General features: G+C 69.0%; 48 protein-coding genes and 1 pseudogene (2 of these 49 only partly in view). 19 read left to right on the forward strand and 30 right to left on the reverse strand.

Features of this window, described 5'->3' with window-relative positions; all coding sequences use genetic code 11:
- The 7 genes from FXO19_RS15775 to FXO19_RS15805 all read right to left on the reverse strand — a co-directional run.
- On the reverse strand, positions 1 to 17 hold the 5' portion of the coding sequence (locus tag FXO19_RS15775; RefSeq protein WP_149196074.1) for a TonB-dependent receptor. Its footprint begins 2,995 nt before the window's first position; the window shows 17 of its 3,012 coding nt (coding positions 1-17); its start codon is at positions 15 to 17; its stop codon lies off the left edge, out of view.
- A 164-nt stretch (positions 18 to 181) separates the two neighbouring features.
- Complete coding sequence (locus tag FXO19_RS15780; protein ID WP_149196075.1) at positions 182 to 604, reverse strand: hypothetical protein; 423 nt, start codon at positions 602 to 604, stop codon at positions 182 to 184.
- Positions 605 to 883: 279 nt separating this feature from the next.
- Positions 884 to 1,723 carry a TrmH family RNA methyltransferase gene (locus FXO19_RS15785; protein ID WP_149196076.1) on the reverse strand — a complete coding sequence of 280 codons (840 nt, stop codon included), beginning with the start codon at positions 1,721 to 1,723 and terminating at the stop codon, positions 884 to 886.
- A 4-nt stretch (positions 1,724 to 1,727) separates the two neighbouring features.
- Positions 1,728 to 3,161 (reverse strand): alanine/glycine:cation symporter family protein, encoded by a 1,434-nt coding sequence (locus FXO19_RS15790; protein WP_149196077.1) that lies wholly within the window; start codon positions 3,159 to 3,161, stop codon positions 1,728 to 1,730.
- A gap of 259 nt (positions 3,162 to 3,420) precedes the next feature.
- Complete coding sequence (locus FXO19_RS15795) at positions 3,421 to 3,987, reverse strand: GNAT family N-acetyltransferase (RefSeq protein WP_149196078.1); 567 nt, start codon at positions 3,985 to 3,987, stop codon at positions 3,421 to 3,423.
- Complete coding sequence (locus FXO19_RS15800; protein WP_149196079.1) at positions 3,980 to 7,114, reverse strand: efflux RND transporter permease subunit; 3,135 nt, start codon at positions 7,112 to 7,114, stop codon at positions 3,980 to 3,982. The genes FXO19_RS15795 and FXO19_RS15800 overlap by 8 nt, the downstream gene beginning before the upstream one ends.
- 40 nt (positions 7,115 to 7,154) lie before the next feature.
- Positions 7,155 to 8,294 (reverse strand): efflux RND transporter periplasmic adaptor subunit, encoded by a 1,140-nt coding sequence (locus FXO19_RS15805; RefSeq protein WP_255516462.1) that lies wholly within the window; start codon positions 8,292 to 8,294, stop codon positions 7,155 to 7,157.
- Between the two features lie 186 nt (positions 8,295 to 8,480).
- Between FXO19_RS15805 and cysK the strand changes: the two genes are divergently transcribed.
- The gene (gene cysK / locus FXO19_RS15810; RefSeq protein WP_149196080.1) at positions 8,481 to 9,437 is read left to right on the forward strand and encodes a cysteine synthase A; all 957 of its coding nucleotides are present in this window, start codon (positions 8,481 to 8,483) and stop codon (positions 9,435 to 9,437) included.
- Between the two features lie 165 nt (positions 9,438 to 9,602).
- On the opposite strand, the gene FXO19_RS15815 is transcribed toward cysK, so the two are convergent.
- Together FXO19_RS15815 and pyk are read right to left on the reverse strand one after the other, a co-directional pair.
- The gene (locus FXO19_RS15815; RefSeq protein WP_149196081.1) at positions 9,603 to 10,613 is read right to left on the reverse strand and encodes a class I fructose-bisphosphate aldolase; all 1,011 of its coding nucleotides are present in this window, start codon (positions 10,611 to 10,613) and stop codon (positions 9,603 to 9,605) included.
- Between the two features lie 220 nt (positions 10,614 to 10,833).
- Positions 10,834 to 12,300, reverse strand: coding sequence for a pyruvate kinase (pyk, locus tag FXO19_RS15820; protein ID WP_149196082.1), 1,467 nt, complete (start codon positions 12,298 to 12,300; stop codon positions 10,834 to 10,836).
- A gap of 169 nt (positions 12,301 to 12,469) precedes the next feature.
- On the opposite strand from pyk, the gene FXO19_RS15825 reads away from it, so the two are divergent.
- A complete protein-coding gene (locus FXO19_RS15825; protein WP_149196083.1) occupies positions 12,470 to 13,771 on the forward strand; it encodes a short-chain fatty acid transporter in 1,302 nt (433 codons plus the stop codon).
- Between the two features lie 23 nt (positions 13,772 to 13,794).
- A complete protein-coding gene (locus tag FXO19_RS15830; RefSeq protein ID WP_149196084.1) occupies positions 13,795 to 14,364 on the forward strand; it encodes a GNAT family N-acetyltransferase in 570 nt (189 codons plus the stop codon).
- 9 nt (positions 14,365 to 14,373) lie between these two features.
- Here FXO19_RS15830 and FXO19_RS15835 read toward each other — a convergent pair whose 3' ends face one another.
- Complete coding sequence (locus FXO19_RS15835; protein WP_149196085.1) at positions 14,374 to 15,546, reverse strand: phosphoglycerate kinase; 1,173 nt, start codon at positions 15,544 to 15,546, stop codon at positions 14,374 to 14,376.
- Positions 15,547 to 15,770: 224 nt separating this feature from the next.
- On the opposite strand from FXO19_RS15835, the gene FXO19_RS15840 reads away from it, so the two are divergent.
- Positions 15,771 to 16,160: an MAPEG family protein gene (locus FXO19_RS15840; RefSeq protein ID WP_149196086.1), complete on the forward strand. Its 390-nt coding sequence runs from the start codon at positions 15,771 to 15,773 to the stop codon at positions 16,158 to 16,160.
- Between the two features lie 155 nt (positions 16,161 to 16,315).
- Here FXO19_RS15840 and FXO19_RS15845 read toward each other — a convergent pair whose 3' ends face one another.
- Entirely contained in the window at positions 16,316 to 17,788 is a 1,473-nt protein-coding gene (locus FXO19_RS15845) for a formimidoylglutamate deiminase (RefSeq protein WP_425481490.1), read from the reverse strand.
- On the opposite strand from FXO19_RS15845, the gene hutI reads away from it, so the two are divergent.
- Both hutI and FXO19_RS15855 read left to right on the forward strand, forming a co-directional pair.
- Entirely contained in the window at positions 17,686 to 18,918 is a 1,233-nt protein-coding gene (gene hutI, locus FXO19_RS15850) for an imidazolonepropionase (RefSeq protein WP_149196088.1), read from the forward strand. The genes FXO19_RS15845 and hutI overlap by 103 nt on opposite strands.
- A gap of 190 nt (positions 18,919 to 19,108) precedes the next feature.
- Positions 19,109 to 20,317: a dipeptidase gene (locus FXO19_RS15855; RefSeq protein WP_149196089.1), complete on the forward strand. Its 1,209-nt coding sequence runs from the start codon at positions 19,109 to 19,111 to the stop codon at positions 20,315 to 20,317.
- A 215-nt stretch (positions 20,318 to 20,532) separates the two neighbouring features.
- On the opposite strand, the gene FXO19_RS15860 is transcribed toward FXO19_RS15855, so the two are convergent.
- On the reverse strand, positions 20,533 to 20,715 hold the full coding sequence (locus FXO19_RS15860) for a 30S ribosomal protein THX (protein WP_149196090.1): 183 nt from the start codon (positions 20,713 to 20,715) through the stop codon (positions 20,533 to 20,535).
- A 76-nt stretch (positions 20,716 to 20,791) separates the two neighbouring features.
- Positions 20,792 to 21,187: a MerC domain-containing protein gene (locus FXO19_RS15865; RefSeq protein WP_149196091.1), complete on the reverse strand. Its 396-nt coding sequence runs from the start codon at positions 21,185 to 21,187 to the stop codon at positions 20,792 to 20,794.
- A 93-nt stretch (positions 21,188 to 21,280) separates the two neighbouring features.
- Between FXO19_RS15865 and FXO19_RS15870 the strand changes: the two genes are divergently transcribed.
- Entirely contained in the window at positions 21,281 to 23,479 is a 2,199-nt protein-coding gene (locus FXO19_RS15870; RefSeq protein ID WP_149196092.1) for a TonB-dependent receptor, read from the forward strand.
- Positions 23,480 to 23,565: 86 nt separating this feature from the next.
- On the opposite strand, the gene FXO19_RS15875 is transcribed toward FXO19_RS15870, so the two are convergent.
- Together FXO19_RS15875 and gltX are read right to left on the reverse strand one after the other, a co-directional pair.
- Positions 23,566 to 24,066, reverse strand: coding sequence for a transcriptional repressor (locus FXO19_RS15875; RefSeq protein ID WP_149196093.1), 501 nt, complete (start codon positions 24,064 to 24,066; stop codon positions 23,566 to 23,568).
- Positions 24,067 to 24,258: 192 nt separating this feature from the next.
- Positions 24,259 to 25,659 (reverse strand): glutamate--tRNA ligase, encoded by a 1,401-nt coding sequence (gltX, locus tag FXO19_RS15880; protein ID WP_149196094.1) that lies wholly within the window; start codon positions 25,657 to 25,659, stop codon positions 24,259 to 24,261.
- Positions 25,660 to 25,962: 303 nt separating this feature from the next.
- Between gltX and lpxH the strand changes: the two genes are divergently transcribed.
- A complete protein-coding gene (gene lpxH, locus FXO19_RS15885; protein ID WP_149196095.1) occupies positions 25,963 to 26,694 on the forward strand; it encodes a UDP-2,3-diacylglucosamine diphosphatase in 732 nt (243 codons plus the stop codon).
- A gap of 133 nt (positions 26,695 to 26,827) precedes the next feature.
- On the opposite strand, the gene FXO19_RS15890 is transcribed toward lpxH, so the two are convergent.
- The 5 genes from FXO19_RS15890 to FXO19_RS15910 form a co-directional block, all read right to left on the reverse strand.
- Positions 26,828 to 27,640 (reverse strand): ferritin-like domain-containing protein, encoded by an 813-nt coding sequence (locus FXO19_RS15890; RefSeq protein ID WP_149196096.1) that lies wholly within the window; start codon positions 27,638 to 27,640, stop codon positions 26,828 to 26,830.
- 166 nt (positions 27,641 to 27,806) lie between these two features.
- A complete protein-coding gene (gene purF, locus FXO19_RS15895) occupies positions 27,807 to 29,279 on the reverse strand; it encodes an amidophosphoribosyltransferase (protein WP_149196097.1) in 1,473 nt (490 codons plus the stop codon).
- A gap of 158 nt (positions 29,280 to 29,437) precedes the next feature.
- Positions 29,438 to 30,355 carry an SPOR domain-containing protein gene (locus tag FXO19_RS15900; protein WP_149196098.1) on the reverse strand — a complete coding sequence of 306 codons (918 nt, stop codon included), beginning with the start codon at positions 30,353 to 30,355 and terminating at the stop codon, positions 29,438 to 29,440.
- Between the two features lie 57 nt (positions 30,356 to 30,412).
- Positions 30,413 to 31,690, reverse strand: coding sequence for a bifunctional tetrahydrofolate synthase/dihydrofolate synthase (gene folC, locus FXO19_RS15905; RefSeq protein WP_149196099.1), 1,278 nt, complete (start codon positions 31,688 to 31,690; stop codon positions 30,413 to 30,415).
- Positions 31,691 to 31,750: 60 nt separating this feature from the next.
- A complete protein-coding gene (locus tag FXO19_RS15910) occupies positions 31,751 to 32,398 on the reverse strand; it encodes a histidine phosphatase family protein (protein WP_149196100.1) in 648 nt (215 codons plus the stop codon).
- A gap of 269 nt (positions 32,399 to 32,667) precedes the next feature.
- On the opposite strand from FXO19_RS15910, the gene FXO19_RS15915 reads away from it, so the two are divergent.
- On the forward strand, positions 32,668 to 32,895 hold the full coding sequence (locus FXO19_RS15915; RefSeq protein WP_149196101.1) for a DUF6289 family protein: 228 nt from the start codon (positions 32,668 to 32,670) through the stop codon (positions 32,893 to 32,895).
- A 72-nt stretch (positions 32,896 to 32,967) separates the two neighbouring features.
- Complete coding sequence (locus FXO19_RS15920) at positions 32,968 to 33,186, forward strand: DUF6289 family protein (RefSeq protein WP_149196102.1); 219 nt, start codon at positions 32,968 to 32,970, stop codon at positions 33,184 to 33,186.
- A gap of 315 nt (positions 33,187 to 33,501) precedes the next feature.
- Here FXO19_RS15920 and FXO19_RS15925 read toward each other — a convergent pair whose 3' ends face one another.
- Entirely contained in the window at positions 33,502 to 35,655 is a 2,154-nt protein-coding gene (locus FXO19_RS15925) for a S46 family peptidase (protein WP_149196103.1), read from the reverse strand.
- 209 nt (positions 35,656 to 35,864) lie between these two features.
- On the opposite strand from FXO19_RS15925, the gene tdh reads away from it, so the two are divergent.
- Together tdh and kbl are read left to right on the forward strand one after the other, a co-directional pair.
- On the forward strand, positions 35,865 to 36,887 hold the full coding sequence (gene tdh, locus FXO19_RS15930) for an L-threonine 3-dehydrogenase (protein WP_149196127.1): 1,023 nt from the start codon (positions 35,865 to 35,867) through the stop codon (positions 36,885 to 36,887).
- 112 nt (positions 36,888 to 36,999) lie between these two features.
- A complete protein-coding gene (gene kbl, locus FXO19_RS15935) occupies positions 37,000 to 38,193 on the forward strand; it encodes a glycine C-acetyltransferase (RefSeq protein WP_187775814.1) in 1,194 nt (397 codons plus the stop codon).
- Positions 38,194 to 38,328: 135 nt separating this feature from the next.
- Here the strand turns inward: kbl and FXO19_RS15940 are convergent.
- The 4 genes and pseudogenes from FXO19_RS15940 to FXO19_RS15955 all read right to left on the reverse strand — a co-directional run.
- Positions 38,329 to 38,811, reverse strand: a pseudogene (locus FXO19_RS15940) (hypothetical protein); the annotation flags it as partial.
- Between the two features lie 178 nt (positions 38,812 to 38,989).
- Positions 38,990 to 40,135 (reverse strand): OmpA family protein, encoded by a 1,146-nt coding sequence (locus FXO19_RS15945; protein WP_149196104.1) that lies wholly within the window; start codon positions 40,133 to 40,135, stop codon positions 38,990 to 38,992.
- Positions 40,136 to 40,297: 162 nt separating this feature from the next.
- Positions 40,298 to 41,737, reverse strand: coding sequence for a bifunctional 2-methylcitrate dehydratase/aconitate hydratase (locus tag FXO19_RS15950; protein ID WP_149196105.1), 1,440 nt, complete (start codon positions 41,735 to 41,737; stop codon positions 40,298 to 40,300).
- Positions 41,738 to 41,846: 109 nt separating this feature from the next.
- Positions 41,847 to 42,764, reverse strand: coding sequence for a LysR family transcriptional regulator (locus tag FXO19_RS15955; RefSeq protein WP_149196129.1), 918 nt, complete (start codon positions 42,762 to 42,764; stop codon positions 41,847 to 41,849).
- Positions 42,765 to 42,865: 101 nt separating this feature from the next.
- On the opposite strand from FXO19_RS15955, the gene FXO19_RS15960 reads away from it, so the two are divergent.
- The 5 genes from FXO19_RS15960 to FXO19_RS15985 all read left to right on the forward strand — a co-directional run bounded on the left by FXO19_RS15960 (position 42,866) and on the right by FXO19_RS15985 (position 49,387).
- Complete coding sequence (locus FXO19_RS15960) at positions 42,866 to 44,101, forward strand: MFS transporter (RefSeq protein WP_149196106.1); 1,236 nt, start codon at positions 42,866 to 42,868, stop codon at positions 44,099 to 44,101.
- Positions 44,102 to 44,153: 52 nt separating this feature from the next.
- Positions 44,154 to 45,185, forward strand: a complete 1,032-nt coding sequence (locus tag FXO19_RS15965) for an aldo/keto reductase (RefSeq protein ID WP_149196107.1) — start codon at positions 44,154 to 44,156, stop codon at positions 45,183 to 45,185.
- Between the two features lie 22 nt (positions 45,186 to 45,207).
- Positions 45,208 to 46,224, forward strand: a complete 1,017-nt coding sequence (locus FXO19_RS15970; RefSeq protein WP_149196108.1) for a zinc-binding alcohol dehydrogenase family protein — start codon at positions 45,208 to 45,210, stop codon at positions 46,222 to 46,224.
- Between the two features lie 324 nt (positions 46,225 to 46,548).
- Positions 46,549 to 48,600: an NADPH-dependent 2,4-dienoyl-CoA reductase gene (locus FXO19_RS15980; RefSeq protein WP_149196110.1), complete on the forward strand. Its 2,052-nt coding sequence runs from the start codon at positions 46,549 to 46,551 to the stop codon at positions 48,598 to 48,600.
- A 328-nt stretch (positions 48,601 to 48,928) separates the two neighbouring features.
- Positions 48,929 to 49,387, forward strand: coding sequence for a cell wall hydrolase (locus FXO19_RS15985; protein ID WP_149196111.1), 459 nt, complete (start codon positions 48,929 to 48,931; stop codon positions 49,385 to 49,387).
- A 319-nt stretch (positions 49,388 to 49,706) separates the two neighbouring features.
- On the opposite strand, the gene prpC is transcribed toward FXO19_RS15985, so the two are convergent.
- The 3 genes from prpC to prpB all read right to left on the reverse strand — a co-directional run bounded on the left by prpC (position 49,707) and on the right by prpB (position 52,275).
- Entirely contained in the window at positions 49,707 to 50,867 is a 1,161-nt protein-coding gene (gene prpC / locus FXO19_RS15990; protein WP_149196112.1) for a bifunctional 2-methylcitrate synthase/citrate synthase, read from the reverse strand.
- 62 nt (positions 50,868 to 50,929) lie between these two features.
- Positions 50,930 to 51,391, reverse strand: a complete 462-nt coding sequence (locus FXO19_RS15995; protein WP_223115525.1) for a GNAT family N-acetyltransferase — start codon at positions 51,389 to 51,391, stop codon at positions 50,930 to 50,932.
- Positions 51,391 to 52,275: a methylisocitrate lyase gene (prpB, locus tag FXO19_RS16000; protein WP_149196114.1), complete on the reverse strand. Its 885-nt coding sequence runs from the start codon at positions 52,273 to 52,275 to the stop codon at positions 51,391 to 51,393. Before prpB ends, FXO19_RS15995 begins: the two co-directional genes overlap by 1 nt.
- Here prpB and FXO19_RS16005 point away from each other — a divergent pair.
- The gene (locus FXO19_RS16005; protein ID WP_223115526.1) at positions 52,190 to 53,905 is read left to right on the forward strand and encodes a M14 family zinc carboxypeptidase; all 1,716 of its coding nucleotides are present in this window, start codon (positions 52,190 to 52,192) and stop codon (positions 53,903 to 53,905) included. The two genes, prpB and FXO19_RS16005, sit on opposite strands and share 86 nt — an antisense overlap.
- Positions 53,906 to 54,319: 414 nt before the next feature.
- Positions 54,320 to 55,783, forward strand: coding sequence for a hypothetical protein (locus tag FXO19_RS16015; protein WP_187775816.1), 1,464 nt, complete (start codon positions 54,320 to 54,322; stop codon positions 55,781 to 55,783).
- Here FXO19_RS16015 and FXO19_RS16020 read toward each other — a convergent pair.
- Together FXO19_RS16020 and FXO19_RS16025 are read right to left on the reverse strand one after the other, a co-directional pair.
- A complete protein-coding gene (locus FXO19_RS16020; protein ID WP_149196118.1) occupies positions 55,713 to 56,663 on the reverse strand; it encodes a glycosyltransferase in 951 nt (316 codons plus the stop codon). The two genes, FXO19_RS16015 and FXO19_RS16020, sit on opposite strands and share 71 nt — an antisense overlap.
- Before the next feature lie 38 nt (positions 56,664 to 56,701).
- On the reverse strand, positions 56,702 to 57,671 hold the 3' portion of the coding sequence (locus FXO19_RS16025; protein WP_149196119.1) for a malate dehydrogenase. 17 nt of this gene lie beyond the right edge of the window; 970 of the gene's 987 nt are visible here — the last part of the coding sequence; its start codon lies off the right edge, out of view — the gene reads right to left on this strand; its stop codon occupies positions 56,702 to 56,704.

A 57,671-nucleotide genomic window follows, 5' to 3' on the forward strand; every position in this document is an offset into this window, starting at 1 on the left:
TTCGACAATGTCTTCATTGGACCCTCCAGCGAATGGCTTCTTCGATCGATTGCGCTTGCGGCAACATCGGATTTGGTGAAGCAACCTCGTTCTCTGTTAACGATACCTTCGAGGTACGCGTCATCCCTGGCCAGTCCCGGCGTGCGGCTTCAGGCCGGCAGCGTTGCCGGCGGCTGCGACGTCACCTGCCCGGCCATCTGCCGCGTCTGCACCGGCATTGCGGCGATGCCGGCTCGTAGCGGGTCGATGCGTCAGGCGGCGTTCGCGCCAGGGCGCCGACGCGCGCGGCGTCCAGCGTGGTGGCTCTCGCGGTCAAGCCGTCGATGCGTCCGGCGAAGTGCTGCGCGTCGTCCCACGGCTGCCGGTGCGCCCCTGGCAGCTGCGGCGCGATCGTCGAAGCGCTCGCGGGACCGGACGCGATACGGCGACCGGCCAGGGACAGGATCAGCCCGCCATCGCCCGCCGACGCGGCCAAGAAGTCCCATTGGCCGGGTTGCAATCGCGCGTTCGACGACAGCGCGCGAGCGGCGCGCCGCCAGAACCCGAGCCGCGACGCCGGCGCCAGGCATGCCGCGACACCCGCCGCGAACGCCGGGCCGCGCATGACGCACTGGAGCCGTTGCAGCATCAGAGACCCTCCCAAGCCCTTCTGCCTCAAGACCGCATGTCTTGGTCGTGCGGATCGCCGCGGCGATCCAGGTGCCGCCATGAATCTCGGTGACACCGGTTTCTGGTAACGTTATCCCAGGGTCTTGGCGATTTCAACACGACGGCTGCGAGCGGCCGCTTCCGGGAGGTCATCCGGGGCTCCTGGGGTGCTGAACGGCTCGCACCTCCAGTGTTCCGGGATCACCCGGATGAACCACCTACTGAGAGATCACACCTAGATGCCGATCCGCGCCCGCCATGCCGCCAGCAGCACCGCGGCCGCGGCCGCGACGTTGAGGCTCTCGACGGCGCCGCTGCCCGGAATCGACAGGCGCAGGTCGCAGTCGCGCGCCAGGGCGTCGCCCATGCCCTCGCCCTCCGCGCCCAGCACGTAGATCAGCCGCTGCGGCAGCGACGTGCCGAAAAGATCCGCGCCACCGCGCGCCAGCGTCGCCGCGAGCGTGAAGCCGGCCCGGCGCAGCCGCGCCATCGCGTCCTCGCCGTCGGCGAACCGCAGCAGCGGCACCGCCTCGGCCCCGCCCTCAGCCACGCGCGCCGCGGCGCCGGACAGGCCGAGGCCCGACTGTTCCGGCAGCAGGATCGCGGACACGCCGAAATGCGCCGCCGAGCGCAGGATCGCGCCGAAGTTGTGCGGGTTGCCGATGCCGTCCAGCCACAGCACGCAACACGGCCCCTCCGACAGGTCCCGCAGCCACGGTTCCAGCGCGCCCGGCACCTGCCGCAGCACGTCGGCGACCACGCCTTCGTGATGCGAACTGGCGGCCAGCTTGCCCAGTTCCGCCTCCTCGACCACCCGGTAGCCGACCCGCTGCGCGACGCACCATTTCAGCAACGGCTGCAGCTGCGGGATCATCGCCTGGCTCAGATATAGCTTGCGGATCGCCCGCGGGCGGTGCGCGAACACTGCCTGCACGGCATTGCGGCCGTACAGGCGCACCTCCTCGCGTTGGTCGCGGCGCGGCGCGGTATCGCGCGGCGGCACCGGGCGGGCCGCGTCCCGCGTCCGCCCGCCCCAGGGCGAATCCGGTCCCGAACCGGACGGCTTGCGTGCCATCGGCCTACTTTCGCGTGCGCCAGAAGTCCGCGTTGCGGATGCCCAGCGCCTCCGGATCGAAAGTCGGGTCCACGCCCGCCGCCTGCTGCCGCTCGTAATCGCGCAGCGCCGCCAGCGCCGGCTTCTGCAGGATCAGGATGGCGATGATGTTGAGCCAGGCCATCAGGCCGACGCCGATGTCGCCGAGCGTCCATGCCAGCTCCGCACTGCGCACCGCGCCGAAGGTCACCGCCGCCAGCACCCCGACCCGCAGCGCGAACACCAGCCACGGCCGGTGCACCTTGCGGTTGATGTAGGTGACGTTGGTCTCGGCCATGTAGTAGTAGGCGAGGATGGTGGTGAAGGCGAAGAACAGCAGCGCCACCGCGACGAAGCCGGCGCCGTAGCCGGGCAGCACCGACTCCACCGCGTACTGGGCGAAGCCGGGCCCGGCCTCGATGCCCGGCAGCGCCTCGACGATCATCTCGCCGCCGCGGCCGACCACGTTGTACATGCCGGTGGAGAGGATCATGAAGGCGGTCGCCGAGCACACCAGCAGCGTGTCGACGTAGACCGAGAACGCCTGCACGAAGCCCTGCTTGGCCGGATGCGACACTTCCGCCGCCGCCGCGTGGTGCGGCCCCGTGCCCTGCCCGGCCTCGTTGGAGTAGATGCCGCGCTTGACGCCCCACTCGATCGCCAGCCCCAGCATCGCGCCCATGCCGGCCTCCAGCCCGAAGGCGCTCTTGAAGATCAGCGCCACCATCGACGGCAGCGCCGAGGCGTTAAGGAACATGATCACCAGCGCGATCAGCAGGTAGGCCAACGCCATGAACGGCACCACCACCTGGGCGAAGCTGGCGATGCGCTTGACGCCGCCGAAGATGATGAAGCCCAGGCCCACCACCACCACCGCCGCGGTCGCGGTCGGCGGGATGCCCCAGGCGTTGGTCATGCTCGAGGCGATGCCGTTGGCCTGCACGCCCGGCAGCAGGAACCCGGTGGCGACCACGGTGACCACCGCGAATAGCCACGCATACCAGCGCTGTCCCATCGCCTTCTCGATGAAATAGGCCGGCCCGCCGCGGTAGCGGCCCTTCTCGTCCTTCTCCTTGTAGATCTGCGCCAGGGTGGATTCGACGTAGGCGGTGGAGGCGCCGAAGAACGCGACCACCCACATCCAGAACACCGCGCCGGGACCGCCGAAGGCGATCGCGGTGGCGACGCCGGCGATGTTGCCGATGCCGATCCGCCCCGACAGCGACATCGCCAGCGCCTGGAACGAGGACACGCCGGCATCGGACTTGGTGCCGCTGAGCATCAGCCGGACCATCTCGCCGAACTGGCGCAGCTGCATGAAGCGGGTGCGGATCGAGAAGTACAGCCCGGCGCCCAGGCACAGCACGATCAGCGGCGGACTCCAGATGAGGCTGTTGAGGGTGTTGACGATCTGTTCCACTAGGCGTGCTCCCCGGTTGGACGGCATTCGGTCCGCGACGCGAACGAAGTCCCGATTCTCCACGATCCCCGGCGCAAACGCGAAATCGCGCAGTGTCGCGCCCGCGCCGGCCGGCATCATCCGTAGGAGCGCGCCATGCGCGCGATGCCGCGGGCGCACGCAGGATCCGGCGGACGCCGCGGTTCCGGACCGGCAGGCGCCCGGTCACCGGAATTTGCGGGCGGCGAAATGCCCGCGGTATCGCGCGCATGGCGCGCTCCTACGGGGGATCGCCGAGATCTCGCCTGACCTTCGCGAACACGCGCAGGTCGTGCAGGCGGCCGTGCTTGAGCACCGCACAGCGCTGCACGCCCTCCTCGACGAAACCATTCTTTTCCAGCACCCGCGCAGAGGCCGGATTGCCGTCGAGCACGGTCGCGAACAGGCGATGCAGCGCCAGTTCCCGCATCATCCACGGCGCGAACGCGGCCACCACCCGGGTCATCGTGCCGCGCCCCCAGTGCGCGTGGCCGAGCCAATAGCCGAACTCCGCACTGCGCGCCCGTTCGCCGCTGCCGGGCCGCGCGCCGATGCCGCCGCAGGCCTCGCCGCCGATCTCGATCGCGAACACCGGCTGCGACAGGTCCACCACCTCGCCGGACAGGAAGCGGATCCCGTCCTCGCGCGTGTACGGATGCGGAAAGCGGTCGCTCACCGCGCGCGCGACCCGCGCGTCGTCGGCATGGCGCACCAGCGCGTCCAGGTCGTCCCGGCGCCAGCGGCGCAGGACGAACCCGTCGCCGCCGAGACGAATCCCGTCCCAGCGGTCCGCGGCCGGCTCAGGCATGGCCGCTGACCGGCGGCGTGTCGGCCTCCAGTCGCTCCAGCTTCTGCGCCAGCGCTTCCGGTGAGCGCGTGAACGGCGCCAGCAGCGCATAGAACGCCGGCACCACGAACAGCGACAGCAGGCTGGCGAAGGCGACGCCGAAGATCACCACCACGCCGATCGTGGCGCGGCTGGCGGAGCCGGGGCCGCCGGCGACCACCAGCGGCACCGCGCCGGCCATGGTCGCGATCGAGGTCATCAGGATCGGGCGCAGGCGCACCGCGGCCGATTCGGCGATCGCCTCGGCCACGCTGCGCCCCTCGTCGCGCAGCTGGTTGGCGAACTCGACGATCAGGATGCCGTTCTTCGCCGCCAACCCCACCAGCATGATGATGCCGATCTGGCTGAAGAGGTTGAGCGTGCCGCCGGTGAGCCACAATCCGACCAGCGCGCCGAGCATCGCCAGCGGCACCGTCAGCATGATCACCAGCGGGTGCACGAAGCTCTCGAACTGCGCCGCCAGCACCAGGTACACCACCAGCAGCGCCAGGGTGAAGGTGACGATGACCGCGCCGCCGGCCTCCTGGTATTCGCGCGACTCGCCCTTCCAGTCGATCTGGGCGTAGTCGGGGAGTTCCTCGGCGACCACCTGCCGGGTCCACTCCAGCGCCTCGCCCATGGTGTAGCCGGGCGCCAGCCCGCCGCTGATGGTGATCGCGCGCAGGCGGTTGAAGCGGTTGAAGCTGCCCGGCTCGGCGACCTCGCTCAGCGTCACCAGGCTGGCCATCGGCACCAGCGCATCGCCGCTGCCGCGCACGTAGGTGTCGCGCAGGTCGGCCGGAGTCATGCGGTTCTCGCGCCCGGCCTGCAGCAGCACGTCGTACTCCTCGCCGTCGTCGACGAACGTGGTGACCCGGCGCGAGCCCATCATCGTCTCCAGCGTGCGCCCGATCTCGGTCACCGACACGCCCAGGTCGGCGGCGCGGTCGCGATCGATGTTGACGCGCATCTGCGGGCGCGTTTCCTTGTAGTCGGAGTCGATGTCGGTCAGGCCGGGGTTCTCCTCCATCCGCACCAGCATGCGGTCGCGCCACTCGGCCAGATCCTCGTAGTTGGGCCCGCCCAGCACCAGCTGGTAGCGCTGGCCGCGGCTGCTGACCAGGCCGCCGGGCACGTTGGCGCGCACCTGCACCCCCGGCAGTGCGGCAAACTTGCCGCGCAGCTCCGCGACCAGGTCCTCGGTGGCGATGTCGCGCACGTCCCAGTCCTGCAGGAACACGATCACCTGCCCGGTATGCATCTCCTCGCTGCCGCCCCAGCCACGCGGCGCGCGCGAGTTGGCGCGCTGAATCGGCTTGTCCTCGCCGATGTAGTCGCCGAGGATCTGCTCGACCTGCTGCATCTGCGCCACGGTGTAGTCGAAGCCGGCGCCCTCCGGCCCGTCGACCGAGATGAAGAAGCGGCCGCGGTCCTCCGCCGGCGCCAGCTCGCTCGGCACCCGCCACAGCAACAGCAGCACCAGCGCGATGCAGCCGCCCATCGCCAGCAGCATCAGCATCAGGATGCGGCGGCCGGGCAGCGCCACCAGTTGCGAGATGCGGCGTCCGTAGCCGGCGCTCACGCGGCTCAGCTGGCGGTTCATCCAGGCGTTGAACCCGGTCTCCCTGCCGTGCGGGCGCACCAGCTTGGAGCACATCATCGGCGTCAGCGTCAGCGCCACGAACGCCGACAGCGCCACCGCACCGGCCAGCGCCACCGCCAGTTCGCGGAACAGGCGTCCGCTGTTGCCTTCCATGAAGCCGACCGGCAGGAACACCGCCACCAGCACGCCGGTGGTGGCGATCACCGCGAACGCCACCTGCGCGGTGCCACGCCTGGCGGCCACCAGTGGCGGTTCACCCAGATCGGCGCGGCGCTGCACGTTCTCCAGCACCACGATCGCGTCGTCCACCACCAGACCGATGCAGAGCACCAGCGCCAGCAGCGTGAGCAGGTTGATGGTGAAGCCGAACGCGTACAGGGCGATGAAGGCCGCGATCAGGCAGACCGGCACCGTCACCGACGGGATCAGCGCCGCGCGCGCGCTGCCCAGGAACAGCCAGATCACCAGCACCACCAGCACCATCGCCTCGAGCAGCGTCCAGTACACGCGCTTGATCGCCGCGTCGATGAACACCGTGCCGTCGTAGGAGACGTAGATGTCGGTGCCGTCGGGCAGGGTCTGCTGGATCCGCTCGGCCTCGGCGCGCGCGGCGCGCACCACGTCGAGCGCATTGGCGGTCGAGGTGCGGATGATGCCGATGCCCACGTTCGGCACGAAGTTGCTGCGCAGGTAGGCGCGCCGCTCCTGCGCGCCCAGTTCCACCTCGGCCACGTCGCCCAGGCGCACCACGTAGCCGGCCTCGCCCTTGCGCAGCGGAATCTGCGCGAACTGCGCCGGCTCGACGTAGCCGCGCTCGACGCGCAACGTGAAGTCGCGATCCTCGGATTCGATCCGCCCGGCCGGCAGCTCGATGTTCTCGTTGCGCAGCGCGGTCTCGACGTCGTTGGCGGTGATGCCGCGCGCGGCCATGGCGTCGCTGTCCAGCCAGATGCGCATCGCGTAGCGCTGGCCGCCGCCGAGGGCGACACGCGCGACCCCGTCGATCGAGGACAACCGGTCCACCACGTAGCGCTCGGCGTAGTCGGTCAGCGCCAGCGTGTCCATCGTGCTGGAGCGCATGTTGAGCCAGACGATCACGTCGCCGTCGGACTGCGCCTTCTCGATCTCGGGCGCGTCGGCCTCGATCGGCAGCCGGTCCATCACCCGGCTCACGGCGTCGCGCACGTCGTTGGCGGCGGCCTCGATGTCGCGGCTCAGGTTGAACTCGATGTCGACGTCGGCCTCGCCGTTGGAGCTCTCCGACTCGATCGTGCGGATGCCCTCGATCCCGGCCAGCGCGTCCTCGAGGACCTGGGTGACCCGTGTCTCCACCACCGCCGCCGACGCGCCCGGATAGTTCACCCCGACCGAGACGATCGGCGGATCGATGTTGGGCAGCTCGCGCAGCGTCAGCCGGTCGAACGACGCCAGCCCGAGCACGATGAGCATCAGGCTCATCACCACGGCCAGGACCGGTCGCTTGATCGAGATGTCGGAAAGGCGCATGGGCGTGTCGGAGTCTTGTTGGCGCGGTGGCAGGTGGGCGCTACTCGCCCGCGGGGGCGGGGGTTTCGATCTCGTCGCCGACGGCCGCGTCGTCCATAACCGGCGCGGCGGCATCCGGAGTCGCCGCAGGCTCGGCCTCGGCGATCTTCAGCCCCGGTCGCAGCTTGCCGGTGCCGTCGACCACGATACGTTCGCCTGCGGAGAGGCCGGACACCACCTCGGCACGACCGGCAACGCGCGCACCCACCTCGATCGGCGCCTGCTCGACCGTATCGTCGTCACGCACGCGATAGACGAAGGTGTCGCGACCGACCTGCACGATTGCGATCTCGGGCACCACGAGGGCATCGCGTGCGGGGCGCTCCAGCACCACCTGCAGCAGCATGCCCGGGCGCAGCGCGCGATCGGGGTTCGGGAAGTCGCCGCGCACCATGACCGCACGCGTGACCGGGTCCACCCGCGAATCGACCGTTGCGACCCTACCTTCGAACTCGCGACCCGGATAGGCGCTGCTGCGACCGGTCAGGCGTTGTCCCGAGGCAAGCTGGGCCAGCCGCGCTTCGGGCACCGGGAAATCGACGTAGACGCCGGAGACGTCGTCCAGCGACGCGATTTCGGTGCCGGGCTGCACCAGCGAGCCCGGGCTGACCAGACGCAGCCCGAGCACGCCGGCGAACGGCGCGCGGATGCTGCGATCACCGAGATTGGCGCGGATCTCCCGCACCTGTGCGCGCGCCGAATCGCGGATCGCAAGCTGCGTGTCCAGCGAGGCGCTGGCGATCAGCTGCTGTGCGGCGAGCTGGCGCTGGCGTTCGTACATCTGGTCGGCCTCCGCGGCCGCGGCCTCGGCGGCAGCCAGCGCGGCGCGCTGCTGGTTCCCGCTCAGCGTGACCAACACATCGCCCTCGTCGACCTCGTCGCCGCTCTCGAAATGCACGCGGTCCACGGTTTCGCTCACCTTGGCGGTGACCATGATCGATTCATGCGCCTTCACCGTGCCCAGCGCCTGGATGGTGTCGCTCCATGGCTGCGTCTGCACGACGGTGGTGGTGACCGTGGCGGCGTTGTCCGCAGGCGCATCTCCTTCGCGACCGCTGCCGCTGCCGCAGGCAGCGCACATCGCGCAGAACAGGACCAGTACGCTGGCTCGGGCCGGCAGGAGAAAACGTCGAATGGGCATGGGGAAGCGGACGAAGGTGATCCGGACGATTGTAGCGGGCACGGCAGTGACCGCCGTGTGCCGTCAGCCATGTCCGTGAACACGCGATCGTCGTCAACCGCTGGCGCGCGCGTGCGTTACGCGGCACTCTGGACCGGCCGCCACCGCGCGCCGGCGGCGGCGCCATCCTTCCCGGAGATCTCCGTCATGATCCACGACTCGATCCTCGACACCATCGGCCACACCCCGGTCGTCCGCCTCCACCGGCTCGCCCCGGACCACGTCACCCTCTACGCCAAGGTCGAAAGCTTCAACCCCGGCGGCTCGGTGAAGGACCGGCTGGCGTTGACGATCATCCTCGACGCCGAGGCCAAGGGCCTGCTCAAACCCGGCGACACCGTGGTCGAGGCGACGTCCGGCAACACCGGCGTCGCCCTGGCGATGGTCTGCGCGGCGCGCGGCTACAAGTTCGTCGCGACCATGGCCGAGACCTTCTCCGTCGAGCGCCGCAAGCTGATGCGCGCCTACGGTGCGAAGGTGATCCTGACGCCGGCCGCCGAACGCGGCAGCGGCATGGTGCGCAAGGCGGCGGAACTTGCCGAGAAACATGGCTGGTTCCTGGCGCGGCAGTTCGAGAACCCGGCCAACCCGGCCTATCACCGCCAGACCACCGCCGCGGAGATCCTGCGCGATTTCGCCGGCCGCCGCCTGGACCATTTCGTCACCGGCTGGGGCACCGGCGGCACCCTCACCGGTGTCGGCGAGGTGCTGAAGGTCGCGCGTCCGGAGGTGCGGGTCACCGCCTGCGAGCCGGCCGCCGCATCACTGCTGACGGGCAAGGACTGGGCCCCGCACAAGATCCAGGGCTGGACGCCCGACTTCCTGCCGCAGGTGCTGAACCGCGAGGTCGCCGACCAGGTGCTGCCGGTCGACGACGCCGCCGCGATCGACGTCGCCCGTCGCCTCGCGGCCGAGGAAGGCCTCTTCGTCGGCATCTCCGCCGGCGCCACCGTGGCCGCGGCGCTGGAGGTGGCACGCGCGGCCGAGCCCGACGCGGTCATCCTGGCGATGCTGCCCGACACCGGCGAGCGCTACTTCTCGACGCCGCTGTTCGAGGGCGTCAACGAGGGCTCGGACGACGAGTGGCTGGCCGGGCTGCCGTAGCCGCCCGGCTGGTCTGCGCCGATCGAGCGGCGCCGTGCGATGCGGCGGGTGTGGGAGCGACGGAAGTCGCCACGCACGCCAGTCGCGACTTCCGTCGCTGCCACGGGCATCTGGTCAACCGCCCGCCGCCGGCACTCGCGGCGGGCATGGTTGCGGTTTGCCGGCCTATGCGGCCTTCGCCCACTCGCCCAGCGCGGCCAGGCCGTTGTCCCTGGCGCGGGCGTAGACGGTCTCCTGCGCCTTGGCGACGTTGTTGACTAGGTCCTCGGACCACAGCTTCAGCGCCGCCTGCTGCATCGCCCGGCCGTAGGAGAAGGACAGCGGCCACGGGTGCGGACCCATCCGGTTCATCGCGTCCAGGTGCGCGGTAGCGTCCTCGTCGGACTGGCCGCCGGACAGGAACACGATGCCCGGCAGGATCGCCGGCACCGCCGACTTCAGGCACATCAGTGTCGATGCGGCGACCTCTTCCACCGGCACCTGCTCGCCGCTGGCCTTGCCCGGCAGCACCATCGAGGCCTTCAGGATCGTGCCTTCGAGCATCACGTTGTGGTTGTAAAGCGCATCGAACAGCGAGCGCAGGGTGACCTCGGTGACCTCGTAGCAGGTTTCGATGTCGTGGCTGCCATCCATCAGCACCTCCGGCTCGACCATCGGCACCAGGCCGTTCTCCTGGCACAGCGCGGCATAGCGCGCCAGCGCGTGGCTGTTGGCCTCGATGCAGGTGCCGGAGGGGATGTCGTCGCCGATGTTGATCACCGCACGCCACTTGGCGAAGCGCGCGCCGAGCTTGTAGTACTCCTTGAGCCGGTCGCGCAGCCCGTCCAGGCCCTCGGTGACCACCTCGCCCGGGAAACCCGCCAGCGGATGCGTGCTCTTGTCGACCTTGATGCCGGGGATGATGCCGTTGTCGGTCATGACCTTGGTGAAGGGCACGCCGTCGCGGGTCGACTGGCGGATGGTCTCGTCGTAGAGGATCGCGCCGCTGATGTATTCGTCCAGGTTCGGCGTGGTCAGCAGCAGCTCGCGGTAGGCACGGCGGTTCTCCTCATTGTTGGGAATGCCGACGCCGTCGAAACGCTTGGCGATCGTGCCGGTGGACTCGTCGATGGCGATGATGCCCTTGCCCGCGGCGACCATGGCCTGGGCGGTTTCTGCAAGCTGTTCGATGCTCATGTCGTGTCGGTCTGCCTGGCTGCGGGAGACGCCGAGTATAGCCCGGCGGTCCGTTCGGCCGCCGTCATCGTGGCGGGAAAAACACGCAAAGCATCCGGCGCCATCGGCGTCCGCGGAGCGAACCGCCGCGGCCGGATGAGGGACCGCCCGATCCCGCGCGTCACGTGCCCGCGCAACGCAATTGCGCGCTGGCACACCCTTCCCCCACCGGGCCGGCTGGCTAGAGCTCGCCCAGCCCTTCGGCGCGACCGTCGCTGCCGACCTTCAGCAGCCGCAGCGTGTTGGTGGCGCCGTGGGTCTCCATGTGCTCGCCGCTGGTGAAGACCACGCGCTCACCGGAGGACAGCAGCCCGGACTGGACCAGCGTGCCGACGCTGCCGCGCGCGGCTTCGCGCGGGGTCTGGCCGCGGCTGTCGTAGTCGATCGGGAACACGCCGCGCATCAGCGCCATGCGCCGACGCGCGCCGGCATGGCGGGAGAACGCATAGATCGGCGCGCTGGCACGGAAGCGCGACAGGTAGCGCGCGGTTCCGCCGGATTCGGTCATCGCCACGATCGCACGCACGCCGATGTGCTCGGCGAGGAACATGGCCGCCATCGCGATCGCCTGGTCGGCGCGCTCGAGGTCGCGTGGCGCCGCCTCGAAGTCGGTATCGGCCTCGAACTGCTTCTCGGCGCCGACGCAGATGCGCGCCATCGCCTCGATCGCGCGGACGGGATAGTTGCCTGCGGCCGACTCGGCCGAAAGCATCACCACATCGGTGCCATCGATGACCGCGTTGGCGACATCGAGCACCTCCGCGCGCGTGGGGATCGGACTGTCGACCATCGACTGCAGCATCTGCGTGGCGGTGATCACCACCTTGTTCTGTGCCACCGCCTCGCGGATGATCTTCTTCTGCAGGCCGGGCAGCTCGGCGTCGCCGATCTCCACGCCGAGGTCGCCGCGCGCGACCATGACCACGTCGCTGGCGTCGACGATCTCGGTGAGGTTCTCGATCGCCTCGGCGCGCTCGATCTTCGACACCAGCGCGGCATCGGAGCCGGCGGCACGCGCCAGTTGCCGTGCCTCGTTCATGTCGGCGGCATTGCGGCAGAACGAGACGGCGATGAAATCCACGTCCATTTCGGCGGCGACCGCGATCAGACTGCGGTCGTGATCGGTGAGCGCTCCCAGCGACAGCCCCCCGCCGAGCCGGTTCAGGCCCTTGCGGTCCGACAGCACGCTGTCGTTGAGCACGCTGGTGACGATACGCTCGCCCTCGATCGACTCGACCTTGAGCTGCACCACGCCGTCGTCGAGCAGCAGCACGTCCCCGGGGCGCACGTCCTTCGGCAGGTCGAGATAGCTGACGCCGACCTCGCGTTCGTTCCCGGGCGGCGCGTCCGCGCGCGCGACCAGGTCGAAGCGCTCGCCGGTGCGCAGCTGCACCTTGCCCTCGGCGAACCGCTCGATGCGGATCTTCGGCCCTGGCAGGTCGGCCAGGATCCCGACCTCCACCCCGACCCGCCGCGCCGCCTCGCGCACCGCCTGCGCCCGTGCCTTCTGCGAGGCCGGATCGCCGTGCGAGAAGTTCAGGCGCACCGCGTCCACCCCCGCGCGCAACAGCGCATCGAGGACGCCGGGAGGATCGGTCGCCGGTCCCAGGGTGGCGAGGATGCGGGTGCGGCGCTGGTATTCGGTCACGTCAGGTCCCCTTCGGCAAGCTGGGAAAACTAGCACAAAGCGGCTTTGGATCGACGGCAGCACGATGGCGGTCGGGTTGCATCTGCAACCAATGTCCACGGGTCATCGGCGCCGGAATCGGCTACGGTCCGTGCCGGGATCCCCATCGCAGGCAACCGCAGGCACGCCCATGCTCAACCGCATCTCCCGCCCCGCCGTCCGCCTGGTCGAGCGTTACCTGCCCGACTCCTACGTCTTCGTGCTGCTGCTGACGCTGGTGGCGGCCGCCGCCGCGCTGCTGGTCGAACGCACTCCGCCCCTGGCGCTGTTGCGGTACTGGGGCGGCGGCTTCTGGGAGCTGCTGTCGTTCTCGATGCAGATGCTGCTGGTGCTGGTCACCGGCTTCATGCTGGCGAGCACGCCGCCGGTGCAGGCGCTGCTGCAGCGACTGGCACGCCTGGCCCGCGGCGCCGGCAGCGCGGTGCTGCTGGTCAGCCTGGTGTCGCTGACCGCGAGTTGGATCAACTGGGGCTTCGGGCTGGTGGTCGGCGCACTGTTCGCGCGCGAGCTGGCGCGCCTGGTGCGCGTGGACTACCGCCTGCTGGTGGCCAGCGCGTACTCCGGCTTCGTGGTCTGGCACGGCGGACTGGCCGGCTCGGTGCCGCTGACCATCGCCACCGAGGGTCACTTCATGGCCGAACGGATCGGCGTGATCCCGACCTCGCAGACGGTGTTCGCGTTCTACAACCTGGCGATCGTCGCGGCGCTGTTCGTGGTGGTCCCGCTGGTCAACCGGCTGATGCTGCCCCCGGCCGACGAGAGCGTGTACCACCGGCCGGAGGACGCACCGGCGCCGACGCCCGGCATTGCCGCCAGCCCCGCCGATCGCCTGGAAAACGGCCGCATGCTGTCGTGGCTGACCGGGCTGGCCGGCGTGGGCTTTCTGGTCGACCATTTCATCGGCGGCGGCGGGCTCAACCTCGACATCGTCAACTATGGGTTCCTGATGCTGGCGATACTGCTGCACGGCACGCCGCGGCGGCTGCTGGCCAGCCTGCACGAGGCGATCAAGGGCGGCGCCGGGATCGCAATCCAGTTTCCATTCTATGCCGGCATCATGGCGATCATGACCGAGTCGGGGCTGGCGGCCGGCATCTCGCAGGCATTCGTCTCGTTCGCCGATGCCGACACATTGCCGTTCTGGAGCTTCATCGCCGGCGGCGCGCTCAACATCTTCGTGCCCTCCGGCGGCGGGCAATGGGCGGTGCAGGCGCCGATCATGATTCCCGCCGCCGAAGCGCTGGGCGCGGATATCGGCCGGGTGGCGATGGGCGTCGCCTGGGGCGATGCCTGGACCAATCTGATCCAGCTATTCTGGGCGCTGCCGATGCTGGCCATCGCCGGGCTCAGGGCGAAGGACATCATGGGCTTCTGCCTGATCCAGCTGTTCGTCACCGGCGTGGTGATCGGGCTGGGGTTGCTGCTGCTGTGAACGCATTCCAGGACGGAACGGACATGACCGAAAAACGATCTCCCTTGCCGACGCTGCAGGGCCCGCGGATCCGTCTGCGCCCGCATCGCGAGGACGACCTGGCCGCCTTCTTCGCGCTGTATTCCGATCCCGAGGCGATGCGCTACTGGAGCTTCCCCGCCTGGACGGACATTGCGCAGGCGCGCGACCGGTTTGCCGCCGCGTTGCTGTCGCCGGGCGTCGACGGCACCCATGCCTGGGCCGTGGCCGGCGCCGATGACGCCTTGATCGGCGGGTTGACGCTGTTCTCGATCGACGGCGCGCAACGACGCGCTGAAATCGGCTATGCCCTGCAGTCCGCGCACTGGGGTCGGGGCTATGCGCAGGAAGCCATGCGGTTGGCCATCGAATACGCTTTCGACGCGCTGCGATTGCGCCGCATCGAGGCGGACATCGATCCGCGCAACCAAGGCTCGTGCAGGCTGGTGGAACGCATAGGCTTCGTCCGCGAAGGACTGCTGCGCCAGCGCTGGCTGGTAGCCGGCGAGATCACCGATACGGCGCTCTACGGCCTGCTGCAGGAGGATTGGCACAGACGCGCGCAGCAGACGTGATCGGTGCGTTCATGCGCGCGCCTCCAGCGCCGCCACCGCCGGCAGGGTCTTGCCCTCCAGGAACTCCAGGAAGGCGCCGCCGCCGGTGGAGATGTAGCCGACGTCGTCGGCAATGCCGTACTTCTCGACCGCAGCGAGGGTGTCGCCGCCGCCGGCGATCGAGAACGCCTTGGACGCGGCGATCGCCCGCGCCAGGGCTTCGGTGCCGTGGCCGAACGCGTCGAACTCGAACACGCCGACGGGGCCGTTCCAGACCACGGTGCCGGCCTGCGCGACCATGCGGGCGTAGCGATCGGCGGTGCGCGGGCCGATGTCGAGGATCAGGTCGTCGTCGGCGACCTCGTCCACCGCCTTCACGCTCGCCTCCGCCTCGGGGTGGAACTGCTTGGCCACCACCACGTCGTCCGGCATCGGGATCTCGGCGCCGCGGGACTTGGCGTCGGCGAGGATCTTGCGGGCGGTTTCCAGCAGGTCGGCCTCGTGCAGCGACTTGCCGACGGCCTTGCCCTCGGCGGCGAGGAAGGTGTTGGCGATGCCGCCGCCGACGATCAACTGGTCGACCTTGCCGACCAGGTTGCCGAGCAGCTCCAGCTTGGTCGAGACCTTGCTGCCGGCGACGATCGCCAGCAGCGGCCGTGCCGGTTCGTCCAGCGCCTTGGCCAGGGCGTCGAGCTCGGCCATCAGCAGCGGCCCGCCCGCGGCCTGTCCGGCGAAGCGGATCACGCCGTGGGTCGAGGCCTGGGCACGATGCGCGGTGCCGAATGCGTCCATGACGAACACGTCGCACAGCGCGGCGTACCGCTTCGCCAGCGCCTCGTCATCGGCCTTCTCGCCGACGTTCATGCGGCAGTTCTCGAGCAGCACGATCGCGCCCGGCTTCACCTCGACGCCGTCGACCCAGTCGCGCACCAGCGGCACGTTCTTGCGCAGCAGCGCGGCGAGCCGTTCGGCCACCGGCTGCAGCGAATTCTCCGCGCTCCACTCGCCCTCCTTCGGCCGCCCGAGATGGGACATCACCATCACCGCGGCACCCTGCTCCAGCGCGCGCTCGAGCGTCGGCAGCGATGCCACGATGCGCTGTTCCGAGGTGATCCTGCCGTCTTCGATCGGCACGTTGAGGTCCTGCCTTATCAGCACGCGCTTGCCGGTGAGGTCGAGATCGGTCATGCGGAGGATCGTCATGGATTCAATGCCTTGATTGCACGGAAATGATTCACTGGCTTCGTGCCGCCCGTGGTGGCACGGCGCCGGCTTCGGATCGCCCAACCTGATCCGGCGGGACGGCCATTGTCGCGGCAGAGCGTGACCGCTTTCAAATGAAAGCACGGCGAAGGCCGGCGCCGCTGCGGCAGTGCACCGCCGGCCCGTTCTCCTGCTAGGCTGGACGCACCCATCGGAGAATCGTCATGCCGACCGAGATCCAGATGCTGGCCTGGGCTATCGTGCTGGGCATCGTGCAGTTGCTGCTCGCGGCCGTGGCGATGACCCGGCAACGCGGCTTGAAGTGGAACGCCAGCGCGCGCGACGGCCAGCCGGCGCCGCTGACCGGGGTGGCGGCGCGCCTGGATCGCGCGATGCGCAACTTCCTCGAGACCTTCCCCTTCTTCGCCGCCGCCGCACTCGCCGTGGCCGTCACCGACAGCACCAGCGCGGCAAGCGTGCTCGGCGCGCAGCTCTATTTCTGGGCGCGCCTGGCCTACGTACCGCTGTACGCCTTCGGGGTGCCGTACCTGCGCTCGCTGGTGTGGGCGGTGTCGCTGTGGGGCATCCTGCAGCTGCTCTGGGCCTTGTGTTGAGCGCATTCGAGGGTTGCACACACCGGTGACCTGCAGAGCGCGCGGTGCCGGCGCGGTGCTGGTGCACGAGAGCGCCGACCTGCGGCAACGGCGACCCATCGGGCAACCGCGCATGGCGCGCTGTGCGTGCCTGCCGAGCCGGGGATGCGGCGGCGTCAGGCCAGCAGAATGCGTATCGCCTCGACGTAACGTGCGGCGACGGCATCGCGCCGGAGGTGACGTCCCTCGCTTACCAGCTGCTTTCCGGCGACACGGGTTTCGTGCACCAGCGGCCGATTGCCGCTGAAGATCCAGCGATCGGCGGCATCGCCGGCGGTGGCGCCGGCGAGGATCGGCGCCTCGGCATCGAGCACGACGCTGTCGTCGGTGGCGCCGAACCCGGTCGCGTGCAGGCCGCCGGCCAGCGCACCACGCAACAGCGTCTCGCCGACGCTGCTGCTGCCGCTGCCGCCCGCCACGGCGATGTTGCGGTGCCCCGTGGCCAGCCGCTGGCCGTACTCGAGCCAGCGCAGTTCCTCGACCGGCGAGATCGAGATGTGCGAATCCGAACCGATGCCCCAGCGCCCGCCTGCATCGAGATAGGCCCGCAGCGGAAACAGGCCGTCGCCGAGGTTGGCCTCGGTGGTCGGGCACAGCGCGACCGTGGCGCCGCTGGCGGCGATACGCGCGGTCTCGGCCGGCGTCAGGTGGGTGGCGTGCACCAGGGTCCAGCGCGCGTCGACATCGACATGGTCGTACAGCCATTCGACCGGCCGCGCATCGCGTACCGCCAGGCAGTCCTGCACCTCGCCCACCTGTTCGGCGATGTGGATGTGGATGGGCAGATCCGCGGGCAGCGCGGCCAGCACCGCATGCATCGCCGCCTCGGGCACCGCGCGCAAGCTGTGGAAGGCGACACCGACGCGCAGGTCGTCGCCCTCGCGCGCGCGCAGCATGTCCACCAGCCGCAGGAATGCGTCCACCTCGTGGCCGAAGCGCCGCTGCCGCTCCGACAGCGGCCGGCCGTCGAAGCCGCCGGTCATGTACAGCACCGGCAGCAGGGTCAGGCGGATGCCGGTCTCGTGCGCGGCCTCCATCAGCGCCGCCGACATCGCATCCGCGGGCGCATAGGGGCGACCGTCCGGCTGGTGGTGCAGATAGTGGAATTCACAGACGCTGGTGTAGCCGGCCTCGAGCATCTCCACGTACAGCTGCGCCGCGACCGCACGCGTGGTCTCGGGCGTCATCCGGGCGGCGAAGCGGTACATGGTCTCGCGCCAGGTCCAGAAACTGTCATGGCCGTTGCGGGCGGCGCTGCCGTCGCGGGATGGATCGGCGCGGCGCTCGGCCAGCCCGGCCATCGCGCGCTGGAAGGCATGCGAATGCAGGTTGGGAATGCCGGGCAGGCGCCAGCCGCCGGGGACGCGCGTGATGGGATCGTTCATGGCGGCATTGTGGCGCGACGGCCGGCCGGTGGCGATCCCTTGGCGGACGCCCGCCGCGGGATGGCGCCGGCGCGCATGGACGCTCCCGTACAATCGGCCGCATGAACGATCCGCGGCAGGCTCCCTGGGACGGACTGATCGTCGGCGTATCGCTGGCGACCCTCGACGGCCACGACGGTTACGGCGAGATCGGCGACGCGGCACTCGGCTGGCGCGACGGCACGATCGTCCACGCCGGACCGCGCGCCGCACTGCCGGCGGACCCGAATGCCCTGTCGGGCGCGGTGGTCGATGCCGGCGGCGGCTGGATCACGCCCGGACTGGTCGACTGCCACACCCATCTCGTATTCGCGGGCGACCGCGCGGCCGAGTTCGAGCAGCGCCTGCAAGGCGTCGGCTACGAAGAGATCGCCTGCAACGGCGGCGGCATCCTCTCCAGCGTCCGCGCCGTGCGCGAAGCCGACGAGGAGGCGCTGCTGGCGCAGTCGCTGCCGCGCGCGCGCGCGCTGGTCGCCGACGGCGCCACCACGCTGGAGATCAAGTCCGGCTATGGCCTGGACTTCGACGGCGAACGCAAGATGCTGCGCGTGGCGCGGCGCATCGGCGACGAACTCGGCATCGGCGTCTTCACCACCTATCTCGCCGCGCACGCGCTGCCGCCGGAATACGCCGGCCGCGCCGATGCCTACATCGACGCCGTGATCGAATGGCTGCCGCGACTGCACGCCGAGGGCCTGGTCGACGCGGTGGACGCCTTCGCCGAGCGCATCGGTTTCAATAGCGCGCAGACGCGGCGCGTCTTCGAGGCCGCGCGCGCGCTCAGCCTGCCGGTCAAGCTGCATGCGGACCAGCTCAGCGACGGCGCGGGTGCGGCGCTGGTGGCGGAGTTCGGCGGCCTGTCCGCCGACCATGTCGAATACACCTCCGATGCCGGCGTGCATGCCATGGCGGAGGCCGGCACGGTGGCGGTGCTGCTGCCGGGCGCCTTCCACGTGCTGCGCGAAACCCGGCTGCCGCCGCTGGACGCCTTTCGCGCGCACCGCGTGCCGATGGCGGTCGCCACCGACTGCAATCCCGGCACCTCGCCGCTGCTGTCGCTGCGCCAGGCGATGCAGCTGACGTGCACGCACTTCCGGCTGACGCCGGAGGAAGCGCTGCGCGGCACGACCGTCAATGCCGCGCGCGCGCTGGGGTGCGACGATCGCGGGGTGCTGCGACCGGGCATGCGCGCCGACTTCGTGCACTGGGCGATCGCGCGGCCGGCGGAGCTGTGCTACTGGCTCGGTGGGCGACTGGCCAGCGCCGTCTATGCCCGCGGCAAGCGCGTGGCATGATGCGCCTGTCGGCCCGCTCCCATTCGGTAGGAGCGCGCCATGCGCGCGATGCCGCGGGTGTCGGCAGGGTCCGGAGAATGCCGCGATTCTGGACCAGCAAGCACCCGGTCACCGGAGTCGCCGGCGGCGATTGGTCCGCGGCATCGCGCGCATGGCGCGCTCCTACGTTCATCCGCCTTCAGGAGGTCCCATGCGCCCGTCCGCCTTTGCCCTGTTCTGCTGCGCTTTGACGTTCGCCACCGCCGCATCCGCACAGGAGCCGTCCGAAGCCGCGCGCCGGCTGGCGCAGGACGCGATCATCGTCGACACCCACATCGACGCCCCCGGCATCCTGATGGACAAGTGGGCCGACCTCGGCGTCGAAGCACCCGACCGCGAATTCGATTATCCGCGCGCGCGCGCCGGCGGCCTTGATGTCGCCTTCATGTCGATCTACACCTCGGCCAAGCGCGATGACGACGGCACGGCCTGGCAGGCCGCGCACATGCAGATCGATGCGGTCGAGGCGCTCGCCGCCAGGCACCCGGACAAGTTCGCGATCCTGCGCTCGCCCGGCGATGTCGATGCGTTGCGCGAAGGCGGCCGCGTGCTGCTGGCGCTGGGCATGGAGAACGGGGCACCGATCGGCGACGACCTCGGCGAACTGCAGCGCTTCTTCGATCGCGGCGTCCGCTACATCACCCTCGCCCACAGCGCCAACAACCGCATCTCCGACTCGTCCTACACGCTGCAGAAGCGCTGGAACGGACTCAGCCCGTTCGGCCGCGAAGTGGTCGCGGAAATGAACCGGCTCGGCATCATGGTCGACGTCTCGCACCTGTCGGACGACGCGGTGCGCCAGACGGTCGAACGCAGCACGGTGCCGGTGATCGCCAGCCATTCGGCGCTGCGCCACTTCACCCCGGGCTTCGAACGCAACCTCAGCGACGAGCTGGCGCAGGCGATCGCGGCGAAGGGTGGCGTGATCCAGATCCCGTTCGGCACCGCCTTCGTCAACCCGGAGGCGGCGCAGAATACGCAGGACTATTTCCGCGCCGTGTACGACTTCGACCGCCGCAAGGCGGAGCTCGAAGCAGCGGGGCAACCGGCGCAGGACCGGCAGGCGTTCGAGGCGCAATGGGATGCGGACCATCCCATGCCGTCGACGACGATCGACGCGGTGCTCGACCAGGTCGACCATGCGGTGGCGCTGGTCGGTGTCGACCACGTCGGCATCGGCTCGGACTACGACGGGGTCGGCGGCAACCTGCCGGACACGCTGCGCACCGTCGCCGACTATCCCAACCTGGTCGCCGGCCTGCAGGCGCGCGGCCATTCCGATGCCGACATCCGCAAGATCCTCGGCGGCAACCTGCTGCGGGTCTGGACCGAGATCGAGGCCGGCGCGGGGCCGCGCTGATCGGCAGATGTGACCGGGGATTTGGCAGACCTTCGGGCGGATACCTTCCTGTCAACGTGACAACATTCTTGCCGCGGATTGGCGCGGATGAGCGCGGATCAGGTGGATCGGACGCCCGCCGGCGGCATTGCCTGACGAGTGTTGTCCGCGTCCATCCGTGACAAACGAAAAAGCCCCGCACGGGCGGGGCTTTTCATTCGCCGCGGGTGCGGCGCTTATTCCGGCTTGACCACCGTCTTCTTCGCCACCGCCTTCTTCGCCGGCGCCTTGACCACCGTCTTCTTGGTCACCGGCGCCTGGGTCGCCGTCGCGGTCTTCTTCACCGCGTGCGCGCGGGACTTGCCATAGCTGGAGTTGTAGCGCTTGCCCTTGAGGGTCTTGCGATCGCCCTTACCCATCGGATGCTCCTGATTCTCGAAAATTGCGGCGCACCGAGACGGCGCGCGAGACCGCAAATCGTAGCATGCGCCCCGGTCAGCGACCGCCGTGGGCATGGCTCAGGCGCAGGTTGAGCAGGTGCGCGCCGGCCAGCAGCAGTCCACCGGCGACCATGATCACGGCGTGGCCGAGGGTATGGTCATGCAGAGACGAGAACGCGCCCAGCCACACCAGCGCCAGCCCTGGCAGCAGCAGCGCCCAGGCCCTGAATGCGCGATGGCGGCGGTAGCCCAGGCTCATCGTGGTCAGTCCGAGCAAGGTGGCGAACACCACGAACGCCTGGTCGAAATCGATCCAGCCGCCAAAGTTGAGGCCGAGCGCGGGCAGCAGCGCCAGCGCCACCGGCAGCAGCGCGCAGTGCACGGCGCACACGAATGATGCGGTAAGCCCGACGCGGTCGGCCTGACGGAGAGCGGATCCTGATGTGCGCATGACTTCCGGGGGATATCGGTCCAAGTTGAAACATTATAACATCATCGCCGTTGTCCAGCTCTATTGCCTCCCCCATCCGACGTGAAGAAGCCGATGCCCCACTCGACCGCCCGTTTCCGCCCCGCAGTCCTCCCGCTCGCGTTGCTCGCCTGCCTGGCCCCGCCCGTGCAGGCGGCCCAGGATGACCCGCGCCACGACGAGGTCAAGGACCTGTCCGCGATCGTGGTCCGGGCCACCCCCCTGCCCCGCACCGCCGAGGATCTGACACGCCCGGTCGAGGTGCTGGCGGGTGAGCGGCTGGACGAGGCCAAGGCGAATTCACTCGGCGAGACGGTTTCGCGCCTGCCCGGCGTGCAGTCGTCCTATTTCGGCCCCGGCGTCGGCCGCCCGGTCATCCGCGGTCTCGACGGCGCGCGCGTGCAGGTGCTCAGCGACGGCCTGGCCTCGGGCGACGTATCGACGGTCAGCGTCGACCACGCCGTCAGCATCGAGCCCTTCCTCGCCAACCAGATCGAAGTCCTGAAAGGTCCGTCCACGCTGCTCTACGGCAGCGGCGCGATCGGCGGCGCGGTGAACGTGGTCGACGGCCGCATCCCGGAAGCCGCGACCGCGCAACCGCTGGAAGGCCGCGCGGAGTTGCGCGCGGGCAGCGTCAACGACGAGAAGACCGGCATGGTGCGTCTCGACGGCACCTCGGCCTCGGGCCGGGTGGTGTTCCACTTCGACGCGCTGCATCGCGAGACCGGCGACTACGACATCCCCGGCTTCGCCGAAAGCGAGCACGCCCACGAGGAACACGAAGGCGAGGAGGAAGAACACGAGGAAGAGGAGCAGGTCCATGGCGTGCTGCCGAACAGCTTCGTGCGCACCGACAGCGGCGCCCTGGGCGTGTCGTATGTCGGCGACCGCGGCTTCATCGGCGTCGGCTACAGCCTGTTCAACACCCGCTACGGCGTACCGGGCCATGCCCACGGACATGAAGAGCACGGACACGACGAGGACGAGCACGAGGACGAAGAAGGCCATGCGGAGGATGCCGTCCACATCGTCATGGACCAGCGCCGCAGCGAGATCCGCGGCGGCCTAGACGATCTGGGCGCTTTCGACAGCCTGCGCGTCAAGCTCGCCCGCAACGACTACACCCACACCGAGTACGAAGGCCACGAGATCGGCACCGTCTTCGACAACGACAGCCTCGAGGGGCGGGTGGAACTGGTGCACGAGGGCTGGGCCGGCTGGAGCGGCGCCTTCGGCGTACAGGGCTCGCGCCGCGACTTCCGTGCGATCGGCGATGAAGCCTTCGTGCCGGCCTCGGAGTCGCGCGACATCGGCCTGTTCTGGATCGGCGAGCGCACGTTCGGCGCGTTCGATCTCGAACTCGGCGCGCGCCACGACCACAACCGCATCGACGTCGACGAAGGCGAAGCGATCGGACCGTCACGCGATTTCGGCGCCACCAGCCTGTCGGCCGCGGCGCGCTGGAACTTCAGCGAGGACTTCCACCTGTCCTTCGGCCTCGACCGCGCCCAGCGCTCGCCGACCGCCGAGGTGCTGTACTCCAATGGCCTGCACGTGGCGACGCAGAGCTTCGAGTTCGGCAATCCGGACCTCGACGTCGAGACCGCGAACCGCGCGGAGATCGGCGTGCACTGGCACCGCGGCCCGCTGCGGCTCGGCGCGTCGCTGTATCACGTGCGCTACGACGATTTCGTCTATCTCGCCGACACCGGCATCGAGGACGGCGGCACACCGGCGCGGGTATGGAACCAGAGCGATGCCCGCTTCAACGGCGCCGAGGTCGACCTGCAATGGACGTTCGTCGAGAACGAATCCGGCATCTGGGACCTGCGCACGTTCGGCGACGTGGTCCGCGGCAAGCTGGCCGGCGACGGCACCCACCAGGTCGCGTTCTCGGTGCCGCACGGCGACCACACCCACGACTACACCGCCGACATCGCGCTCGACGGCAACCTGCCGCGCATCGTGCCGGCGCGGCTGGGCGGCGAACTGCGCTGGCGGTCCGGGAACGGCAACTGGCGCGCCGGCGTGGGCGCGGTGCGCTACGCCAGCCAGGACGACGTGGCCGAGCACGAGGAAGAGACACCGGGCTACACCCTGATGCACGCCAACCTGGCCTGGCATCTGGATACGCCCGGCGGCAACGCCTGGGAGGTCTTCGTCGACGGCAACAACCTGCTCGACGAGGAGGCCCGTCCGCATACCTCGTTCCTGAAGGAACTGGCGCCGCTGCCGGGGCGCAACGTGACCGCAGGGGTGCGGCTGTTCTTCTGATTGACGAGGAACAAGGAACTAGAAACGAGGAACGAGGGCACGGCACTCGCTCTCACTCGTTTCTCGTTCCTCGCTACTCCGTACCGCTATTCCCCAGACCGCTCGCGGCTGCACGCGGCGCACAGCCCATGCACCTCGAGCGTCTGCGCCTGCGGCACGAAGCCCAGCGTGCGGGCCCGGTCGTCGAGCAGGTCGACGATCCGCTCGTCCTCCAGTTCGGTGGCGCTCTGGCAGTTGTCGCAGATCAGGAACGGCACCGAATGCTGGCGGCTGCTGGGGTGGTGGCAGGCGACGAAGGCGTTGATCGACTCCAGCTTGTGGATGAAGCCGTTGCCGAGCAGGAAGTCGAGCGCCCGGTACACCGTCGGCGGCGCGGCGGCGCCCGGGCCTTCGCCCTCGCGTACCTGGTCGAGCAGATCGTAGGCCTTGAGCGGCCGCCCGGCATCGGCGATGAGGCCAAGCACGTAGGCGCGGATCGGCGTCAGCCGCAGGCCGCGGTCGCGGCATGCGGCTTCCACCGCGGCCACGAAACCGGCGGCGTCATGGACGTGGTGCTTGGGATCGGTGCAGGCATGCGTGGCGGCCATGCCCAGATGATGGTGCCGATTCCGCGCCGACTCAAGCCACGGCGGCGAAACACGGCGTCAACCCTCACTCTCCACTCCCTGCGGCGGGAGCCGCGCGACCACCGCGGCCAGGGCCGCCTCCAGCCCGGACGCCGGTGTCCACGCGCAGCGCCTCGCCTTGCCAGGGCTCGTAGTACCGGGCCCCGGCCAAGTTCAGCCCGCGATCTTCGCCAGTGCGGCGTCGATCCGTTTCAGCGCCTGGTCGCGGCCGGCCAGGTAGACCGTGTGGCCGATGTCCGGGCTGACCTGGGTGCCGGTGATCGCCACCCGCAGCGGCTGCGCGATCTTGCCCATGCCCAGGCCCAATGCCTCGGCGGTGGCGTGCAGCGCGGTGTTGATCTCCTCCGCGCTCCAGGCCGGCAACCGTGACAGGCGGTCACGGGCCTCGGCCAGCGGCATGCCCGCCTCCGGCTTCAGGTGCTTGGCGACCGCCTTGTCGTCGTAGTGCTCGAGCGGGCGATACCAGACCGCGGCGCGCTCGGCCATGTCGGCCAGCGTCTGCACGCGATCGCGCAGGGCGAGTACCACGTCGGCCGGCGCCGGCCCCTGCGACAGGTCGTAGCCGGCATTGCGCAGGTGCCATTCCAGGTGCCGTGCCACGTCCGCCGGGGCGTCTTGCTTCAGGTACTGCTGGTTCAGCCAGCCGAGCTTGTCGGGATCCAGCCGCGCCGCCTTGGCATTGACGTTCTTCAGGTCGAACAGCCGCTGCATCTCCGCGATCGAGAACACTTCCTGATCGCCATGCGACCAGCCCAGCCGCACCAGGTAGTTGAGCAGCGCGTGCGGCAGGTAGCCGGCGTCGCGGTACTGCATCACATCGGCGGCGCCGGTGCGCTTGGACAGCTTGGCACCCTGCTCGTCGAGGATCATCGGCAAGTGCGAGAACGCCGGCGGCTCGGCGCCGAGCGCACGGTAGATGTTGATCTGCCGCGGGGTGTTGTTGACGTGGTCGTCGCCGCGCACCACGTCGGTGATGCGCATGTCGAGGTCGTCGACCACCACGGCGAAGTTGTAGGTGGGATAGCCGTCCGGGCGCAGGATCACCAGGTCGTCGAGCTCACTGTTGGCGATCTCGATCCGGCCCTTGACCTTGTCCTCCCAGGCGACGACGCCCTCGAGTGGGTTCTTCAGGCGGATGACGCGGTTCGGATCGTCGCGGCGCGGGTCGGTGCGCTCGCGCCAGGCGCCGTTGTAGCGCGGCTTGTCGCCGGCGGCCATCGCCGCCTCGCGCATCGCGTCGAGTTCGGCCCGGGTCTCGTAGGCGTAATAGGCCAGGCCGGCGGCGACCAGTTGCTCCGCCACCTCGCGATAGCGGTCGACGCGCGCGGTCTGGTAGACCGGACCCTCGTCGTAGTCCAGGCCGAGCCAGTCCATCGCCTGCAGGATGGCATCGATGGCCGGCTGGGTGCTGCGCTCGCGGTCGGTGTCCTCGATCCGCAGCACGAACTGCCCGCCGGCGCGGCGCGCCTCGAGCCAGCAGTACAGCGCGGTACGCGCGCCGCCGATGTGCAGGTAGCCGGTAGGGCTGGGGGCGAAGCGGGTACGGACGGTCATGGGCGGCAGCCGGTGGAAAGGCGGTATTTTAGCGAACTCGGGAATCGGGAAGGCAGCGGCGGGTTTGCCGATAGCCTGTCAACCGTCAGCCCGGCGTAGGCCGAAGTGCTTCACAACAGCGCAGATGGTCAAGAGCTTTACACCGGAGGCTGTTCATCCATCTTGCTTTTCGCGGCGTCCGAACTGGATCCCGGCCTGCGCCGGGATGACGAGCAAGGGCGCTATGCTTTTCCCGATTCCCGATTCCCGATTCCCGATTCCCGATTCCCGATTCCCGATTCCCGGCTCCACTATCATGTCGCCATGACCACGCTCTTCATCTCCGACCTGCACCTCGATCCGGAGCGTCCGGAAATCACCCGCCTGTTCGCCGAGTTCCTCGACGACGAGGCGCGCGGCGCAGAGGCGCTCTACATCCTCGGCGACTTGTTCGAATCCTGGGTCGGCGACGACGACCCGTCCGAGGCGGGTGCCCTGGTCGCCGGGAAGCTGAAAGCCTTGTCCGACGGCGGCGTGCCGGTGTTCTTCATGCACGGCAACCGCGATTTCATGCTCGGGCGCGCGTACGCGCAGCGCGCCGGGATGACCCTCCTGCCCGATCCGGCGGTCATCGTGCTGTACGACGAGCCGGTGCTGCTGATGCACGGCGACCTGCTGTGCACCGACGATGTCGCCTACCAGCAGTTCCGCGCGCAGACCCGCAACCCGGAGTGGCAGGCGCACATGCTGAGCCAGCCGCTGCAGGCGCGGCTCGCCTTCGCGCAACAGGCGCGCGCCTCCAGCCAGGCGCGCCAGGGCGAGCTGCGCGAGGCCGGCACGATGGAGACGATCACCGACGTCTCGCCGCGGACGGTCGCCGAGACCTTCGCCCGCTTCGGCGTCGACACCCTGATCCACGGCCATACCCATCGCCCCGCCATCCACGAGCTCACGGTCGACGGCCGTGCCTGCCGGCGCATCGTGCTCGGCGACTGGTACACGCAGGGGTCGGTGCTGCGGATCGACCGCGACCGCACCGAGCTCGCTTCGTTGTAGGAGCGCGCCATGCGCGCGACGCCGCGGGCATTTCACCACCCGCACATTCCGGTGACCGGCGCGCCTGCCGGTCCAGGATCGCGGCATCCACTGAATCCGGCGCCACCCGCGGCATCGCGCGCATGGCGCGCTCCTACGATGGCGACAGCTGCTGCAATGCATCGAGCTCCGCGTCGCTGAAGCCGGCGGCGCTGCGTGCGTCGAGATTGAACGGCCCATGCAGCACGGCACGCGCGTACTCGGCCAGCAGCGCGCGGAACTTCGGCTCCGGATCGACGTCGGCGCGCGCGCAGAACCAGCGGAACCAGCGGCTGCCCGCGGCGACGTGGGCGACTTCCTCGCGCAGAATCACCTCGAGGATGCCGGCGGTCTCCTCGTCGCCCAGCGCGCGCAGCTTCACGATCATGCCGGGGGTGACGTCGAGCCCGCGCGCTTCCAGCACCCGGGGCACCAGCGCCATCCGTGCCAGGCCGTCGTGGGCGGTCTTCTCCGCCATCTCCCACAGGCCATTGTGGGCGTCGAAGTCCCCGTACTCGAACCCGAGCGCGCGCAGGCGCTCGCGCAGCAGCGAGAAGTGACGCGCCTCGTCCCGGGCGATCGACACCCAGTCGGCGTAGTACGCGCGCGGCAGGCCGCGAAAGCGGTAGGCGGCGTCCCAGGCCAGGTCGATGGCATTGAACTCGATGTGGGCGATCGCGTGGATGAACGCGGCGCGCCCCTCGGGCGTGCCGAGCCCGCGCCGGGGCAGGTCGCGCGGGTGCACCAGCGCCGGCTTAGCGGGGCGCCCGGGCATGCGGATGGGCTCCGGCGGCGGGGCGTCGATATCGACGTCCAGTTCACCGCGGGCGAATGCGTCCGCAGCGGTGAAGGTCGCGGCGACCTTGTCCCCGGGCGTTGCGGCGTCGAGGCAGGCGCGGGCGCGTCGGAAGATCGAGTCGCCGGTCACGCGGCTAAGGCCTGTTGACGCTTTGGCGCATGCCGCGCCGGGCCTGCGGGTGTGCGGGGCGAGGAAGAGCGAGGGCGCGGCATCAGCGGCAAACCGCGGCCGCTCGAAAGCATGCCGCCGTCGCGACTTCCGTCGCTCCCACAACGGCGCCGGATCTCCGCACCGCTCATGACACCATGCGGCGCTTCTTCTTGGCCTCGTCCGAGCGCAGCTGCTGCAGGCGCTCGAAATAGCCCGGCTCGATGCCGGTGACGTACTCGCCGCTGAAGCAGGAACTGTCGAAGCGGCGACCGGGGAACTTCGGACCGGCGACGGCGATCTCCAGATCGGCGAGATCCTGGTAGATCAGCCAGTCGCAGCCGAGGAACTGCTCGATCTCCTTCTCGGTGCGGCCGTTCGCCACCAGTTCGTCCACGGACGGCATGTCGATGCCGTAGATGTTCGGGTGGCGGACCGGCGGCGCGGCCGACGCCAGGTAGACCTTGCGCGCGCCGGCGTCGCGCGCCATCTGCACGATCTGCTTGGAGGTGGTGCCGCGCACGATGGAGTCGTCGACCAGCAGTACCACCCGTCCCTTGAACTCCAGCGGGATCGGGTTGAGCTTGCGCTTGACCGACTTCACGCGCTCGCCCTGCCCCGCCATGATGAAGGTGCGGCCGACGTAGCGGTTCTTGATGAAGCCCTCGCGGTACTTCACGTCCAGCACGTTGGCCAGTTCCAGCGCCGAATCACGCGAGGTATCGGGGATCGGGATCACCACGTCGATGTCGTGGTCCGGGCGCTCGCGCAGGATCTTCTCGCCCAGGGTCACGCCCATGCGCATGCGCGCCTTGTGCACCGAGATGTCCTCGATCATCGAATCCGGGCGCGCGAAATAGACGTACTCGAAGATGCACGGCGCGCGCAGCTGCGGCTCGGCGCACGGCCGGCTGTGCAGTTCGCCGCGCGCGGTCACCACGATGCCCTCGCCCGGCACGACATCGCGCAGGCGCTCGAACCCGAGGATGTCCAGCGCCACCGACTCCGACGCCACCGCGTACTCGTCGCCGGCCTCGGTGACGCGTTTTCCGAGCACCAGCGGACGGATGCCGTGCGGGTCGCGGAACGCCACCAGGCCGAGCCCCAGCACCGTGGCGACCGCGGCGTAACCTCCGGTCGAGCGCCGGTGCACGCCCTCGATCGCCTTGAACGCGGCTTCCGGGGTCAGCGTGCGCTCGCGATCGAGCTCGTGCGCAAACACGTTCAGCAAGACCTCCGAATCCGACTCGGTGTTGATGTTGCGGCGGTCTTCCTCGAACACCTCGAGCCGCAGCGCGTCGGTGTTGATCAGGTTGCCGTTGTGGGCGAGCGCGATCCCGTACGGCGAGTTGACGTAGAACGGCTGCGCCTCGTCGAGGCCTTCGCTGCCGGCGGTGGGATAGCGGCAGTGGCCGATGCCGACGCGGCCCTCCAGCAGGCGCATCGCCTTGTCGTCGAACACGTCGCGCACCAGGCCGTTGCCCTTGTGCACGCGCAGCTGGTTGCCCCTGGCGGTGGCGATGCCGGCCGCATCCTGGCCGCGATGCTGCAGCACGGTCAGGCCGTCGTAGAGCGCAGCCGCGACTTCAGTGGTTCCGACGATGCCGACGATGCCGCACATGTGTTTCGCCTATTGCTGTGGGAGAGGACCGGCGCGCCGCTCCGCGACGGCACCGCTCGGTCGGACGGCCCCTATATCGAGGTCTGTCCCGGCCGGATCAAGCGTTTCGTCGCCCGGCCTGCGACATGCGCCGTCCGCGGCGCCTGGCAATCGTCCTGTTACGGGTGCGAGCGCACCATGCCCGCGACCCCGGTCTTGCCCTGCAGCTGCGTCTTCAGCCGCTCGGCCTCGGCGCGGCTCATCACCGGGCCAGCCTTGACCCGGGTCAGCGTGCCCTTCTCGGTGGCGACGGTATCGGTGAACGCCGTGAACCCGGCGCCGCGCACCCGATCGCGCAGCGCGCCAGCGTCGGCCGCATTGCTGAACGCGCCAAGCTGCACCACGAATCCGACCTCCGGCGCCGCCGCCGGTGCTGCCGGCGCCGCCGGAGCCTGCGCGGGCGTCGTGGTCGATGCCACGGGCGCAGAAGGGCGGGTGGGCGTCGCCTCGCGCGCAACCACGCGCGCGTCGTTGCTGCCGACCTGCGCGGCGCGCAGGCGTACCGTCTCGGCCTCGGCACGCGTGGCGTACGGACCGATCCGCACCCGCCACACCTGCTTGCCGGAGACGGTCGCCGTGCTGTGCTCGGCCGGCAGCTGTTCGCTGCGCAGCCGGTTGACCACGGTATCGGCGCTGACGCTGCTGCCGTAGCTGCCGAAATGCACCGCGTAGTCGCCGTCGGCGGTGGCGGCCGGCAATGCCGGCCTGGCTGCGGTTTCCGCTTCGGCCGACTCGACCTCCGAGGCCAGGTCGGCGGCATCCGGGTGCGGTGCGTCGGCGGTATCCACCGTCGCCAGTTCGTTGCCGTCCGCTCGCGCCTGCATGCCGACCGCGCCACCCTCCGGCGCATCGCCGGGCGCCAGCAGCGGCAGGTCACGGGTGACGGTCTCGCCCCGGGGCTCGTCCGGCAACTCCAGCGGCAGGTCGGAGACGCCGCTGTCGGGCGCCGGGCCCTTGACCAGCATCGGCAGGAAGATCACCGCCAGTGCGACCAGCACGGCGGCGCCGATCAGGCGCTGTTTCAGTCCGGAATCCATCGGCTCGTTCGCGAACGGGGGGCGTGCGGATTATACGCCGCATGCCATGGCGACTTCTTAATGCCCACCCTGCAACGCCACCAGCGCGGCGGCCGCGGTATGGAAGGAACCGAACACCAGGATGCGGTCCCCGGCGCGCGCCTGGGCGCGCGCCGCGGCCAGCGCCTCCGCGACCCCGGCATGGTGCACGGCGCCGTCGGCGGCGGTCCCGGCCAGGCGCGCCGCGAACGCATCGGCATCGAGTCCACGCGCACCGGCCTGCGGCAAACCGGCCAGGTGCCAAGCGTCCACCACGCCATCGAACGCCGCAACGACGCCGGCCATGTCCTTGTCGGCCAGCGCCGCGTAGACCGCATGTGTCCGTCCAGGCACCGGGGTGCCGTGCAGCCAGGCCGCGAGCTCTCGCGCGGCCTGGGGGTTGTGGCCGACGTCCACCACGACCTCCACCCCGTCGCGGACGAACGCCTGCAGCCGTCCCGGCACATGCGCCGAAGCCACGCCCTGCGCGAGCGCAGCCTTCGGCAGCGGCCGCCGCAGCGCGCGCAGCGCGGCGATCGCGGTGGCGGCGTTGCGCAGCTGGGAGGGCGCCGCCAGGCGCGGATTGGGCAGCTCGATCGCGTAGCCGACCTCGCGCCAGCGCCAGTGCGCGGCATCCACCGGTTCGAAGAAGAAGTCGCTGCCGGCGCGGATCGCCGACGCCCCGATCGCATAGGCATGGCCGAGCACGCTGGAGGGTGGATCGTCCTCGCCCAGCACCAGCGGTTTCCAGGCACGGGCGATGCCGACCTTCTCGCGGCCGATGGCTTCGCGGTCGTCGCCCAGCCAGTCCTGGTGGTCGAGGTCGACGGTGGTGACCACCGCCACGTCGGCGTCGACCAGGTTGGTGGCGTCGAGGCGGCCACCGAGCCCGACCTCGAGCAGGGCTAGGTCGAGCGGTTCCCGCGCGAACCGCCACAGCGCGGCCAGGGTGCCGAACTCGAAGTAGGTCAGCGGCAGCGCCGGGGCGCCGTTTCGCGCCGCCTCGACCGCGGCGAACGCCTCGACCAGCGCCGCGTCGTCGGCATCGTACCCGTCGATGCGCACGCGCTCGTTGTAGGCCAGCAGGTGCGGCGAGGTGTAGGCGCCGACGCGCCAGCCGGCGGCGCGCGCGATCGCCTCGATGAAGGCGACGGTCGAGCCCTTGCCGTTGGTGCCGGCGACGGTGATCACCCTCCGCGCCGGCCGCCCGAGCCGCATCCGCCCGGCGACGGTGCGCACGCGTTCCAGGCCCATCTCTATCTCGCGGGGATGTTGGCGCTCGATGTAGTCGAGCCAGTCGGCAAGCGTGCGGGGCATTGGGATCGAGTGTCGGGAGTTGTGGAGACCGGAACCCGCTGCGCGATATCGTCCGTTCGTTCAGAGCGCCCGGTGCACGGCCTCGCCGAACAGCGGGGTATGGTGCGCGCAATCGTTGAGCCGCACCACTTCCAGGGTATCGAGGCCGTCGCCCTCGAGCAGGTTGAGCGTGGTCGGCGCCTGGCGAAAGGTCCACAGCCGCGCGAACGGGATGCCCAGCACGCGGCACAGGATCACCCGGTTGACCGCGTCGTGCGCCACCACCAGCACGGTGCCGTCGGCACCGAGCCCGTCGCAGGCGCGCGCCAACGCCGGCCACGCGCGGTCGAACACGTGCTGCAGCGACTCGCCGCCGTCGGGCATCAGCACGCTGTCGGGGAACTCGCGCCAGGCCTGCAGGCGATCCGGATCGCGATCGCGGATCTCGCTGGCCAGCAGGCCCTCCCAACTGCCGTGTGCGATCTCCAGCAGGCCGGGATCAGTCTGCAGCAGGGCATGCCGCGCCGCGCCGAGTGCCAGCTGCGCGGTGCGTTGCGCCCGCGACAGCGGCGAGGCGACCGCACGATCGATCCGCAGGTCGCGCAGACGCGCCCCGAGCGCCTCGGCCTGGGCTTCACCGACCGGGGACAACGGAATGTCCTCCCTCCCCTGGTAGCGGCCTTCCGCGTTCCACGGCGTTTCGCCGTGACGAGCCAGCAGAATTCTCATTTCCCGGTCTCCCTGGTTTCATAACCGGCGGGCACGCCGTGGCCGGCGCAGGGTAGCAGACCGTCAGGATCCGGATGCAGCCGCCCGCCGCCCGGACCGATCGCGCTGCGAGCGTGACGTCCGACCGGCCCCCACGCGAACCGCGTCACGCTCCAATGCATGCGTGGCGTTTTCCTCATGACAAGCGCCCATTCGTGCTTCGACAATGGATGTTGCCGCACAGCGCCCATCGCGTTTCGGCGGCACATCTCAACGAGGAGGGACATCTCATGCGCAACAAGATCGCCCTGGGCCTGGCTCTGGCGGCATCCGTCGTGGTCGGCGCGGCCTTTGCCGCCGTCGGCCCCACCGGTCCCGGCCAGTTCTATTACTACCTGGACGACAACGGTGCCGTGGTCGGCTATCAAGCCATCCATTGCGACGGTACCAAGGAAGCCTGGGGCAAGTTCACCCGCAATTACGCCGACGGCTATTTCATCTGCGACCCGGAAACCTAGACAGCGGCCAGATCCGCATTCTTTCCGGCACAGATCACTACCTCGCTACATTCCACTACAGGAGTCCCCGACATGCGCAAGCAACTTCTGATCGGCCTCGGCCTCGCCGCCGCACTGGTCACCGGACTGGCGATCGCCAAGCATCGCAACGGCGACATGGGCATCTACCTCGACGACCAGGGCAACGTCGTCGGCACCTTCGTCGTCAGCTGCGAAGGCGTCTTCAGCTATGAGGGAACGCGCACCAGCAACTTCGTGGTCAACGGGCAACTGTTCTGCCATCGGCCCTGATCGCCCATGATCGGGCAAACGAAAACGGCGACCCACGGCCGCCGTTTTCCGTACGCGATTCGCCGCACGCATGCGGCGCCTAGCCTGCCAAGTGTTCACAGGTCTTAGGCTGCATCGACGTTCACTCCCACTGCCTACCTTCGTAGGAGGGGCTTCAGCCCCGACCTGCCGAAGATCGCGGCAAGGAAACAGGGAGCGCGTGGCGCCGGTCGGGAAGCTGCGTGCGTGGATCTTTTTGCGCTTCGCTCGTTCCCGGGGTCGGGGCTGAAGCCCCTCCTACAAGGTCAGGGACATGGAAGCGAATGTCGATACGCGCTAGCGCGCCAGGTTCAGCTCCTCCAGCAGGCGCGGCGCCGGATACACCTCCTGCATGATCCAGCGCAGATAGCGCTGGTCCACCGAGATGGTGCGCGTCATCGCCGGATCGAAGACCCAGTTGGAGCTCACCGACTCCCAGTTCATGTCGAACAGCAGGCCGGTCAACCGGCCGCGCGCATCGAGCACCGGCGAGCCGGAATTGCCCCCGGTCACGTCGAGGTCGGAGAGGAAGTTCACCGGCACCGTGCGCAGCCGCCGGTCGGCCAGGCCGCCGTCGCGCCCGGCCTCCACCGCGTCCAGCAGCGCCTGCGGCGCGTCGAACGGCTCCTCGCCGGTCGCCTTCTGCGCCACTTCCTCCAGCCGTGTGAACGGCTGCTGCGCCTGGCCGTCGAGCTTGGTGTAGCCGGTCACGTTGCCGAACGTGATCCGCAGCGAGCCGTTGGCGTCGGGATAGACGAACCGGCCCTGCACGTGGCGGTGGTCGGCTACTGCCTGCAGATACAGCGGGCGGGCGCGCAGCTCGTCGCCGGCACGGGCCTTGCGCTCCAGTTCCTGCTTGAGCATCGACGGCGTCACCGCCACCGCGTAACGGATCGCGGGGTCGCGGCTGTTCTCGAACGCGTCGCGATCGGCGGTCAGCCAGCGCATGCGCTCCTCCGGATTGACCAGGCCGGTCGCGGCGAGATCATCGATCACGCGCTCGATCGCCGCGTCGTCGCTGCCGCCGAGCCAAGCGTCGATCGCCTCGTCGCGCTGCTCCTCGGGGAGCGCGACGTACTGCTGCAGCCAGTAGCGCTGCAGGATCCGGTCCGTCCCCGGGTCGTAGCGGCGCTCCATCTGCTCCAGCGAGCCCTTGATCCGCGGCTGGTCGCGCTCCTGGTAGCCGAGTTCGCGATCGCCGTCGGGATTGCTGCGCTCGATCGCATTGCGGTACAGCGTCATCGCCGTACCGACCGCGCCCAGACGATGGAACTGGCCGGTCACCAGGTCGCGCTCCCGTGTGGCGCGGCCTTCCTCGACCAGCCGCTCCAGTTCGGCGTGCGCGTCGAGCGCCGCGCGCCCGGCCTCGTCCTGCTCCCGCAGCCACGCCAGGACCGCCGCCTCTTCCACGCGCTTGCTGGCCGTCGCGTCGATCCGCGCGAAGCCCTCCAGTTGTCCATCGTAGTTCTTCGAGGTGTTCTTCCATCCGCCGACGGTGCTGGCGTACTTGACCGCGATCTCGGGGTTCTCGCGACCCTCCGCTTCGACCAGGGCCAGCAACGCCTTGTAGTGGCGGCTGATGGTGGGATAGCTCCACTGCGCGACCTGCTCGAACTCGCTCGCCAGCGCATAGCGGCTGGTGGACCCGGGATACCCCGCGGCCATGACGAAGTCGCCCTCGCGCAGCGGACGGTCGGCGAACGTCAGCCAGCGCGCCGGCTGGTAGGGAATATTGTCCTCGGCGAAATCGGCGGGGCTGCCGTCGGGCCCGACATAGGCGCGGTAGAAGGCGAAATCGCCGGTGTGGCGCGGCCACATCCAGTTGTCGACTTCGCCGCCGAAGTTGCCGACCCCGCCCGGCGGCGCATACGCGAGCCGCACATCGCGGATTTCCAGGTTGCGGAACAGGCGGTAGCGGTTGCCGCCGGCGAAGCTGTACAGCCGGCAGCGGTGCCCCGGCTGGAATTCACAGTTGGCGATCAGCCGCTTCTCGACGTGTTCCAGCGCCCGTGCCCGCCCGATCGCATCCGGTGCCGCCGCGATGGCGCGCTCGACCTGTTCGGTGACGTCGAGGATGGAGTCGAGCACGTAGATGCGCGCGTTCGGGCCGGCGCTCAGCTCGTCCTCGCGCGCGGCGGCATTGAAGCCATCGCGCATGAGGTTGTTCTCGGGCGTGGAATTGAGCTGGATCGCGCCGTAGGCGCAATGGTGGTTGGTGACCACCAGCCCCTGCGGCGAGACCAAGCTCGCGGTGCAGCCGCCGAGGGAGACTACCGCCCCCATCGGGTCGCCGCGCAGGTCGGCCAGTTGCTGCGGCGACAGCCGCAGTCCGGCCTTTTTCAGCGGGCCTTCGATCTCCGGCAGCTGTTGCGGCACCCACATCCCTTCTCCGGCCCTTGCGAGGCCTGCGGCGGCCAGGAGCAGTGCGGCGGCGATCGGCATTGGGCGCATGCGGTGTCCTCGGAGCGGTACGGATCGGGAGGCCGAAGTCTACCGGCCGCGGCCGCTCCCCGCCCGTGCCATGAGGGCCTGTTGACGCGTATGGGCGCACGCCGCCGCGCGGGCGATGCCGGGCGCGAACGCGCCGCGGCGTATAATTGCGCTTCTGTTTTCGAATGACGGACGCGACGATGCAGCCGACGAGCCAGCGTCAAACCACCATGCGCGCGCTGGTCAAGCGCGAGGCCGCCAAGGGCATCTGGATGGAGGAGGTGCCGGTCCCGAGCCCGGGGCCGAACGAGGTCCTGATCAAGCTGGAGAAGACCGCGATCTGCGGCACCGACCTGCACATCTACCTGTGGGACGAGTGGAGCCAGCGCACGATCAAGCCCGGGCTGGTGATCGGCCACGAGTTCGTCGGCCGCATCGCCGAGATCGGTCCGGGCGTGAGCGGCTACCAGCTCGGCCAGCGTGTCTCCGCCGAGGGCCACATCGTCTGCGGCCACTGCCGCAACTGCCGCGCCGGCAAGCAGCACCTGTGCCCGAATACCATCGGCATCGGCGTCAACCGCGATGGTGCGTTCGCTGAATACATCGTCATGCCGGCGAGCAACCTGTGGCCGATCCCCGACCAGATCCCGAGCGAACTGGCGGCGTTCTTCGACCCCTACGGCAACGCCGCGCACTGCGCGCTGGAGTTCGACGTGGTCGGCGAGGACGTGCTGATCACCGGCGCCGGCCCGATCGGGGTGATGGCCGCCGGCATCTGCAAGCACATCGGCGCGCGCAACGTGGTGGTCACCGACGTCAACGACTACCGGCTCAAGCTCGCCGCCGACATGGGCGCCACACGCGTGGTCAACGTCACCAACGCCTCGCTCACGGACGTGATGGCCGACCTGCACCTGGAAGGCTTCGACGTCGGCCTGGAGATGAGCGGCAACCCGCGCGCCTTCAACGACATGCTCGGCGCCATGTACCACGGCGGCAAGATCGCCCTGCTCGGCCTGCTGCCCAAGGGCGCGGGCGTGGACTGGGACCGCATCATCTTCAAGGGGCTGATCCTCCACGGCATCTACGGCCGGCGCATGTACGAGACCTGGTACAAGATGACCCAGCTGGTGCTATCGGGTTTCCCGCTGGGCAAGGTGCTGAGCCACCAGCTGCCGGCCGAGGAGTTCCAGAAGGGCTTCGACCTGATGGAATCCGGGAAGTCGGGCAAGGTGGTGCTGAGCTGGAATTGATTGAAAGCCGTGATTCGTGATTGGTGATTCGCAAGAGCCGGTCGCGCTATTTGCTGTTACTTCTTCTAATCACCAATCACAAATCACGAACCCACGAATCACGGATCCCCCCATGTCCCTGACCCAGCGCTACACCGAGACCCTCGACGAGATCCGCGACCAGGGGCTGTTCAAGTCCGAACGGGTCATCACCTCGCCGCAGTCGGCCGAGATCCGGCTCGAGGACGGGCGCACGGTGCTCAACTTCTGCGCCAACAACTATCTCGGCCTGGCCGATCACCCCGACCTGATCGCGGCGGCCAAGGACGCGCTGGACAGCCACGGCTTCGGCATGGCCTCGGTGCGCTTCATCTGCGGCACCCAGGACCTGCACAAGCAGCTGGAGCGGACGATCGCCGACTTCTTCGGCACCGAGGACACCATCCTCTACGCCGCCTGCTTCGACGCCAACGGCGGCCTGTTCGAGCCGCTGCTGGGCGAGCAGGATGCGGTGGTCAGCGACGCGCTCAACCACGCCTCGATCATCGACGGCGTGCGCCTGTGCAAGGCCAAGCGCTACCGCTACGCCAACGCGGACATAGCGGAGCTGGAACGGCAGCTGCAGCAGGCCCGCGCCGACGGCGCGCGCACGATCCTGATCACCACCGACGGCGTGTTCTCGATGGACGGCTTCATCGCGCCCCTGGACGAGATCACCGCACTGGCGAAACAATACGACGCACTGGTCCACATCGACGAATGCCACGCCACCGGCTTCCTGGGCGCGACCGGCAGGGGATCGGCCGAGGTGAAGGGGGTGATGGACCGGATCGACATCTTCACCGGCACCCTCGGCAAGGCGATGGGCGGCGCACTCGGCGGCTTCACCACCGCCAGGCGCGAGGTGATCGAACTGCTGCGCCAGCGCTCGCGCCCGTACCTGTTCTCCAACTCGCTGCCGCCGCACGTGGTCGCGGCAGGCACCAAGGCGTTCGAGATGCTCGACGCCGCCGGCGACCTGCGCGAGCGGCTGGCCGCCAACACGGCGTACTTCCGCGAGCGCATGACCACGGCCGGCTTCGACCTCAAGCCCGGCGCGCACCCGATCTGCCCGGTGATGCTGTACGACGCACCGCTGGCGCAGCGCTTTGCCGAGCGCCTGCTCGAAGAAGGCATCTACGCGATCGGCTTCTTCTTTCCGGTGGTGCCGAAAGGCCAGGCGCGGATCCGCACCCAGCTCTCGGCAATCCATACCCGCGAGCATCTCGATACCGCGATCGAAGTATTCACCCGCATCGGCCGCGAGCTCGGGGTCCTGAAGCACTGACCGCACCGAGGCGGCGCACAAGCCGACCGGGTGCCGGGTGCGGGCCTTGCGGAATCAGTCGAGAATGACAGGCGCGGCTTCGGCGGGCGCGGCTTCCGGATCAGGCGTGGCGGGCAGAACTGGGCCGACTTCCCCGTCGACCGGCGGTGCATCCGGCAACGCCGGGGCCACTGCAGGCTTTGGCGCACCGCGCGCGACGCGCACCCCGCGCGACTTCATCCAGGCGTCGAACTCGTCGGCGGTCATCATCTTGCCGTTCTGGCTCATGTCGAAACGCCACGGCGTGTTGTCGTGCTCGGTCTGCGGCTTGTAGACCGAGGGATCCAGCGGGTCGACCACGGTCGGTGCCGGCATCGCGCTGGCGACATTGCGGCAGTCCTCGACGCGCAACCGCAGCAGCACCTGATCGACGGACTGCGCCTCGTCATAGGCGTGCGCCAGCACGCCGCCGTGCGCGCCCAGGCGATAGCTGGGAGCGGCGAGTTCGGGCGACAACGGCGCCAACACCGTCGGCTGCAGCGGGATCGAAGGCACCGAGCTTGGCGTGCTCGAACAATCGGCCGCATGTCCGAGCGCGGGCACGGCAAGCACGAGCAGAAGCGTTATAGCAGCGCGCATGCGCAATCCCCGATCGGTCGTTGCGCAGGAGTGTATGCGCCTGAGGTTTCCCCCACAAGCCACTGTTCCGACAGGCACGCATTCATTCGACGCATCGCACATTCGCCGGATGCGGACGCAGAAAAAACGAAACCCGGCGCAAGGCCGGGTTTCGTGTGTTGCGATGATGATTGTCCGATCAGTTCTGGACGTTCATCTCGGTACGGCGGTTACGCGCACGACCTTCCGGATTGTCGGAACCATCCGGGTTGGTGTTCGGCGCGATCGGGCGGCTCTCGCCGTAACCGGTCGGACCCACCAGGCGGCTGGCGTCGATGCCATTGCTGGTGACGTAGTCGTACACGGCGCGGGCGCGACGCTCGGACAGGCCCTGGTTGTACTCGTCGGTGCCGACCGAGTCGGTGTGACCGGCGATCTCGACGCGCAGGTCGGGGTAACGACGCAGGATCTCGATGGCCTCGTTCAGGATCGCCACGGCATCCGGACGCAGGGTCGACTTGTCGAAGTCGAAGTTCACGCCACGCAGGTCGATGGTGACCGGAACCGCGCAACCATCCGGACCGACGGTGGTACCCGCCTGGGTGTCGGGGCAACGGTCGTCGCAGTCGTTGACGCCGTCACCGTCGCTGTCGCGATCGGCGCAGTTGTCGACCGGCGCCGGTGCCGGCGCAACCGGAGCGACCGGTGCCGGACCCAGCGGGATCACCACGCCGACCGAGGCCAGCACGTCGCCGAACCAGCTCTCTTCCTGGTTGTGCGGGTAGCCGCTCCAGTCCTGCGACCCGTTGGCCGCGAAGCTGTCGTCGTTGAAGTCGGCGCGATAGGCCACTTCGGCACGAACGCCCACGCGCTTCTCGAACGTGGTCTGCAGGCCGACGCCGACCTTGGCGGCGAAGTTGCCGTCCTCGTTCTCGCCCGGGGAGTCCGGGTTCGGGAAGGCGTCGAACTCCTCCTCGCTGCGCTGGTAACCCACGCCGAACAGCACGTAGGGATTCCAGCCGCGGCCTTCGGCGATGAAGTGGCGACGGAAGTCGACGGAGATGCCGTACTGGCTCCAGTTCAGGTCACTGTTGCCGCCCTGGACGCTGCCGTCGATGCTTGGATTCTGGTAGTTGAGTTCGCCGTCGATCGACCAGACCGGGCTGATGAACTTGCCCAGGCCGAGCGAGACCATCGGCGCGTCGTCGGTACGCCGATCTTCGTCCTGGAAGTTAAAACCCGCCGAACCGGTGATATACCAGCGGTCGTCGAACTCCTGCGCGTTGGCCACCTGGGCCAGGCCCAGACCTCCCAACAGCGCGGCACAGAGGAGTTTCTTTTTCATTTGTTCAGCTCCTTGATCAAGGGGGAAAGCGTGACTGCACCTTTCTTAACGAGGCGGCAGGTCGCGCGCCTTCGTAGAATAGCCTAGGGTCAGCCGTGTGAAGACGCTGTTAACGCTAGCATAACAGTTGCCAGTCGCCAAGCTAAATGAACCTGCTCCCGTTCAGCTACGGTAGAGGTCGAGGAACTCGGAAACCGACAGGGTATCGAGGGCGGCTGGCTCGGCAGCCAACGCCATCAAGCGATCGGCCTGGTCCTCGGGCAGGTGGCCGCGTACGGCCGCCTCGCACTTGGCCATCAGCACCGGGATGCCCTCGGCGCGGCGTTTGCGGTGGCCGATCGGATAATCGATGGACACCGGTTCGGTGGCGCTGCCGTCCTTGAAGAACACCTGCACCGAATTGCCGATGTAGCGCTTGTCGGGGTCGAAATAGTCCTGTGTGAACCGGGGATTCTCGCGGACTTCCATGCGGTCCCGCAACGCGTCGATGCGCGGATCGGCGGCGACGTCGTCATTGTAATCGGCGGCGGTCAGGCGGCCGAAGATCAGCGGTACCGCGACCATGTACTGGATGCAGTGGTCGCGGTCGGCGTAGTTGGCCAGCGGGCCGGTCTTGTCGATGATGCGCACCCCGGCCTCCTGGGTCTCGATCACGATCTTCTCGATCTCGCCGATCCGGTCCTTGACCTGCCCGTGCAGCTGCATCGCGCACTCGACCGCGGTCTGGGCGTGGAACTCGGCCGGATAGCTGATCTTGAACAGCACGTTCTCCATCACGTAGCTGCCGAACGGCCGCTCGAAGCTGAACGCTTTGCCCTGGAAGGCGATGTCGTAGAACCCCCAGGTCTTGGCCGACAGTGCGCTGGGGTAGCCGACCACCTGCTTGTGCACGGCGTTGATGGCGTGGGTCACCGCGCGCCGGCAGGCGTCGCCGGCGGCCCAGCTCTTGCGCGGGCCGGTGTTCGGTGCGTGCCGGTAGGTGCGCAGCACGCCGTTGTCGATCCAGGAATGCGAGACCGCATTGACGATCTCCTCCTTGCCGCCGCCGAGCATCGCCGTGGCCACCGCCGTCGAGGCCAGGCGCACCAGGATCACGTGATCCAGGCCGACCCGGTTGAACGAGTTCTGCAGCGCATAGACGCCCTGGATCTCATGCGCCTTGATCGCCCAGCCGAGCACGTCACGCACGGTGATCGCCTTGCCCTCCTTGCGCACCAGCCAGTCGGCGACGGCCAGGATCGTGCCGAGATTGTCCGACGGGTGGCCCCACTCCGCCGCCAGCCAGGTGTCGTTGAAGTCGAGCCAGCGCACCAGGGTGCCGATGTTGAAGGCGGCCTGGGCCGGGTCGAGCTCGAACGTCGTGCCGGGGACGCGCGCACCGCCAGCGATCTCGCCGCCCGGCACCAGCGGCCCCAGGTGCTTCACGCAGTCCGGGAACTTCATCGCCAGCATCGCGCAGGCCAGCGAGTCCAGCAGCATGTAGCGCGCGGTGTCGTAGGCCTCCCGCGAATCGATCCGGGTGTCGATCACGTAGTCCGCGATGTCGACCATCGGCTGGTCGGGACTGGGACGGGTGGCGGAACGGATGTCGGCGTGGCTCATCGGGCGGGCTCGCGGTGAAATGAGCCGGCTATTCTGCATTGCCGAGAAACGAGAAACTAGGAACGAGAAACGAGTAGGGCAAGCCGTCCCTCTCGTTTCTCGTTCCTCTTCACTCGTTCCTCGCTTCCCAAGGCGGGTTCTTCCCGAACCGTTCCGCCAGGAAATCCACGAAGGCGCGCACCCGCAGCGGCACCAGGCGCCGCTGCGGCATGAGCGCATGGATGCCGGTATCGGCGATCGGGTGGTCCGGAAGCACCACCTGCAAACGGCCGGCGCGCAGGTCGTCGCAGACGTGCCAGACCGAATGCATGGCGATGCCGAAGCCGGCGACCACCGCATCGCGCAGTACCTCGCCGTAGTTGCTCTCGAAGCGGCCGCGCACCCGGACCGTGGTCCTGCCGCCGCGGCCATCGTCCAGTTGCCAGAGATCCTGCCGCCCGCGGCTGCCGACCAGCAGCACGCAGTCGTGCCGCATCAGGTCCTCCGGCGTCCCGGGCACGCCGCGCCGGCGCAGGTAGTCGGGCGAGGCGCACAGCACGCGCCGGTTGGTGGCCAGGCGACGGGCGACCAGACTGGAATCACCGAGCGCGCCGATGCGGATGGCGACGTCGTAGCCGGCGCTCACCAGGTCCTGCTCACGGTCGTCGAGGTCGATGCTGAGCCTGATCGCCGGATGCCGCTCCAGGAACTCCGGCAGCAGCGGCGAGACGTACTGGCGCCCGAACGAGGCCGAGGTCGTGACCCGCAGGTTACCGGCGACCTCGGTGCCGGCCTGGCGCAGCCCGCCGGTGAGGGTCTCCAGGTCCTCGACCAGCACCCGGCCCTGCTCGGCCAGCACCGCGCCCTCGGGCGTCGCGTGCAGACGCCGGGTGCTCCGGTGCAGCAGGCGTACGCCGAGCGCCTTTTCCAGCCGCTGCAGGCGTTGGCTAGCCAGCGCCGGCGACAGGTCCAGGCTGCGCGCGGCGGCACTGATCGATCCGAGATCGAGCACGCGCAGGAACAGGGCGATGTCGTCGATGCGATCCATCATTTTCAATCAATTATTGAAAGTGATTCATCATACTTCCTGTTTCCGCGGAAGACACGACCCCCTAGGCTGCGCCCTCCTCCATCACGGCCCCGCCCTCCATGTCCGCCCTGCAAGCCGCCGCGCGACCGCGCACGCCAGCGGCGCTCTACGCGCTCACCGCCGGCGCCTTCGGCATCGGCGTCACCGAATTCGTGATCATGGGCCTGCTGCTGGAAGTCGGCACCGATCTGGGCGTGTCGCTTTCCGCCGCGGGCCTGCTGATCTCCGGCTATGCGCTCGGCGTGGTGGTCGGCGCGCCGTTGATGACGGTGCTGACCGGCCGCTGGCCACAGCGGACCACGCTGCTGGCGCTGATGGCGATCTTCACCCTCGGCAATCTCGCCTGCGCGCTCGCGCCTTCGTACGGCCTGCTGATGGCGGCACGGGTGCTGACCGCGTTCGCCCATGGCACCTTCTTCGGAGTCGGCTCGGTGGTCGCCACCGGCCTGGTGCCGCCCGAGCGCCGCGCCTCGGCGATCGCGATCATGTTCACCGGCCTGACCGTCGCCACGGTCCTCGGCGTCCCGCTCGGCACCTGGCTGGGACAGGCGCTGGGCTGGCGCGCCACCTTCTTCGCGGTGACCGCGATCGGCGTGATCGCGCTGGCGGTGCTCGCCCGCTACCTGCCACGCGCCGCCGTGCCGCCCGGGCCCGGCGACTGGCGCGCCGACCTGCGCGCGCTGGCGCGCGGGCCGGTGCTGCTGGGGCTGCTGACCACGGTGCTCGGCTTCGGCGGCATGTTCGTGGTGTTCACCTATATCGCGCCGATCCTGACCCGGGTCACCGGCTTCAGTGAGGCCGCGGTTTCGCCGATCCTGCTGGTGTTCGGCGGCGGGCTGGTCGTCGGCAACCTGGTCGGCGGCAGGCTCGCCGATCGCCGGCTGGGACCGGCCGTGCTCGGCACGCTGCTGCTGCTGGCGGGGGTACTGGGACTGATGACCTTCGCGCTGCACGACCGGTGGCTGACCGTGGTGTTCGTCGGGCTGCTCGGCGCCGCCGCCTTCGCCACCGTGCCGCCGCTGCAGATGTGGGTGCTGTCGCGGGCCGAAGGCGCCGGGCAGAGCCTGGCCTCGAGCTTCAACATCGGCGCCTTCAATCTCGGCAACGCCCTGGGCGCATGGCTGGGCGGCCAGGCGATCGACCGGGGCCTGGGGCTGGCGTCGCTGACCTGGGTGGCGGCGCTGGTGCCGCTGGCCGCGTTCCTGGTCGCGCTGTGGGCGCTGCGGCTGGATCGCCGCCACGCCACTGCCGCGGCGCCGCGGCATGCACTTTGCACCGACGGCGCAGGCCGCTAGGGCCTGTTGACAGGCCCTGATCCCTTCTCACCACCGCAACCGGAGCTTCACCATGGAATATCGCTTTCTCGGCGCCTCTGGCCTCAAGGTGCCGGCACTCGGCTTCGGTGTCGGCACGTTCGGCGGCAAAGGGCCGCTGTTCTCGGCCTGGGGCAATACCGATGCCGCGGAGGCCACGCGGCTGATCGACATCTGCCTCGACGCCGGCGTCAACTTCTTCGACACCGCCGACGTGTACTCGGATGGCGCCTCCGAATCGATCCTCGGCGCCGCGATCAAGGGCCGGCGCGACCGGGTGCTGCTGTCGACCAAGACCGGCCTGCGCGCCGGCGATGACCCGAACGCGGTCGGCGCCTCGCGCTTCCATCTGCTGCGCGCGGTGGAGGACGCGCTGCGCCGGCTCGGCACCGACTACATCGACCTGCTGCAGCTGCATGCGTTCGATGCCCGCACGCCGGTCGAGGAAACCCTGTCGACGCTCGACGGCCTGGTGCGCGCCGGCAAGATCCGCTATCTCGGCGCCTCCAACTTCTCCGGCTGGCAACTGATGAAGTCGCTGGCCGCGGCCGATCGCCTCGGCACCCCCCGCTACGTAGCCAACCAGGCCTATTACTCGCTGATCGGCCGCGACTACGAATGGGAGCTGATGCCGCTCGGCATCGATCAGGGGCTCGGGGCCGTGGTCTGGAGCCCGCTCGGCTGGGGTCGCCTGACCGGCAGGATCCGCCGCGGCCAGCCGCTGCCGGAAAGCAGCCGGCTGCACGACACCGCCGGCTTCGCGCCGCCGGTCGACGAGGAACGCCTGTACCGCGTGGTCGATGCGCTCGATGCCGTGGCCGAGGAATGCGGCAAAACGGTGCCGCAGGTAGCGCTGAACTGGCTGCTGCGACGCCCCACGGTGTCAACGGTGCTGGTCGGCGCCCGCAACGAGGCGCAACTGCGGCAGAACCTCGGTGCGGTCGGGTGGGCGCTGACGCCGGAACAGGTCGCGCGCCTCGATACCGCCAGCACGGTGACACCACCCTATCCCTACTACCCTTACTGGAACGGGCAGTTCGCCGAACGCAGCCCGGTGCCAGTCTGATCGTTTCCTTACGGAGTCTGCCATGAAAGCCATCGCCCTCACCCGCTACCTGCCCATCGACGATCCGCAGTCGCTGATCGATGTCGAGCTGCCCAGGCCAGAGGCCGCTGGCCATGACCTGCTGGTGCGGGTGGAGGCGGTATCGGTCAATCCGGTCGATACCAAGGTGCGCGCACCGAAGTCGCAGGTGGAGGCGCAACCGAAAGTGCTCGGCTATGACGCCGCCGGCGTGGTCGAGGCGGTCGGCGACCAAGTCACCCGCTTCGCGCCCGGCGACGCCGTCTACTACGCCGGCGACATCACCCGCCCCGGCAGCAACGCCGAGTTCCAGCTGGTCGACGAGCGCCTGGCCGGCGGCAAGCCCGGATCGCTGGAATTCGCCGATGCCGCGGCACTGCCGCTGACCGCGCTCACCGCCTGGGAACTGCTGTTCGAGCGCATGCCCTACGCGTTCGACAGCGGCGGCGAGGGCAAGACGTTGCTGGTGATCGCCGGCGCCGGCGGCGTCGGCTCGATCGCGATCCAGCTGGCGCGGCTGGCCGGCTTCACCGTCGTCGCCACCGCGTCACGCAAGGAGACGATCGACTGGTGCCGGAAGCTGGGCGCGCATCACGTGATCGACCATCGCCAGCCGCTGGCCGAGCAGATCGGCAAACTCGGCTTCGATCACGTCGATGCCGCGATCAACCTCGCCGACACCGACCGCTACTGGGAGCCGCTGGGTGAACTGGTGGCGCCGCAGGGACACGTCGGCCTGATCGTCGAACCCGAAAGCGCCTTGAAGATCGGCGATCCCTACAAGGCCAAGTGCATCGGCATCCACTGGGAGATGATGTTCGCGCGCGCGCTCTTTCGCACGCCCGACATGGGCGAGCAGGGCCGGATCCTCGATCGCGTCGGCGGGCTGGTGGATGCCGGCAAACTGCGCGGCACCCGCAGCGAGACCCTCGGGCCGATCACCGCCGCCAATCTGCGCGAAGCGCATCGCCGGCTGGAATCCGGCAGCACGATCGGCAAGCTGGTGCTGGCGGGTTGGTAGCAGGGAATCGGGAATGGGGAATGGGGAATGGGGAATGGGGAATGGGGAATGGGGAATGGGGAATGGGGAATGGGGAATGGGGAATGGGGAATGGGGACAGCATCGCGGTCGCCGGCAGCCTGTCAACCGTCATCCCGGCGAAGGCCGGGATCCATCTTGACGGTTGCTTCGAAAGCAAATGGATCCGGCTTGAGCAGCCATTCGGCTGATAAAAGCCGCCGGGGATGACGACACGGATGAGGTGGGGCATCGCCCGCCGAGCCAACTTGCAGCGCCGCCCGTTTCCCGGCATCGTGCCCGCTGCCATACGCCAGCGTATCCCGCATGCCGCTCCCGCAAGCCGCCGCCCAGACCGCCGGGGCCACGCCCTATCCCCACCTCTTCGCGCCGCTCGACCTCGGCTTCACCACGCTGCGCAACCGCGTGCTGATGGGCTCGATGCATACCGGCCTGGAGGATCGCGCGCGCGACTTCCCGAAGCTGGCGGCGTATTTCGCCGAGCGCGCCGCCGGCGGCGTCGGCCTGATCGTCACCGGCGGCTTCTCGCCCAACATCAGCGGCTGGCTGAAGCCGTTCGCCGGCAAACTCAGCTGGCCGTGGGAGGCGCGCAAGCACCGCCAAGTCACCGACGCGGTGCATGCGCACGGGGCGAAGATCTGCCTGCAGCTGCTGCACGCAGGGCGCTACGCCTACCACCCGCTCTCGGTGGCGCCGTCGCGGATCAAGGCCCCGATCAACCCTTTCACCCCGCGCGCGCTGAGCGCGGGCGGCGTCGAGCGCACCATCCGCGCCTATGTGCAGGCGGCGCGGCTGGCGCGCGAGGGCGGCTACGACGGCGTCGAGGTCATGGGCTCGGAGGGTTACCTGATCAACCAGTTCGCCAGCGCGCGCACCAACCGCCGCGACGACCGCTGGGGCGGCAGCCTCGAGCACCGCATGCGCTTCGCCACCGAGATCGTGGCGCGCATCCGCGAGGCCTGCGGCGACGATTTCATCCTCGTCTACCGACTGTCGATGCTCGAACTGGTGCCGGACGGCTCCGACTGGGAGGAGATCGTTCTTCAGGCCAAGGCGATCGAGGCCGCCGGCGCGACGCTGCTCAACACCGGCATCGGCTGGCACGAGGCCCGCGTGCCCACCATCTCCACCTCGGTGCCGCGCGCGGTCTTCGCCGGCGTCACCGCCAAGCTGCGCCCGCACGTGCGGCTGCCGCTGGTGGCGACCAACCGCATCAACATGCCCGACGTCGCCGAAGCGATCCTCGCCGGCGGCGGCGCGGACATGGTGTCGATGGCACGTCCGCTGCTGGCCGACCCCGACTGGGTGTGCAAGGCGCGCGACGGCCGCGCGCAGGCGATCAACACCTGCATCGCCTGCAACCAGGCCTGCCTCGACCATGTGTTCCAGAACAAGGTCGCCAGTTGCCTGGTCAATCCGCGTGCCTGCGCCGAGACCGAGCTGAACTACCTCCCGGCGAAGACGCCGCGGACCATCGCCGTGGTCGGCGCGGGTCCGGCCGGACTGGCCGCCGCCACCGTGGCCGCGCAGCGCGGGCATCGGGTGACGCTGTTCGACACTGCCGACGAGATCGGTGGCCAGTTCAATCTCGCCAAGCGGATTCCCGGCAAGGAGGAGTTCCACGAGACGCTGCGCTATTTCCGCCATCGGCTCGAGGAAACCGATGTGCAACTGCGGTTGTCGGCCAGGGTCGATGCGCAGGCACTGGGCGCATTCGACGGCGTCGTCCTCGCCACCGGCGTGGTGCCGCGCGCGGTCGATTTCGAAGGCTGTGACCATCCGAAGGTGATCGGTTATCTCGACGTGCTGCAGGGGCGCGTGGTCTGCGGCCGACGGGTGGCGATCGTCGGCGCCGGCGGGATCGGCTTCGATGTCGCCGAGTACTTGGTCCACGCCGGCACGTCGCCGGCGCTGGATCCGCAGCTGTGGATGCGCGAATGGGGCGTCGACCCGGCTTTCGCCGGCGCCGGCGGCCTGGCGCCGCCGCGGCCGGAGCCGGCACCCCGGCAGGTCTGGCTGCTGCAGCGCAGCGCCGGGCGTCCGGGCGCGCGGCTGGGCAAGACCACCGGCTGGGTCCACCGCCGCACGCTGAAGGCCAAGGGGGTGAAGGCGCTGGGCGGGATCGAATACCTGTGCGTGGACGATGACGGCTTCCACATCCGCGTCGACGGCGCCGACCAGTTGCTGGCAGTCGACCACGTGGTGGTCTGCGCAGGCCAGGAGCCGCAGCGCGCACTGCTGGAACCGCTGCGCGCGGCGGGCGTCGAGGTGCACGTCATCGGCGGCGCCGACGTCGCCGCCGAACTCGACGCCAAGCGTGCCATCGCCCAGGGCAGCCGGGTCGCCGCCGCGCTTTAGCCGCGACGTCGGACGTGCTGCGTCGCAGCAAGTGGCTGATACGAATCGGGATTCCGATCAAGCCATTGCGGCCACCCTATTCAGGGTTGGTTCGGAAAGCGCCCGCTACCGTGCGCCCACCTTTCCCGCCGGACTGAATACGGCGGGCCCGGCCAGGGTCTTCCCGCCCGGCCGCCGGGGCGAAAGCGCCATAGAGCCGCTGCCCTTCTTGTCGCGAACCATCGCGAGCATCCGACGCGGATGCACCCATTCGCCATGCCGGACCACGCCACACCGCTACCGAAGCAGTGCGGAGGAACGGCGCAACGGAGCAAGGAGTCCGAACCCGATGAAGCTGGACTGGATCCTCTGGCTGGCCTCGATCCTGCCGCAACCCGCGGCCGATTCGCTGTGCCTGAGCACCACCCTGTACCTGGAAGCGCGCGACCAGTCGCCGCGCGGCCAGCAGGCCGTGGCCGAGGTGGCACTGCGCCGCCAGGACAGCGGCCTGTGGGGCGATTCGATGTGCGAGGTGGTCACGGCGCGCAAGCAGTTCGCGCCGGGCATCGTGTCGCCGCGCACACGGCTGCGCAATGCCGACGCGTGGTCGCGCGCGGTCACCATCGCGATCGAGTCCGAGCGCAACTGGGCCTTGCCGGCCGGCGAGCGCAAGGAGATCGTGCCCGGCGCCAGCCACTTCCTCGCGCACAACATCGCCAGCCCGAGCTGGCGCAACGCCTACCAGGTGGCGACGATCGGCGATCACACCTTCCTGCGGGTGCAGCGGTTGAAGCCGCGCGGGTCGTAACGGACGCATGACCGCCACGGAAGAGGCCGCGCGATGCGCGGCTTTTTCATGGTCATCGATTATCCGGCCTTGGCCATCACTACGCTCCGCGTTCGGGAAGAGGCACGCTGGTGCTCCGCTGGCGAACGCGCGTGGTGCACGCAGCGGACCCAAGGGCAAAGCACAATGCGGGAGCCGGCCAAGCTTGGGCGGCTTGCTGCAAGCGGCGGAAGATCCCTTCTCCCTCACCCCATCCCCTCTCCCGCAAGCGGGAGAGGGGCGTTGGTGTCATGCGGGAGCCGTCTCGTCGGAATCGACGTGATCTGATGACTCAATCCGATCACGAACGGCGGTTTATGGGGACGAACTCGCGGTTCTCCGGGCCAGTATAGTTGGCGCTGGGACGGATGATCTTGCCGTCGATGCGCTGTTCGATCACGTGCGCGGCCCAGCCGCTGGTGCGGGCGATCACGAACAGCGGCGTGAACATCGCCGTCGGCACGCCCATCATGTGGTAGCTCACCGCGCTGAACCAGTCGAGGTTCGGGAACATCTTCTTGATGTCCCACATCGTCGACTCCAGCCGCTCGGCGATGTCGTACATCTTGGTGCTGCCCTGCTCGACCGACAACTCCTTCGCCACCTGCTTGATCACCTGGTTGCGCGGATCGCCGACGGTGTAGACGGGATGCCCGAAGCCGATGATCACCTCCTTGCGCTCGACCCGCGCCCGGATATCGGCCTCGGCCTCCTCCGGCGTGTCGTAACGCTTCTGCACCTCGAACGCCACCTCGTTGGCGCCGCCGTGCTTGGGGCCGCGCAGCGCACCAATCGCACCGGCGATGCACGAATGCATGTCGCTGCCGGTGCCGGCGATCACGCGCGCGGCGAAGGTGCTGGCGTTGAACTCGTGCTCGGCGTACAGGATCAGGCTGGTGTGCATCGCCCGCACCCAGGAGGTGCGCGGCTTCTTGCCGTGCAGCAGGTGCAGGAAGTGCCCGCCGATGCTGTCGTCGTCGGTCTCCACCTCGATGCGGTGGCCGTTGTGGCTGAAGTGATACCAGTACAGCAGCATCGAGCCGAGCGACGCCATCAGCCGGTCAGCGATGTCGCGCGCGCCGGGGTGGCTGTGATCGTCCTTCTCCGGCAGCGTGCAGCCCAGCACCGACACGCCGGTGCGCATCACGTCCATCGGGTGCGCCGATGCAGGCAGCTGCTCGAGCGCCGACTTCAACGCGGCCGGCAGGCCGCGCAGGGATTGCAGCCGGGTCTTGTAGGCTTCCAGTTCGGCCATCGTCGGCAGTTTGCCGTGTACCAGCAGGTAGGCGATCTCCTCGAACTCGCTGGTCGTGGCCAGGTCGAGGATGTCGTAACCGCGGTAGTGCAGGTCGTTGCCGCTGCGGCCGACGGTACACAGCGCGGTGTTGCCGGCGGCGGTGCCGCTCAGTGCGACCGACTTCTTGGGCTTGAAACCGGTGGGGCTCACGGGGGTATCGCTCATCTGCTGTCTCCTTGGCGTTGCACGCGGATATTGCCGCGGCGCTTTAGAATCCGGTGGCTGCGCTAGCGCTGCAGCTGCATCTTGAAACCGACGTGACTGGGCTCGAAGCCGAGCTTTTGGTAGAAACGGTGCGCATCGCCGCGTGAATGATCGGACGTCAGCTGCGCGATGTAGGCTCCGGATGCGCGGGCAAGGTCCAGCGCATGGCACAGCAGCCGCTCGCCCACGCCCTGCCCGCGGCAGCGGCTGGCCACGCGGATGCTTTCGAGCAGCGCGCGGGTCGCGCCGTTGCGGCTCAGTCCGGGCACCAGGGTGATCTGGCAGACGGCGTTCACACCCTGCGCGTCCTCGCCGACGACCAGGCGCTGGTTGTGATCACGCTCGATCGCTTCGAAGGCCGTGACGTAGTGTGGCGCGAACGGGTCATTCCCAGATTCACGCGTGGCCCCCAGCGGATCGTCCGCCAGCATGGCGACGATCGCCGGCAGGTCGTCGCGGACCGCATCGCGGAAACGGATCTCCATCAGCGCTTGGCCGCGAACAGCGCGTCCAAGCCCTGCTCGAACGCGTGATAGCCGATCCGCTCGTACAGCTCGTCGCGGGTCTGCATGGTGTCGACGACGTTCTTCTGATGGCCGTCGCGGCGGATCGCGGCATAGACGTTCTCGGCGGCGCGGTTCATCGCCCGGAACGCCGACAGCGGGAACAGCTGGATCGCCACGCCCGCCGACGCCAGCTCGTCGCGGCTGAACAACGGCGTGGCGCCGAATTCGGTGATGTTGGCCAGCACCGGCACCTGCACCGCATCGACGAAACGCCGGTAGGTGTCGAGGTCATACGCCGCCTCGGCGAAGATTCCGTCGGCGCCGGCCTCGACGCAGGCGATGGCGCGTTCGATCGCCGCATCCACGCCATCAACGGCGATGGCGTCGGTGCGCGCGATCAGGAAGAAGCCTGGATCGGTCTTCGCGTCCGCCGCGGCCTTGACGCGATCGGCCATCTCGCCGGCGCTGACGATCTCCTTGCCGGGGCGGTGCCCGCAGCGCTTGGCGCCGACCTGGTCTTCGATATGGCAGGCGCCGGCGCCCGCCTTGATCAGCGACTTCACCGTGCGTGCAATGTTGAACGCGCTGGGCCCGAAGCCGGTATCGATGTCGACCAGCAACGGCAGGTCGCAGACGTCGGTGATGCGACGCACGTCGACCAGCACGTCCTCGAGCGTATTGATGCCGAGGTCCGGCATGCCCAGCGAGCCCGCGGCAACGCCGCCGCCGGACAGGTAGATCGCGCGGTAGCCGGCGCGCTTGGCCAGCAGCGCATGGTTGGCGTTGATCGCGCCGATGACCTGCAGCGGCGACTCCGCCGCAAGTGCGGCGCGGAACGCCGTGCCGGACGATGGGATGGTCATGCAAGCCTCCGTGACGCTGCGCAGGTGCGCAGCAAGCCATTTTAGCGCAGGCGGCATACGGACCACCGGCCGTCGCCCGCGTCGCCGCGGGTTGCGCAACTTTCCGGGTCCACGCCCCGATAGCGCGGAATACCCCGGACCGGATCCCGTTACGCCTCTGCATGCCCATCCGCGTCTGAGGCCGTTGACATTCGTGTCTCCGACACCGACGCTGCGGCCACCCGGCAGTCCCGCCACATTCCTGGTGTCCGCGATGCGCCTACCGCTTCCGATGCTCCCGCTGCTTTTGTTGCTGATGACCGTGACCATGGCCGCCTGCACCCACGGTGCCCCAACCAGCGACAGCGGCGAGCAGACGTCCGCCGCCACGCCGGTGCCGGCGCCACCCGCATGGATGGATGACCTCGATCGGCGCTACGACGGGCAACTACGAGCGCCGGGACTGGAAACGCGCACGTTTTCCCCGGAGCAGTGGTGGGAGGCGGCCGCGCCGCTGCTGGCCAAGGATCGCGGCTTCGTCGTGGAAGCGGTTGGCAGCAGCGTCGAAGGGCGTCCGCTCCGCCACGTCCATTGGGGAAACGGGCCGACCCGGGTCCTGCTGTGGTCGCAGATGCACGGGGACGAGAGCACCGCGTCGATGGCGCTGGCGGACCTGTTCCGCTTTCTCGGCGAACATCCCGATCATCCGGTGGTCGCGCGCCTGCGCGAGCGGACGTCACTGCATTTTCTCCCGGTCATGAACCCGGACGGCGCGGCCCGCTTCCAGCGGCGCAATGCCCAGGGCATCGACGTGAACCGCGACGCCCGGGCGCTCGCCACGCCGGAGGCCCGCGCACTGAAGGCATTGCGGGATCGGCTGGAACCTGAGTACGGATTCAACCTGCACGACCAGCGCCCGGGCTACCGCGTGGGCGACTCCGATCGGGGCACCGCGATCGCCCTGCTCGCACCGCCGTTCGACGAAGATCGCGGCGTGAACGCAGTACGCGCACGCGCGATCGAGGTCGCAGCCGTCATCCGGATCGCGCTGGAACCCCGGATTTCCGGGCACATCGCCCGTTGGGACGACACCTTCAACCCGCGCGCGTTCGGCGACCTGATGACGCAGTGGGGCACCAGCACCATCCTGATCGAGTCCGGCGGCATCGAGGGCGATCCGGAGAAGCAGGCACTGCGCCGGCTGAACTTCCTCGCGCTCACGGCTGCGCTGGACGCGATCGCCGACGGCAGCCATGCCGGCATGCCGCACACGCTCTACACCGGGCTTCCGGAGAACGGCCGGGTTTTCCCCGATCTCCTGATCCGGGGAGGCAGCATCGCCGCGCCCGGGCTTGCGCCGGTCCGGGCCGACGTACTGGTCAATTTCGAGCATTCCCTGGCCGAACGCGGCGGAACCATCGCCGATATCGGCGACCTCGAATCGACGAAAGCGCGGCACACGCTGGATGCCTCCGACCTGTTCATCGTACCGATGAAGGCGGCACCGATGCCCAGCCCGGAATCGCGCACGCCGACTGGCCTCGCGGTCGGCGCCCCCGCCTATTTCCATCTCAGCCGCGATGCGGCCGGCAGCGACATCGTCTGGACGCTGGCCGGCGACGTCGACCCGCAGCGGCCACGTCCGGACTGACGCTCCGAACACGTCTCTCGCCGGGGGGGCGTCCGTATGGACGCCTTCGAGACCGCGCACTGCCAACAATCGGGAATGCCGCGGCCTGCTCGCAATCTGCTCCGTGCCTCTGTGCCAGCGCGCGCGTCACTTCGCTCCAGCGCATTCGGATCGTCCAAGGTCGACAGGTCACCGGGGTCGCCGCCCTCAGCCAGCGCCTGCCGCAGTTTGCCCGACCTGGTCTTGGACAGCGCGCTGACGATGTACACGCGCGCCCGCTGCGCCACCGTGCCGAGCGAACCACTCACCGCACGCAGCATTTCGGCAGCGGCGGCATCGTAGGCCGCGCCCTGCATCACGTGCTCACCAGTATCGCGGGGCCTCTGCCGCAAACTAGAATGCGGCATCCTCCCCGAGAAGCGACCGCCTTCCATCATGGAATTTTCGGCCCGCATGCAAGCCGCGCTCGTTCCGCCCGTCACGCGCATGGAATTCGCATGGGTCGCCGGTGCGCTGGCCGCCGTCAAGCTCGCCTGGCTCGTTGTCGACCACACGCTGCGATACTACATGGGCGATTCGATGACGTACTTGCATTCGGCGGCGTTCCTGACCGGTACCGGTGGGCGCTCCTTCCTATACGGGTGGACCCTGCGCTTCACGGCGCTGCCGTTCGATTCGCCGGTGGCCGTGATCGTGAACCAGGCGGCTTGGTCCGTCCTGATCTGCATCGCGCTGTTCATTTTCTTGCGTGTGGCACTGCGCCTGCCATTCTGGTGGAGCGCGGTGCCGTCATGGCTGCTGGCAACCGAGCCGGCACAGGTCTTCCTCGAACGCATGGTGATGGCAGAGACGCTGGGGCTATTGGCCTTCGTCAGCATGTTCCTGGTGTTTTCCCGGTACTTGGCGACGGGTGATCTGCGCTGGTACCTACTCGCATGCCTGGGCGGGCTGGCGGCCGCCGCCTTCCGCATGAACTTCCTTCCCATTGCAATCGGTCTTGGCCTCACGGCGCCGCTTCTGCGCGTACTCCTGTGGCCGCCCGACGGATCATCACAGCGGTGGCCGGCATGGCGTCATATCGGCTTGGCCATGCTGATCCTGGGTGTGACCAACCTCGCATACACCCAGGCGTACGGACGCGCCACGCACTACCCGCCCGGATATCTGGCATACACCGGAATGATGCGGATCGGGCTGGTTGCGCCACTGATCCGGCCGGAGCATTTCGAAGGCACCGGCGTTTCCGGCACGATCCTGCAAGAGGTGGAACTGCCACTCGACGATCACTGGCAACGCGGGCACCACATCTGGAGACCGGATGGACTATGGCCGCTGCTCGAGAAGCGCAGCGACCAGCCCGAACTGGTGGCGCGCACCGTGACCCGGCGTGCGCTGTTGAGCGAACCTCTCGGGCTGCTGAGGATCAACATCGCGACGCTGGGCGGGTATTTCCATGACCGCCGGAGCGAGCTGAGAATGCTTGACGACATAGGCGTCATCCCGCCGAGCGACCGCGATCTCGAGTTGATCCGGGAATGGACCGGCTGGGATGCACGTGGAATCGATGCACTGGAAACGCCGGCACGTCGCTTTTTCGCCGGATCCACCACCTGGCTCACGCTATGTCTTTTCGCGCTAGCGCCGCTTGCGCTGGCCACGGCGGCCATCGGATGGCGGACCGACCGCCGTGAACAGTACCTGCTGCTCTCGCTCGCCTCGCTGGGCCTGGTCGCGAACCACCTGCTGTTCGCCCATATCGTGTCGTACCGCTACATCCACCCGTTTCCATGGTTCGTCCTGGCCAACCTGTCCATCGTGCTGGCAGCGGCTACGTCGTGGTGGGTGCACCGGAGCCCGAAATCGAAGGGCCAGGCAGGCCAAGGTAGGCCAGCGTCCTGACCTCCCGTCGGCCGCGCGCCACCGAGTCCAGCACCAGCCCGACCAGCAAGGACAGCACGCTGATCACCAACAACGCCGCGATCAGAATGGCGGTCGGAAAACGCGGGACGAGTCCTGTCTGTGCATAGGTGACGAGCAATGGAATCGAAAGTCCCGTCGCCAGCGCCAGCAGCGCGGCGCCCACCGCGCCATAGAAGGTGCTCGGGCGTTCTGTCGCGAACAGTTTGAACATCGTGCGGAGAATGCGGAATCCATCGCGCCAGGTATTGAGCTTGCTCGCCGAACCGTCCGGACGCTCCCGATACGGCGTCACCAGGTCGGCCACCGGCATGTGCAGCTCCAAGGCATGCACGGTGAGTTCGGTCTCGATCTCGAAGCCCGACGCCTGGCCCGGAAAACTCTTGACGAATCGGCGCGAAAAAGCCCGGTAACCCGAAAGAACATCGCGGCAGGGACGTCCGAACAGCCAGGCCAGAAACCAGGTCAGCGCCTTGTTGCCAAGCACGTGGCCCGGCCGGTACGCGGCGGCGTCGACCGCCTCGCGCGCACCGACCACCATGTCGTGCCCGTCGAGTACCGCCTGGACTAGTTGCGCGGCGTGTGCTGCCGAATAGGTATCGTCGCCGTCGACGAGCAAATACACGTCGGCCTCGACATCGGCGAAAAGCCGGCGCACCACATGCCCCTTGCCGCGCGACAACACACTTCCCACCCGCGCACCAGCGCGGCGTGCAAGCAGCAAGGTGGCGTCCTCGGAGTCGTTGTCGAAGACGTGGACCACCGCATGCGGAAGCGCGTGCCGGAAATCGGCCACGACCTTTTCAACGGTCTGCGCTTCATTGAAGCACGGCACCAGTACTGCGACCCGGAGCAGACTCACGTCGTCGTTCTCACCGACGCCGCCGCCTGGACCGCGGGTCAGCCCAGCAGATGCGCGACACCGGCGCGCTCCTCTTCCAGCTCGGCCAGGGTCTTGTCGATGTACTTCCGGCTGAAGTCGTCGATCGGCAGATCCTTGACGACGGTGTACTCGCCGTTCTGCGTGGTCACCGGCAGGCCGAAGATCACGCCCTCCGGGATGCCGTAGCTGCCATCCGAGGGCACGCCCATGGTCACCCACTTGCCGTCGCTGCCGAGCACCCAGTCGCGGACGTGGTCGATGGCGGCGTTGGCGGCCGAGGCGGCCGAGGACAGGCCGCGCGCTTCGATGATCGCGGCGCCGCGCTTGCCGACGGTCGGGATGAAGGTGTTCGCGTTCCAGTCCTGGTCGTCGATCGCCTCGGCGACGGAGGCACCGTCGGCGGTGGCGAAGCGGTAGTCCGGGTACATGGTCGGGCTGTGGTTGCCCCACACCACCAGCTTCTCGATGCTGCCGACCGGCTTGCCGAGCTTCGTCGCCAACTGGCTCAGTGCACGGTTGTGGTCCAGGCGCAGCATTGCGGTGAAATTGCGCGGGTTCAGGTCCGGCGCCGACTTCATGGCGATGTAGGCATTGGTGTTGGCCGGATTGCCGACCACCAGCACCTTGACGTCACGGCTGGCGACCTTGTTTAGCGCCGCGCCCTGGGCGGTGAAGATCTTGGCGTTCTCCAGCAACAGGTCCTTGCGCTCCATGCCGGGGCCGCGCGGGCGCGCGCCGACCAGCAGGGCGACGTCGGCGTCCTTGAACGCGACCTCAGGATCGTCGGTGCCGACCATGCCGGCCAGCAGCGGGAATGCGCAGTCCTCCAGTTCCATCATCACGCCCTTGAGCGCGGCCTGGGCCTTTTCCATCGGCAGCTCCAGCAGCTGCAGGATGACCGGCTGGTCCTTGCCCAGCATCTCGCCGGAGGCGATGCGGAACAGCAGGGCGTAGCCGATCTGGCCGGCGGCACCGGTGACGGCAACT

The organism is Luteimonas suaedae (assembly GCF_008312895.1).
Taxonomy (GTDB): domain Bacteria; phylum Pseudomonadota; class Gammaproteobacteria; order Xanthomonadales; family Xanthomonadaceae; genus Luteimonas; species Luteimonas suaedae.

Coding starts and splice junctions, on each gene's coding strand:
- tdh (WP_149196127.1), top strand. CDS start 35,865: ATGCGCGCGCTGGTCAAGCGCGAGGCCGCCAAGGGCATCTGGATGGAG.
- FXO19_RS15955 (WP_149196129.1), bottom strand. CDS start 42,764: ATGGATCGCATCGACGACATCGCCCTGTTCCTGCGCGTGCTCGATCTC.
- FXO19_RS15920 (WP_149196102.1), top strand. CDS start 32,968: ATGCGCAAGCAACTTCTGATCGGCCTCGGCCTCGCCGCCGCACTGGTC.
- FXO19_RS15875 (WP_149196093.1), bottom strand. CDS start 24,066: ATGGCCGCCACGCATGCCTGCACCGATCCCAAGCACCACGTCCATGAC.
- FXO19_RS15835 (WP_149196085.1), bottom strand. CDS start 15,546: ATGACGATCCTCCGCATGACCGATCTCGACCTCACCGGCAAGCGCGTG.
- FXO19_RS15825 (WP_149196083.1), top strand. CDS start 12,470: ATGCTCAACCGCATCTCCCGCCCCGCCGTCCGCCTGGTCGAGCGTTAC.
- gltX (WP_149196094.1), bottom strand. CDS start 25,659: ATGACCGTCCGTACCCGCTTCGCCCCCAGCCCTACCGGCTACCTGCAC.
- FXO19_RS15910 (WP_149196100.1), bottom strand. CDS start 32,398: ATGAGAATTCTGCTGGCTCGTCACGGCGAAACGCCGTGGAACGCGGAA.
- cysK (WP_149196080.1), top strand. CDS start 8,481: ATGATCCACGACTCGATCCTCGACACCATCGGCCACACCCCGGTCGTC.
- FXO19_RS15985 (WP_149196111.1), top strand. CDS start 48,929: ATGAAGCTGGACTGGATCCTCTGGCTGGCCTCGATCCTGCCGCAACCC.
- FXO19_RS15995 (WP_223115525.1), bottom strand. CDS start 51,391: ATGGAGATCCGTTTCCGCGATGCGGTCCGCGACGACCTGCCGGCGATC.
- FXO19_RS15800 (WP_149196079.1), bottom strand. CDS start 7,114: ATGCGCCTTTCCGACATCTCGATCAAGCGACCGGTCCTGGCCGTGGTG.
- FXO19_RS15785 (WP_149196076.1), bottom strand. CDS start 1,723: ATGGCACGCAAGCCGTCCGGTTCGGGACCGGATTCGCCCTGGGGCGGG.
- kbl (WP_187775814.1), top strand. CDS start 37,000: ATGTCCCTGACCCAGCGCTACACCGAGACCCTCGACGAGATCCGCGAC.
- FXO19_RS15980 (WP_149196110.1), top strand. CDS start 46,549: ATGCCGCTCCCGCAAGCCGCCGCCCAGACCGCCGGGGCCACGCCCTAT.
- FXO19_RS15840 (WP_149196086.1), top strand. CDS start 15,771: ATGCCGACCGAGATCCAGATGCTGGCCTGGGCTATCGTGCTGGGCATC.
- prpC (WP_149196112.1), bottom strand. CDS start 50,867: ATGAGCGATACCCCCGTGAGCCCCACCGGTTTCAAGCCCAAGAAGTCG.
- FXO19_RS15865 (WP_149196091.1), bottom strand. CDS start 21,187: ATGCGCACATCAGGATCCGCTCTCCGTCAGGCCGACCGCGTCGGGCTT.
- purF (WP_149196097.1), bottom strand. CDS start 29,279: ATGTGCGGCATCGTCGGCATCGTCGGAACCACTGAAGTCGCGGCTGCG.
- FXO19_RS15855 (WP_149196089.1), top strand. CDS start 19,109: ATGCGCCCGTCCGCCTTTGCCCTGTTCTGCTGCGCTTTGACGTTCGCC.
- hutI (WP_149196088.1), top strand. CDS start 17,686: ATGAACGATCCGCGGCAGGCTCCCTGGGACGGACTGATCGTCGGCGTA.
- FXO19_RS15900 (WP_149196098.1), bottom strand. CDS start 30,355: ATGGATTCCGGACTGAAACAGCGCCTGATCGGCGCCGCCGTGCTGGTC.
- FXO19_RS15870 (WP_149196092.1), top strand. CDS start 21,281: ATGCCCCACTCGACCGCCCGTTTCCGCCCCGCAGTCCTCCCGCTCGCG.
- FXO19_RS15965 (WP_149196107.1), top strand. CDS start 44,154: ATGGAATATCGCTTTCTCGGCGCCTCTGGCCTCAAGGTGCCGGCACTC.
- FXO19_RS15960 (WP_149196106.1), top strand. CDS start 42,866: ATGTCCGCCCTGCAAGCCGCCGCGCGACCGCGCACGCCAGCGGCGCTC.
- FXO19_RS15950 (WP_149196105.1), bottom strand. CDS start 41,737: ATGAGCCACGCCGACATCCGTTCCGCCACCCGTCCCAGTCCCGACCAG.
- FXO19_RS15970 (WP_149196108.1), top strand. CDS start 45,208: ATGAAAGCCATCGCCCTCACCCGCTACCTGCCCATCGACGATCCGCAG.
- FXO19_RS15805 (WP_255516462.1), bottom strand. CDS start 8,294: ATGCCCATTCGACGTTTTCTCCTGCCGGCCCGAGCCAGCGTACTGGTC.
- FXO19_RS15795 (WP_149196078.1), bottom strand. CDS start 3,987: ATGCCTGAGCCGGCCGCGGACCGCTGGGACGGGATTCGTCTCGGCGGC.
- prpB (WP_149196114.1), bottom strand. CDS start 52,275: ATGACCATCCCATCGTCCGGCACGGCGTTCCGCGCCGCACTTGCGGCG.
- lpxH (WP_149196095.1), top strand. CDS start 25,963: ATGACCACGCTCTTCATCTCCGACCTGCACCTCGATCCGGAGCGTCCG.
- folC (WP_149196099.1), bottom strand. CDS start 31,690: ATGCCCCGCACGCTTGCCGACTGGCTCGACTACATCGAGCGCCAACAT.
- FXO19_RS15860 (WP_149196090.1), bottom strand. CDS start 20,715: ATGGGTAAGGGCGATCGCAAGACCCTCAAGGGCAAGCGCTACAACTCC.
- FXO19_RS15830 (WP_149196084.1), top strand. CDS start 13,795: ATGACCGAAAAACGATCTCCCTTGCCGACGCTGCAGGGCCCGCGGATC.
- FXO19_RS15915 (WP_149196101.1), top strand. CDS start 32,668: ATGCGCAACAAGATCGCCCTGGGCCTGGCTCTGGCGGCATCCGTCGTG.
- FXO19_RS16015 (WP_187775816.1), top strand. CDS start 54,320: ATGGAATTTTCGGCCCGCATGCAAGCCGCGCTCGTTCCGCCCGTCACG.
- FXO19_RS15780 (WP_149196075.1), bottom strand. CDS start 604: ATGCGCGGCCCGGCGTTCGCGGCGGGTGTCGCGGCATGCCTGGCGCCG.
- FXO19_RS15815 (WP_149196081.1), bottom strand. CDS start 10,613: ATGAGCATCGAACAGCTTGCAGAAACCGCCCAGGCCATGGTCGCCGCG.
- FXO19_RS15945 (WP_149196104.1), bottom strand. CDS start 40,135: ATGAAAAAGAAACTCCTCTGTGCCGCGCTGTTGGGAGGTCTGGGCCTG.
- FXO19_RS15925 (WP_149196103.1), bottom strand. CDS start 35,655: ATGCGCCCAATGCCGATCGCCGCCGCACTGCTCCTGGCCGCCGCAGGC.